42 protein-coding genes, 1 other RNA gene and 1 pseudogene are annotated in these 48,561 nt (G+C 58.3%); 8 read left to right on the top strand and 36 right to left on the bottom strand.

Annotation, left to right across the window (positions count from 1 at the left end):
* The 4 genes and pseudogenes from QPL96_RS17680 to QPL96_RS17665 all read left to right on the top strand — a co-directional run.
* A pseudogene (locus QPL96_RS17680) lies at positions 1 to 802 on the top strand (hypothetical protein); the annotation flags it as partial.
* Complete coding sequence (locus QPL96_RS17675) at positions 799 to 4,131, top strand: toxin VasX (protein WP_303288638.1); 3,333 nt, start codon at positions 799 to 801, stop codon at positions 4,129 to 4,131. The pseudogene QPL96_RS17680 and the gene QPL96_RS17675, both read left to right, overlap by 4 nt.
* Positions 4,128 to 5,225, top strand: coding sequence for a hypothetical protein (locus QPL96_RS17670; RefSeq protein ID WP_303288637.1), 1,098 nt, complete (start codon positions 4,128 to 4,130; stop codon positions 5,223 to 5,225). The genes QPL96_RS17675 and QPL96_RS17670 overlap by 4 nt, the downstream gene beginning before the upstream one ends.
* A gap of 530 nt (positions 5,226 to 5,755) precedes the next feature.
* Complete coding sequence (locus QPL96_RS17665; protein WP_303288636.1) at positions 5,756 to 6,544, top strand: hypothetical protein; 789 nt, start codon at positions 5,756 to 5,758, stop codon at positions 6,542 to 6,544.
* Between the two features lie 420 nt (positions 6,545 to 6,964).
* On the opposite strand, the gene ribA is transcribed toward QPL96_RS17665, so the two are convergent.
* From ribA to QPL96_RS17635, 6 genes are all read right to left on the bottom strand, one after another.
* Positions 6,965 to 7,579 (bottom strand): GTP cyclohydrolase II, encoded by a 615-nt coding sequence (ribA, locus tag QPL96_RS17660; RefSeq protein ID WP_303288635.1) that lies wholly within the window; start codon positions 7,577 to 7,579, stop codon positions 6,965 to 6,967.
* A gap of 141 nt (positions 7,580 to 7,720) precedes the next feature.
* Positions 7,721 to 8,203, bottom strand: a complete 483-nt coding sequence (gene moaC, locus QPL96_RS17655; RefSeq protein ID WP_303288634.1) for a cyclic pyranopterin monophosphate synthase MoaC — start codon at positions 8,201 to 8,203, stop codon at positions 7,721 to 7,723.
* 88 nt (positions 8,204 to 8,291) lie between these two features.
* Positions 8,292 to 9,263 carry a Nudix family hydrolase gene (locus tag QPL96_RS17650; RefSeq protein ID WP_303288633.1) on the bottom strand — a complete coding sequence of 324 codons (972 nt, stop codon included), beginning with the start codon at positions 9,261 to 9,263 and terminating at the stop codon, positions 8,292 to 8,294.
* Positions 9,264 to 9,265: 2 nt separating this feature from the next.
* Positions 9,266 to 10,483, bottom strand: a complete 1,218-nt coding sequence (gene argJ, locus QPL96_RS17645) for a bifunctional glutamate N-acetyltransferase/amino-acid acetyltransferase ArgJ (protein WP_303288632.1) — start codon at positions 10,481 to 10,483, stop codon at positions 9,266 to 9,268.
* Positions 10,484 to 10,609: 126 nt separating this feature from the next.
* Positions 10,610 to 13,348 carry a preprotein translocase subunit SecA gene (gene secA, locus QPL96_RS17640; protein WP_303288631.1) on the bottom strand — a complete coding sequence of 913 codons (2,739 nt, stop codon included), beginning with the start codon at positions 13,346 to 13,348 and terminating at the stop codon, positions 10,610 to 10,612.
* Positions 13,349 to 13,533: 185 nt separating this feature from the next.
* A complete protein-coding gene (locus tag QPL96_RS17635) occupies positions 13,534 to 14,487 on the bottom strand; it encodes a M23 family metallopeptidase (protein WP_303288630.1) in 954 nt (317 codons plus the stop codon).
* A gap of 215 nt (positions 14,488 to 14,702) precedes the next feature.
* Here QPL96_RS17635 and QPL96_RS17630 point away from each other — a divergent pair, with 215 nt between their 5' ends.
* Positions 14,703 to 15,149, top strand: coding sequence for a DciA family protein (locus QPL96_RS17630; RefSeq protein WP_303288629.1), 447 nt, complete (start codon positions 14,703 to 14,705; stop codon positions 15,147 to 15,149).
* 11 nt (positions 15,150 to 15,160) lie between these two features.
* Here QPL96_RS17630 and lpxC read toward each other — a convergent pair whose 3' ends face one another.
* The 18 genes from lpxC to rsmI form a co-directional block, all read right to left on the bottom strand.
* Complete coding sequence (lpxC, locus tag QPL96_RS17625) at positions 15,161 to 16,078, bottom strand: UDP-3-O-acyl-N-acetylglucosamine deacetylase (protein WP_303288628.1); 918 nt, start codon at positions 16,076 to 16,078, stop codon at positions 15,161 to 15,163.
* Positions 16,079 to 16,292: 214 nt separating this feature from the next.
* The gene (gene ftsZ, locus QPL96_RS17620) at positions 16,293 to 17,450 is read right to left on the bottom strand and encodes a cell division protein FtsZ (protein WP_303288627.1); all 1,158 of its coding nucleotides are present in this window, start codon (positions 17,448 to 17,450) and stop codon (positions 16,293 to 16,295) included.
* Between the two features lie 95 nt (positions 17,451 to 17,545).
* Positions 17,546 to 18,781 (bottom strand): cell division protein FtsA, encoded by a 1,236-nt coding sequence (ftsA, locus tag QPL96_RS17615; RefSeq protein WP_303288626.1) that lies wholly within the window; start codon positions 18,779 to 18,781, stop codon positions 17,546 to 17,548.
* Between the two features lie 36 nt (positions 18,782 to 18,817).
* Entirely contained in the window at positions 18,818 to 19,657 is an 840-nt protein-coding gene (locus QPL96_RS17610; protein WP_303288625.1) for a cell division protein FtsQ/DivIB, read from the bottom strand.
* Positions 19,650 to 20,624 carry a D-alanine--D-alanine ligase gene (locus QPL96_RS17605; protein ID WP_303288624.1) on the bottom strand — a complete coding sequence of 325 codons (975 nt, stop codon included), beginning with the start codon at positions 20,622 to 20,624 and terminating at the stop codon, positions 19,650 to 19,652. The genes QPL96_RS17610 and QPL96_RS17605 overlap by 8 nt, the downstream gene beginning before the upstream one ends.
* Positions 20,617 to 22,062, bottom strand: coding sequence for a UDP-N-acetylmuramate--L-alanine ligase (gene murC / locus QPL96_RS17600; protein WP_303288623.1), 1,446 nt, complete (start codon positions 22,060 to 22,062; stop codon positions 20,617 to 20,619). Before murC ends, QPL96_RS17605 begins: the two co-directional genes overlap by 8 nt.
* The gene (gene murG, locus QPL96_RS17595; RefSeq protein ID WP_303288622.1) at positions 22,055 to 23,140 is read right to left on the bottom strand and encodes an undecaprenyldiphospho-muramoylpentapeptide beta-N-acetylglucosaminyltransferase; all 1,086 of its coding nucleotides are present in this window, start codon (positions 23,138 to 23,140) and stop codon (positions 22,055 to 22,057) included. Before murG ends, murC begins: the two co-directional genes overlap by 8 nt.
* Complete coding sequence (ftsW, locus tag QPL96_RS17590) at positions 23,133 to 24,332, bottom strand: putative lipid II flippase FtsW (protein WP_303288621.1); 1,200 nt, start codon at positions 24,330 to 24,332, stop codon at positions 23,133 to 23,135. Before ftsW ends, murG begins: the two co-directional genes overlap by 8 nt.
* Positions 24,332 to 25,672 (bottom strand): UDP-N-acetylmuramoyl-L-alanine--D-glutamate ligase, encoded by a 1,341-nt coding sequence (gene murD / locus QPL96_RS17585; RefSeq protein ID WP_303288620.1) that lies wholly within the window; start codon positions 25,670 to 25,672, stop codon positions 24,332 to 24,334. The genes ftsW and murD overlap by 1 nt, the downstream gene beginning before the upstream one ends.
* A 15-nt stretch (positions 25,673 to 25,687) precedes the next feature.
* A complete protein-coding gene (gene mraY, locus QPL96_RS17580; protein WP_303288619.1) occupies positions 25,688 to 26,773 on the bottom strand; it encodes a phospho-N-acetylmuramoyl-pentapeptide-transferase in 1,086 nt (361 codons plus the stop codon).
* On the bottom strand, positions 26,758 to 28,146 hold the full coding sequence (gene murF / locus QPL96_RS17575; protein WP_303288618.1) for a UDP-N-acetylmuramoyl-tripeptide--D-alanyl-D-alanine ligase: 1,389 nt from the start codon (positions 28,144 to 28,146) through the stop codon (positions 26,758 to 26,760). The genes mraY and murF overlap by 16 nt, the downstream gene beginning before the upstream one ends.
* Positions 28,143 to 29,627 carry a UDP-N-acetylmuramoyl-L-alanyl-D-glutamate--2,6-diaminopimelate ligase gene (locus QPL96_RS17570; RefSeq protein WP_303288617.1) on the bottom strand — a complete coding sequence of 495 codons (1,485 nt, stop codon included), beginning with the start codon at positions 29,625 to 29,627 and terminating at the stop codon, positions 28,143 to 28,145. Before QPL96_RS17570 ends, murF begins: the two co-directional genes overlap by 4 nt.
* A gap of 4 nt (positions 29,628 to 29,631) precedes the next feature.
* The gene (locus QPL96_RS17565) at positions 29,632 to 31,371 is read right to left on the bottom strand and encodes a penicillin-binding protein 2 (protein ID WP_303288616.1); all 1,740 of its coding nucleotides are present in this window, start codon (positions 31,369 to 31,371) and stop codon (positions 29,632 to 29,634) included.
* A 33-nt stretch (positions 31,372 to 31,404) separates the two neighbouring features.
* The gene (ftsL, locus tag QPL96_RS17560; RefSeq protein ID WP_303288614.1) at positions 31,405 to 31,809 is read right to left on the bottom strand and encodes a cell division protein FtsL; all 405 of its coding nucleotides are present in this window, start codon (positions 31,807 to 31,809) and stop codon (positions 31,405 to 31,407) included.
* Between the two features lie 2 nt (positions 31,810 to 31,811).
* A complete protein-coding gene (rsmH, locus tag QPL96_RS17555) occupies positions 31,812 to 32,795 on the bottom strand; it encodes a 16S rRNA (cytosine(1402)-N(4))-methyltransferase RsmH (protein WP_303288613.1) in 984 nt (327 codons plus the stop codon).
* Positions 32,792 to 33,244: a division/cell wall cluster transcriptional repressor MraZ gene (mraZ, locus tag QPL96_RS17550; RefSeq protein ID WP_303288612.1), complete on the bottom strand. Its 453-nt coding sequence runs from the start codon at positions 33,242 to 33,244 to the stop codon at positions 32,792 to 32,794. The genes rsmH and mraZ overlap by 4 nt, the downstream gene beginning before the upstream one ends.
* A gap of 306 nt (positions 33,245 to 33,550) precedes the next feature.
* An RNA gene (gene rnpB / locus QPL96_RS17545) (RNase P RNA component class A) lies at positions 33,551 to 33,901 on the bottom strand.
* A 54-nt stretch (positions 33,902 to 33,955) separates the two neighbouring features.
* Positions 33,956 to 34,852, bottom strand: a complete 897-nt coding sequence (gene rsmI, locus QPL96_RS17540; protein ID WP_303288611.1) for a 16S rRNA (cytidine(1402)-2'-O)-methyltransferase — start codon at positions 34,850 to 34,852, stop codon at positions 33,956 to 33,958.
* 74 nt (positions 34,853 to 34,926) lie between these two features.
* Here rsmI and QPL96_RS17535 point away from each other — a divergent pair, with 74 nt between their 5' ends.
* The 3 genes from QPL96_RS17535 to QPL96_RS17525 are packed head-to-tail and all read left to right on the top strand — an operon-like array spanning position 34,927 to position 37,843.
* Complete coding sequence (locus tag QPL96_RS17535; protein WP_303288610.1) at positions 34,927 to 36,858, top strand: penicillin-binding protein activator; 1,932 nt, start codon at positions 34,927 to 34,929, stop codon at positions 36,856 to 36,858.
* Between the two features lie 17 nt (positions 36,859 to 36,875).
* A complete protein-coding gene (locus QPL96_RS17530) occupies positions 36,876 to 37,241 on the top strand; it encodes a YraN family protein (protein ID WP_303288609.1) in 366 nt (121 codons plus the stop codon).
* Between the two features lie 11 nt (positions 37,242 to 37,252).
* Positions 37,253 to 37,843, top strand: a complete 591-nt coding sequence (locus QPL96_RS17525) for an SIS domain-containing protein (protein WP_303288608.1) — start codon at positions 37,253 to 37,255, stop codon at positions 37,841 to 37,843.
* 41 nt (positions 37,844 to 37,884) lie between these two features.
* On the opposite strand, the gene QPL96_RS17520 is transcribed toward QPL96_RS17525, so the two are convergent.
* From QPL96_RS17520 to QPL96_RS17465, 12 genes are all read right to left on the bottom strand, one after another.
* Positions 37,885 to 38,301 carry a ClpXP protease specificity-enhancing factor gene (locus QPL96_RS17520; RefSeq protein WP_303288639.1) on the bottom strand — a complete coding sequence of 139 codons (417 nt, stop codon included), beginning with the start codon at positions 38,299 to 38,301 and terminating at the stop codon, positions 37,885 to 37,887.
* A gap of 58 nt (positions 38,302 to 38,359) precedes the next feature.
* Positions 38,360 to 38,989 carry a glutathione S-transferase N-terminal domain-containing protein gene (locus tag QPL96_RS17515; RefSeq protein ID WP_303288607.1) on the bottom strand — a complete coding sequence of 210 codons (630 nt, stop codon included), beginning with the start codon at positions 38,987 to 38,989 and terminating at the stop codon, positions 38,360 to 38,362.
* Between the two features lie 109 nt (positions 38,990 to 39,098).
* Positions 39,099 to 39,854 carry a cytochrome c1 gene (locus QPL96_RS17510; RefSeq protein ID WP_303288606.1) on the bottom strand — a complete coding sequence of 252 codons (756 nt, stop codon included), beginning with the start codon at positions 39,852 to 39,854 and terminating at the stop codon, positions 39,099 to 39,101.
* Positions 39,854 to 41,086 carry a cytochrome bc complex cytochrome b subunit gene (locus QPL96_RS17505; protein ID WP_303288605.1) on the bottom strand — a complete coding sequence of 411 codons (1,233 nt, stop codon included), beginning with the start codon at positions 41,084 to 41,086 and terminating at the stop codon, positions 39,854 to 39,856. Before QPL96_RS17505 ends, QPL96_RS17510 begins: the two co-directional genes overlap by 1 nt.
* Positions 41,086 to 41,682: a ubiquinol-cytochrome c reductase iron-sulfur subunit gene (petA, locus tag QPL96_RS17500; RefSeq protein WP_303288604.1), complete on the bottom strand. Its 597-nt coding sequence runs from the start codon at positions 41,680 to 41,682 to the stop codon at positions 41,086 to 41,088. Before petA ends, QPL96_RS17505 begins: the two co-directional genes overlap by 1 nt.
* Before the next feature lie 242 nt (positions 41,683 to 41,924).
* Positions 41,925 to 42,317, bottom strand: coding sequence for a 30S ribosomal protein S9 (gene rpsI, locus QPL96_RS17495; RefSeq protein ID WP_117619609.1), 393 nt, complete (start codon positions 42,315 to 42,317; stop codon positions 41,925 to 41,927).
* 12 nt (positions 42,318 to 42,329) lie between these two features.
* Positions 42,330 to 42,758, bottom strand: coding sequence for a 50S ribosomal protein L13 (gene rplM / locus QPL96_RS17490; RefSeq protein WP_303288603.1), 429 nt, complete (start codon positions 42,756 to 42,758; stop codon positions 42,330 to 42,332).
* A 206-nt stretch (positions 42,759 to 42,964) separates the two neighbouring features.
* Positions 42,965 to 43,750 (bottom strand): TatD family hydrolase, encoded by a 786-nt coding sequence (locus QPL96_RS17485; RefSeq protein ID WP_303288602.1) that lies wholly within the window; start codon positions 43,748 to 43,750, stop codon positions 42,965 to 42,967.
* 22 nt (positions 43,751 to 43,772) lie between these two features.
* Positions 43,773 to 45,353 (bottom strand): peptide chain release factor 3, encoded by a 1,581-nt coding sequence (gene prfC / locus QPL96_RS17480; protein WP_303288601.1) that lies wholly within the window; start codon positions 45,351 to 45,353, stop codon positions 43,773 to 43,775.
* A gap of 89 nt (positions 45,354 to 45,442) precedes the next feature.
* Positions 45,443 to 45,928: a ribosomal protein S18-alanine N-acetyltransferase gene (rimI, locus tag QPL96_RS17475; RefSeq protein ID WP_303288600.1), complete on the bottom strand. Its 486-nt coding sequence runs from the start codon at positions 45,926 to 45,928 to the stop codon at positions 45,443 to 45,445.
* Positions 45,928 to 46,746, bottom strand: a complete 819-nt coding sequence (locus QPL96_RS17470) for a 2-isopropylmalate synthase (RefSeq protein ID WP_303288599.1) — start codon at positions 46,744 to 46,746, stop codon at positions 45,928 to 45,930. The genes rimI and QPL96_RS17470 overlap by 1 nt, the downstream gene beginning before the upstream one ends.
* A gap of 36 nt (positions 46,747 to 46,782) precedes the next feature.
* Positions 46,783 to 48,333, bottom strand: coding sequence for a 2-isopropylmalate synthase (locus tag QPL96_RS17465; RefSeq protein ID WP_303288598.1), 1,551 nt, complete (start codon positions 48,331 to 48,333; stop codon positions 46,783 to 46,785).
* Positions 48,334 to 48,561 lie beyond the last annotated feature (228 nt).

Raw genomic sequence — 48,561 nt, 5'->3', positions numbered from 1 at the left:
CACGCCGCCCTACGCGCTGCCGGAACACAAAACCCGAACCACCCTCAAGACCCAGACCCACAAGGGTGAGGGCAATAATGAACTGCGGTTCGAGGACGAAGCGGACCAGGAACAGATCTACGTCCACGCCCAGAAAGACCTGGATCTGCTGACCGAAAACAACCGCACCGAAGTGATCAAAAACGATAGCCACCGTACGGTAGCGAAGGACGAGTTCAGCCATATCAAGGGCAACGACCACAGCACCGTGGATGGCGAGAAACGGGAATCCATCGGCGGTGATCTCAGCCTCATCGCCAACGGCAGCCAACACAGCAAACAGGGCAAGAATCAGCTCATCGAAGCCGGCAGCGAAATCCACCACAAGGCTGGTATGAAAATCGTGATCGAAGTGGGCGCGGAAGTCACCCTCAAGGCCGGTGGCAGCTTTGTGAAGGTGGATCCCAGCGGTGTGACCGTGTCCGGGCCCATGGTGAAATTGAATTCCGGGGGTGGGCCTGGGAGTGGGGCCGGCGCTTCAGCTCAGGTGCCGGAGATTCCCGACCTCATCGACGCAGCCAAAGGCGCCCGGGTCAGGCAGGATGCGTTGAGGCAACCCAGCACCCGTATCAACGCCGGACCGGACTCAGTACCTGCAACAGCCCTCACCAGCCAGGTAAGGCAAACCCGGAGCCGCCCAACCCAAGCAGCTCCGGTTAGAGAGGGGGGCGGACAGGACCGGCTGGCGGACGTCAAGGGCCGGGACAGTGAGCAGGGCGCACTGAAAAGCACATCAACCTCAGGGAAGAGCAAGACGGTATGAGCGAATCTTTCACTCTCAAACCTGAAAAACTGGAAAAGACAATTCGCCTCAGGGCCGAAAACGACACCGGTGAGCCTGCAGGGATGGTGATCGCCGTCCCAACCCGGGAGGGCGGTACCTTCAACGTGCCGGTTCTGGAGGACTGGACACCACTGGAAGAAAAGCCAGAAGGCGAACTCGGCAATACCCTGCTGAGCGTGTGCCCGGTGGCCGAAATTCACCGCAAGCGCCCCATCAAGGTCAGCGGCGTGACTGTGTTTGGTGGACGGGCTGTTTCCACACTGCGCCCCGGTTACCTCTATGTCTTCCGGGGGCAGACACTCTGGCGGGAATTCGAAGTCAGTTCCGAGGGCACCCTCAGCGAGATCGACCTGACCCCCGCCCGCCAGCAAAAAGCCGACCGCCGTTCGCCGGTGGGAAAACCCGTGACCGACTTCCTGGTACCGGTTTTTCTGCAGAATCGCTTCGAACTTTCTGAATGCCGGATAGCCTTTAGTGAAATCCAGTGGCCCTGGGCCTATATCCAAAAGCTCGAGGGCACACCAGCGGTTCTGGAGAAACGAGCCTTATCCATCGCCCCTGCCTGGGCAGCCAGCAACGATGACGGCCTGACCTTCGACAGCGGCTTTCCCGCTGCGGGCATTCGGTCCGTCCCCAACCTGAGGCCAAGGGACCTGGGCATCGAACTGATGCTGCAGGACCCATCGGCATTTACCCCGGCGTTCACCCGCCCAAACGAAGGAGAGCTGGTTTCCCGCTTGGTGCAGCGGTGGGGCCGGATTCCAGGGCCTGAGGAAGGCAGCGATGTGGCACCGCCCGACCTGACCCTGAAGGCAGACCCGTCAGACGATACCCTGGCCGAAGCCAGGGCGCACAGTGCCATCGTGTGCGTGGCCATTCCTGACCCGCTGTTCCGCCTGCGTCATGCCCTGGCGCAGTTGCACCTGGCCCTGCATTACCTTGATGCCATCGACCTGTCCCTGAAAAACCGACCGTTGATTCATTCCGCCACGTTGATACGCCAGGCGCTGTTCGATCCACACACGCAGTCCTCTGACGACCAGATTGAGACGCTCCGAGCCGCAGTGGACCGGAATAAACTCCACAAGGTTCTCGATCATTCCGAGCGCCAGAAGGCGCTCGAGGAAATCTCTGCCCATCTGGAGATGCTGGAAGAACTGGTCAACAGCGGAGAATTCGACGCCGTTTGTGACGACTACCTCAACCACACCGGGCTGGGGCCCTGCGAAGCGTTTGCACTCCAGGCCGATCTGTTGAACCTGACACAACAACTCCCCGGCGTGCTGAATGCCCACGGCCTGAAATCACCAGGCAGTTTGTCACGGCTGCTCAAGCGGGGCCTTGGTAAAAACCCGCTCATCGACGCCCTCGCTGAGGGGGCAAAGTCTGACCGTGAACTCCCTCCCTTGCTGGCGCGATTAAGGGAACTCGCGGGCGATCAAAATACATTGTCGGAGGAGCGCCTGACCGGAGCGGGCCTGTCGTCCATCAGCATGTTGGCCCAGCAACTGACGCAGGAAGAAGGTGGCTCCAATCCGGGCAATGGTTCGTCCGCCGTTCCCAGCGGCGCAGCAGGCACCGCTGCGGGAATGGTTCAAACAGCCTTGGGAGGCTGGAGCGCTGCGGTACTCAAGGCTGTTGAAGGATTGCGCCAGAGTGGCGACCTGGGTGCCATCAAGCTCGACCGCGTGTTCACGTCCGTCAAAGAAGCGGCTGATATCGCGGATCCCAACCTTGGAGGGGAATTGCAGGTAATGCATCGGGGGGAGGTTGATCTTACTCGCTACAGCATCGTCGGTGTCCACGGTAATGGCATCTCGTTCGGTCTTACCGATGAAGACCGCAAAAGCGAAGCCCTGACCCGGCGCAATGACTACCTGTTTGCAGACAGAACAGACGCGGCGGGTAGCCGGGTGGCCTCCACCAGCCCCGGCCGCTTGGTTGATGAAGGCGGAGAAACCCTGGTGAAGGCAGCCGCTCATACCTGGGTGTTTGTTCTGCCCGTCGACCACCCGGAAGCCCGGAAATTCAGTGCGCTGAGAATTGATTGGGCGAAGAAAGCCAAGGGGTTTGCGGATGGGCCGGGGTTTTCTAAGGTGTTGGTTGGGTTGGCAGTTTTCAATCTTGCTTCAGAGATGTGGTCGGTGAAGCAAATAGGGATTGGAGAAGTCTCTAAAGTTTCTGGGGCCTTCTTGGACTTGTTTGCAGCGTCGATGAAGCTTTATGTCGCCAGCTCTTCGGTATCTGACAAGGTGGTGTCGAAGGTAATATTAAGGCCACTTTTTGAGATTAAGTCTCTTCCAGTAATGGGTCCCTTAATCCAGAAACGACTGGTGCATGTTGGTGCCGGTACGATCGTGCGTTTTTTGGGATTGGTCAACTTCTTTGCTGGAGGTGTAATGGTGGGTGTCAGTGCCTGGGATTACCGAAACAGTATCAGTCGAGGGGATTTGGATGCCGCCTTTGGCCATGGGCTAGCAGTGGCGGGCGGCAGTGTCTTTCTGGCATCGCCCCTGCTTAGCGGGCTGCTGGTGATACCTGGCTGGGGCTGGGCGCTGTTTGGGCTTGGGGCTGTGCTTGGAGGCAGTATCTTTGCCGCGTTTGCGACCGACAGCGAGATAGAGCGCGTGCTGAAACAAGGGCCGCTGGGCGTAGGACCAGACCACAAAGGCTTGCCTGCCGAGGACTCCGTTTATTTCCCACAATTGCTGAGTCAGTTCTCCGCGGTCACCGTATCCGCAAAGCGCTACGGTGATTTGAGCGGCGAAGAACAAGCGCTGTTTGCCAACCACAAGCCCTCTGCGAACGACTACAGGGTCACAGTGCGCTCCCCGCTGATCAGCCGTTTTAAGCTGGGTCAAAAGGCACGGGAAAAAAGCGGGGGTATAGAGCCCGACCTGAGACTGGGGATTCAGGAACTGGAATATACCCACAGTACGCTGGATACCTCCGCTGGCCTGGTTGATGAGTTTAACCTGACCGGAATAAGGCCATTAAAACGAGTTACCGCCTGGGTGCCAGTGCTCGAAGACCACGCCGTGCATTTTCTGATAGAACGGAACCTGGCCGGTGGCGAAACCCATGCGTTTGGGCATGGCGAAAGGCGGACCATCAGCTTGAGGGTTGTCCTGCAGGCGCGGATAGATAGCGAAATTGGCGCATTCAGGCTTCCTATGCCAGTGCTTGACGCTTACGAGCCGTTTGATCCAGCCCGTCATGGCGAACTGCCGGATAAGCAGCGACGAGCCTTTAATCCCTTCGATAATGAGCCCAAGCCCTATTGGATCGTGAAAGAGGTAAGCGTGTGAGTAAGGCGAATGGCCGCGTAAGCGGGCAAGAGAATTCCGGTTTCCGGGCGGATCAAGTTCCGAACCTGCCAGAACCTGGCAGTAGCCGGAAACGGCTCGGTGAAGACCTGCAGCCTGTGGGTGACTACGCTGGCATCGAACCCTATTACCGGGTGTGTGAGGATGCAGACGCCATTAAGCATCAGGATCAGAGTGATCCAAACGGCTTTGAATCGGAGGAATGGTGGTGGAATCACCAGAAAATTCGATTCCTCAACGGCAAAGCTTTTATTGGCCTTTCGGTTTTTCTCCTCTTGATACCTTATGTCTGGGGTGGGGTAGTTTTGGCGGGTGGCGAGATGATTGTTGTGTACTACTCCTATGTAATCACCGCTGAGTTACCTCGTGCTATTCAATTCTTGGTTGTCCTCTTGACAGGTTTGGGTTGGCTGCCTGTCTCCTTCTATATCCTCATAAAAACCATGCCCTGGGTTATGGGCGGCTTTGCCCTGTTACTCCGCCCCTTCGACAAACTACTGGGTAAACTCCTGGACCGGGGGCTGGAGGCCGGCGAAAGCGCCTTTAACCGAGAAACAGGCGAGGTCAGCTTCGCCCTGCCAGGCGGAAAAAAACTGACCGCCCCCTTCGAGGAGTTCGACGCCTACGTGGAGCGTGTGGTCCAGCATGGCGGCATCTTCTATCGCCTGATGTTCGTTCATCGCTACACCGGTAAGCAGTTCAGTCAGACGTCCCTGAGCCGGATTGAGCCAAGCAAGGAAGAAGTCATGGCTCTGTGGGACATGCTTCAGCGGTACATGGACGTTTCCCAGCCGTTGCCGGATGTGCCAAGGCTGGAGCCCTTTCGCCACTTGGACCCCGTAACGGCGGAGCATGACCATCGCACCAGGCGGCATCCCCGGTTCTGGCGCGATCTGGACCTGGACGCCTGGAAACAGGGTGAAGGCGCCGAGTGGCTGAAACGGCAGGCGGAGTATCCCTGGGAGAAACGCACCTGCAAGCTGACACCGCAGATTGGCAAGATTTCGATGGATGCCTACAGGGCAAAGAGGGCCAATGCAGGAGACCTGGGGGAATTAGTGGAAACGTCAGGATAGAAGACCAGCCGTTTATTATCCAAAGATGCTCAGTCGTTTTAAGCCGGGCCAAAAAGTAGCGGAAAAGCGGGGGTACAGAGCCAGCTCTTATGCTGGGGCTTCCGGAACTGGAGTATACCCACGGTACTCTGGATACTTGCGGCGGCCCGGTTGATGAATTTAACTTGACCGGAGCAAGGCCACTCAAGCGAGTTGCCGCCTGGGTGCCGGTGCCCTAATGAATAGCGAAAGAGGTCGCCGTGTGAGTGAGAATGGACGCACAAATAGTCAAGAGAAAGTCGGTTTTCGAGTTGATCGGGTTGCGAACTTGCCCGAGCCTTCAGAAAAGCGCGAACGAATTGGTGAGGACCTTCAACCTGTGGGTGACTACGCCGGTATCGAGCCCTACTATCGGGTGTGTGAAGACGCAGGCGCCGTCCAGCGCCACGACCGGGACGACCCGGATGGTTTTGCATCGGGAGAGTGGTGGTGGGATCAGCGGCAGATTCGCTTCCTGAACGGCAAGGCGTTTGTTTATAGGGCTTTCGGCTTTGCTGCTGCTTATTCCTTATGTCTGGGGCACCGCCTTAATTGGCGGCGGTGGTGTTGTCATTGTTTACTACTTGGCTCTTGTTACAGTAGATACAGCACATCTCCTGCAGTTTTTGGTGATTCTATTTGCGGTTCTCGTTTGGATGCCCTCTTCCTTGTATCTCCTTATAAAAACCATGCCATGGGTCATCGGCGGTTTCGCGCTACTCCTGAGGCCATTCGACAAGCTGCTGGGCAAACTCCTGAACCGCAATCTGGAGTCGGGAGAAAGCGCCTTCAACCGTGAAACGGGTGAGGTAAGCTTCGCCCTACCGGGGGGCAAGAAGCTGACCGCGCCCTTTGAGGAGTTTGACGCCTATGTGGAGCGGGTCATCCAGCATGGCGGTATTTTCTACCGGCTGATGTTTGTTCACCGCTACACCGCCAAGCAGTTCACCCAAACCTCCTTCAGCCGTATCGAGCCCTCGAAGGAGGAAGTACTGGCCCTGTGGGACATGCTCCAACGGTATATGGACGTATCCCAGCCGTTGCCGGATATGCCGAGGCTCGAACCCTTCCGTCAAATGGATCCCGTAACGGCGGAACACGACCAGAAAACCGGGCGTAACCCCCGTTTCTGGCGCGATATGAATTTAGAAGCCTGGCAACAGGGTGAAGGCGCTGAATGGCTCAAACGTCAGACGGACTACACCTGGGATAAACGCACCTGCTGGCTGACACCACAGTTGGGAAATGTCTCCATCCAGGCGTACCGGGAATTGCGCCCGCAAGATGCTTACCCTATTTGACTGCCAGTCGCCACAGTGTGCTGCCGGACAAACAGCTCCAGGTTTTGAAGCCGTTCGGCAATGAGCCAGTGCCCTACTGGACAGTAAAAGAGGTTGCCGTGTGAGTGAGAATGGCCAATCCCATCGCCAGGAGAAAACCGGTTTCCGGGCGGACCAGATTCCCGGAAGTGCCGGAACTACCAAAGAAACGCGATGGTCCTGACACTCGCCTCATGGACATTGAAGAATGTTTACGCTGCTGAGCAGAGAAAGCAGGAGGAAGAGCGGCAGGCCCGGGTGAGAGCCAGGTTTCCGGACTTGCGGCTACCTTTCAGCCGTATATCATGGTGATGACAGAGTTGTCGCCAGAGCCGGACGCCAGGATGTTGGGTAGCAATAGCAATTCCGGGTGCTTCTTTCATATCCGAAATCAGAATCGGATCAGACCTCCGGATCATCGTCCTGGTGTGTCTCCAACCAGTGCCCCAACTTGCTCTGTTTGGTATCGAGATAGTGTTCATTGTGGGGGTTACGGCCCACATGCAGAGGTACCCTTTCCGCGATGTCGATGCCGTAGGACGACAGCGCCTTTACCTTGCGGGGATTGTTGGTCATCAGCCGCAGGCTCTTGATACCGAGGTGTTCCAGCATGTCCTTGCACATGCTGTAATCGCGAAGATCCGCAGCAAAGCCCAGACGTTCATTGGCTTCGACCGTGTCGGCGCCCTGGTCCTGCAGGTGGTAAGCCCGGATCTTGTTCAAGAGCCCGATCCCCCGGCCCTCCTGGCGCAGATACATCAGGATACCGCGACCTTCCCGGGCGATGTTCCGCAGCGCCTCTTCCAACTGGTAGCCACAGTCACACCGCATACTGTAGAGGGCATCACCGGTAAGACACTCGGAGTGAGTGCGGGCAAGCATGGGTTCGTCGCTGTCCAGTTCGCCCAGTGTCAGGGCAACATGCTCCTTTCCGGTATCCGGTTCTTCAAAGCCATGCATATCGAACACCCCGAACGGGGTCGGCAACCGGCAGGTCTGGATGTAACGAACAGCCACAGTGGTTCCTCGTGGTTCAGTCATTGGAGGCCGCGCATTCTATCACGGGCCTGCCTGCTTGGCGTAGTCCCGACACTGTCGCTGCCATGGCATCTGCCCAGCACCGAAACCGAACACCTACGGGCTCAACCACCCGCCAGATCAGGACTTGTCGGCCACCCAGTGACCACTCCGGCCACCCTTCTTCTCCAGCAGGCGGACAGGACCAATTTCCATGCCCCGGTCGACGGCCTTGCACATGTCGTAAAGGGTCAGTGCCGCAACGCTTGCGGCGGTCAGCGCCTCCATCTCGACACCGGTCTGGCCGGACAGCTTGCAGCGGGTAACAACGTGTACCGAAGCACCATCTTCACCAGGCGTCAGCTCTATCTTAACCGAGGTGAGATTGAGGGCGTGACACAGGGGAATCAGGTCGTGAGTTTTCTTCGCAGCCATGATCCCGGCAATGCGGGCCACGGCCAGGACATCGCCCTTGGGGTGCTCACCATCCACAATCATGTTCAGGGTCTCCGGCGCCATTCGAATAGTTGCTTCGGCGCGAGCCTCCCGCTCGGTGGCAGCCTTGTCGGTCACATCCACCATTCGGGCTTCGCCCCTGTCGTCAAGATGTGTCAGTTTACTCACAGAATCTCCCGGAATCGCTTGTGTCAGATAATAAAAAGTGCGGGATTGACAGCATAACAGAGACCGGAATGGCCACCGCTGACAACGATCAGTTTTCCGGCCACCAGAAACCGATACCGGCGATCCCCTGACCACCCTGTTGCCGGGCCTCGGAAAGGTCCGCAAGGCCGAGCCCTCCCAGCCCATAAACGGGAACCGGCGCCCCGGAGACCAGGGTTCCGAAGGCTTCCCAGCCCATGGCCAGCTCTCCTGGATGGCTTCGGGTTGGCTTGACAGGCCCGAGCGTGACATAGTCCGCGCCAATGGCGACGGCATGGTCAATCTCCATTGCATCATGGCAGGAAACACCCAGCCACGCATCCGCCGGAACCGGCCTCTTCACCTGTTTGGCCGCTTCGCGCCATGGCAGATGCAGACCACGGGCCCCGGGCGTGCCATGGAAGACCTCGGGGGCGCCATGCACGATCAGACCGGCACCAGCCGCCTCGCACACCGGCACCGCCGCTGCCGCAAGCTGACGATAATCCGGCCCGGTGATGGCCGGAGCACGGAGCACCACCAGCGCCTGCGAGGCATCAGCCAATCCTGTCCGAAGACCCTCAATGGCTTGATCAGAACCGGCTGCCGCTCCGGTAATCGCCAGTTGCCTGGGCAGCCGCAATGCCCGGATAACAGGCCGGTTGGCCGCCGGGAAATCCTGATCCCGGAGCCGGTCAGGGCTACGCCATCCTACCAGTTGGCCCTCACGACCCTCAGGTTCGCCTTCAGCGGCTCTGGTCGCCCACACATCAAGGAAAACCCGCTTGTCGCCATAATCATGGCGAATACCAATGACCGGCTCCAGAGAGGTCTCAGGCACCCTGAGGCCGGTTTCCTCGGCAATCTCGCGCACCAGTGCTGCCTGAACACGTTCACCCGGCTCCACCTTGCCACCGGGGAACTCAAGCAAGCCCCCCTGGTGCACATGGTCTGGCCGCCGGGCAATGAGTACCTGGCCGTTGCGGATAATAACCGCCACGGCGACATGGACTTCTTTCACCGGAGGTTTCGCGGATGTCATGCTCAGGTACGGTACTCGGCGTTGATCGTGACATAGTCGTGGGAGAAGTCGCAGGTCCAGACGGTTTCGCGCACTTCACCTCGCTTGAGATCAATGGCAATGGTGATCTCTTCCCGGTCCATCACCGCCTGGCCCCGGGCTTCCGAGTAATCCTCTGCCCGACCGCCATTGCGCACCAGACAGACATCCCCGAGGTAGATTTCCAGGGCATTCAGATCCAGTCCTTCAACACCAGCGCGCCCCACCGCCGCCAGAATCCGCCCCCAGTTGGGATCCGAGGCAAACAGCGCGGTTTTCACCAGCGGGGAATGGGCAACGGTATAGGCGACGCCCAGCGCTTCCTGCTGACTGACCGCGCCACTGACATCAATGGTGACAAACTTGGTTGCCCCTTCGCCATCCCGGACAATAGCGTGGGCCAGCTCCAGATAGACTTTTTGCAGGGCTTCCCGGAGCTTTGGCAATGACGCACTGGAGGTCGTGATTTCCGGCCCGGAATATTGGCCGGTGGCCATCAGCATACAGGCGTCGTTGGTGGAGGTGTCGCCATCGATGGTAATGCGATTGAAGGACGCCTCTCCCAGTTCGGAGGCGAGGCTCTGCAGAAGCTCCGGCGCAATTCGGGCATCGGTGGCAATAAAGCCGAGCATGGTTGCCATATTGGGGCGAATCATGCCGGCTCCCTTACTGATTCCGGAGATGGACACAGTGTGGCCATCCAGCTCCACCTGGCAGGATGCGCCCTTGGGTCGGGTGTCGGTCGTCATAATACCGCTGGCGGCTTCGGCCCAGCGGTCTTCCGCTATACTCGCCAGGGCTTCGGGAAGGGCACCGACAATCTTCTGAACCGGCAGCGGCTCACCAATGACCCCCGTGGAAAACGGCAGGATCTCGACCTCACTGACGCCGGCCCGAGCTGCCAGAGCCTGGCAGCAGGCCTTCGCATCCTGCATGCCCCGCTCTCCCGTGCCAGCATTGGCATTACCGGTATTGATCAGCAGATACCGGGGCGACGCCTCTGCCAGGTGCCTGCGGCTCAGCGTGACGGGGGCGGCACAGAACTGATTTTTGGTGAAGATTCCGGCAACCCGGCTTTCCGGGGCCAACGCAAACAAAACCACATCCTTTCGCCCCGGCTTCTTGATACCGGCACTGGCAATGCCAAGCCGGACTCCGGCCACCGGATGAAACTCAGGTAAGGTTCCCGGACCTACCGCCATTCTGTTACTCCTTAATATCTGAACCTGCACGAGGGACCATACGGTCAACTCAAAACGGAAAAACCCGCAGCCTGCCAGTTCTTGCCGGCAGATCGCGGGTTCCGGATTCCCGATCAGTTGACGGAATCAGCTGACCTTGCCATGACACTGCTTGTATTTCTTGCCGGACCCGCAGGGGCAGGGCTCATTTCGACCTATCTTACGCTCCTGACGCACGAAGGTGTCGGGCGTCGACTGACGGGCACCTTCCGTGTCGCCCTCACCCTGGCCCTGGGCGGTAGCACTGGTCTCATCATGGCGCAGGCGGGCGCGGGCGAGTTCCTGCTCCAGCTCCTGTTTGCGACGGCGCTCTACTTCTTCCATTTCTTCCCGGCTCTGAACGCGCACGTGGCAGAGCACGCGAGTCACATCCCGCTTCATGGTATCGAGCATGGCTTCAAACAGGTTGAACGCCTCGCGCTTGTATTCCTGCTTGGGGTTTTTCTGAGCATAGCCCCGCAAATGAATACCTCGGCGCAGGTGGTCCATGTTGGAAAGATGCTCCTTCCACAGGGTATCAAGTACCTGCAGGAAAACCTGCTTCTCGAACTTGCGCATGGCCTCGGGGCCGGCAATCTCTTCCTTGGCTTCATACGCAGCGACGATCTCGTCCAGAATCTTCTGGCGCAAGTTCTCCTCGTACAGCTTACTGTCCTCTTCCAGCCACGTCTGAACCGGCAGATTGATCGCCATCTCCGACTGAAGCTGGGATTCCAGCCCCGCCACATCCCATTGTTCCGGCATGCTCTGGGGCGGGATGTATTCGCTGATCAGCGAGTCGACCACGTCTTCCCGAATGGTCCTGACCATCTCTGAAATGTCGTCGGAGGACATGACTTCGTTGCGCTGGTCGTAGATAACCGTGCGCTGGTCATTTGCGACATCATCGTATTCCAGCAGCGTTTTACGCATGTCGAAGTTGCGCCCTTCCACCTTGCGCTGGGACTTCTCGATGGCGTTGGTGACCATCCGGTGCTCAATGGCCTCACCCTTTTTCATGCCCATGGCCTGCATCAGGCTCTTGACCCGGTCAGGCGCGAAGATACGCATGAGGTTGTCTTCCAGGGACAGGAAGAAGCGGGAAGAACCGGGATCGCCCTGACGACCGGCACGGCCTCGCAGCTGGTTATCAATCCGGCGGGACTCGTGACGCTCGGTGCCGACGATGTGCAGGCCGCCGGCTTCAAGAACCTGGTTGTGACGCTCCGTCCACTCCGCCTTGATCCGGGCAACCTCCTCTTCCGAAGGGTTGTCCATGGCAGCCACCTCATGCTCCCAGTTACCGCCCAGCACGATGTCCGTGCCACGACCCGCCATGTTGGTGGCAATGGTAACGGCGCCCGGACGACCCGCCTGAGCAATGATGTGGGCTTCGGATTCGTGCTGCTTGGCGTTCAGGATCTTGTGCTCGATCCGCGCCTTCCTGAGCAGCATGGAAAGCAGCTCGGACGCTTCGATGGACGCCGTGCCCACCAGAATGGGGCGGCCCTCGGCGGTGACATCCTTGATCTCGTCGATAATCGCGTGGAACTTTTCTTCCTGGGTGAGATACACCAGATCGTTGTAATCAATCCGCTGGATGGGTTTGTTAGGCGGAATGACCACCACATCCAGGCCGTAAATCTGGCGGAATTCGAACGCCTCGGTATCGGCGGTACCGGTCATGCCCGCCAATTTGTCGTAAAGCCGGAAATAATTCTGGAAAGTGGTGGACGCCAGAGTCTGGCTCTCAGCCTGGATCCTGACACCTTCTTTTGCCTCGACCGCCTGATGCAGGCCTTCACTCCAGCGGCGGCCCGGCATGGTGCGGCCGGTATGTTCGTCCACGATAACCACCTGGTCACCCTGGACGATGTAATCCACATCTTTCTGGAACAGGTGGTGGGCACGCAGCGCCGAGTGAACATGATGCAGCAGGCTGAGGTTGGCGGCGGAATAAAGGCTCTCGCCCTCCTTCAGCAGACCGCGACCCAGTAACAACTCTTCGACTTTCTCGTGACCGGATTCGGTAAGCTCAACCTGGCGGGACTTTTCATCAATCGTAAAATCCCCACTAGGCTCGCCCTCCTCGGGAACTTCGCCTTTCTCAAGGCTGGGAATCAGCTCATTGATGGCCTGATACAGTTTCGAGCTGTCTTCCGCCGCACCGGAAATGATCAGAGGTGTCCGGGCCTCATCAATAAGGATTGAGTCCACTTCATCCACGATTGCGTAGCTCAGCCCGCGCTGGACCTTGTCTTCGGTACTGAACGCCATATTGTCGCGCAGGTAGTCGAAGCCAAATTCGTTGTTGGTCCCGTAGGTAATGTCCGCCTGATAGGCCGCACGCTTTTCCTCCGCCGGCTGGCCCGAGGCCACAACGCCCACCTGCATACCCAGGAACCGGTACAGCTTGCCCATCCAGTCTGCGTCACGACGGGCCAGGTAATCGTTTACGGTAACAACGTGAACACCCCTGCCCGACAGAGCATTGAGGTATACCGCAGCGGTTGCCACCAGGGTCTTGCCCTCACCGGTTTTCATTTCCGCGATCCGGCCTTCATGCAGGGTGATCGCACCGATCATCTGAACGTCGTAATGACGCATGCCCATGACCCGGCGGCCAGCCTCCCGCACCGCCGCAAACGCTTCCGGCAACAGCGACTCCAGGGATTCGCCTTCGTCAAAACGCCGGCGAAACTCCGCTGTCTTGCCTTGCAACTCGGAGTCAGACAGATTGCCATACTGTTCTTCAAGCTCATTGATGCGCGAGACCGAATTCCGCATTCTCTTGATTTCTCTGGCGTTTTTACTGCCGAACATCTTGGTTGCAAGCTTTGTGAACATAGACCACTGCTTCTTTGATTAAACGGAGGAAGCCGGCATTCTAACCTTATTTTGTAACAGGACAAAAGACAGGGCTCACACGAGCGCAATAAGGCTGTGGCGAGACGCCAGATTCCGGGATACAGACCTGAATGACCAGCGAATGGCGAAGGAAAATCTAAAGCTAACGATGAGCCAGGAAATGACTAGCGGCTCGCACGTTTGATGTACGTTTCCGGGTTCTCTGACTTTCCGTTCCGGATCACTTCAAAATGGACATGCGGGCCAGTGGAACGCCCGGTACTGCCCATCAGAGCCACAACCTGGCCTTTCTGGACAATATCACCCACCTGGACCTTGACGGTTTTGCAGTGAGCGTACCGGGAAACTAGACCGTCGCCATGGTCAATTTCAACCAGATTGCCATAGCCGTAGCGCTCGCCGGCGTAGGTCACGACGCCACCGGCAACCGAAATAATGTTGCTGCCGTCCTTGCCGGCAAGGTCAACCCCCGCATGCCATGTGCGTTTGCCGGTGAAAGGATCAGAGCGGTAACCATAACGTGAGGACAACCACCCCCACGTGATGGGGCGACCCTCAAGGTAGAGCTCATCTTCGAGCTTCTGCCGGGAAGCCACCTGATCCAGCAGGCGCAGCTGCTGCTCCCGGTCCTCAATCCGCCGCTCCATTTCCTCGATCATGCGAGTGAGCTCTGGCGCAGAGAAAGAATCGCCGGACAGCCCATCTTCCGGGCCACCTACCGCAGCCGGTTGCTCGAAATCGAATTCGTCGCTCGCCACCAGGCCGGACTCCACGAACCGTTGCCCCAGGGCATCCAGTCGCAACAGGCGCCCCTGAATTTCACCCAGTCGCAGCGTCAGGGCGTCCACCTGCTGCTGGACATTTTCCTCGATTACAGCCAGCTCCGCCTTCTGTTGTGCCAGTATTTGCTGCCAGCCCGCCACCAGCTCCGAATTACTTGGCACCCTGGCCTCGGCTCGCTGGACGGCCATCTGATAGCCGGCCCAACCGGCCGCCACGAGCACCGAGAGCACCAAAAGGAACAGGCCGACGGCAAGAGAACTGTTGATCGCCAACACACGGGACTTTCCGTGGTGTTTGCCAACAAGAATAATATTCATATCATCTTCTGGTTTCATCGTTGAGCCGCAACCGCATCCTGTAGTGTTGCGCCCCGGAGAAATTCCGAGTGGGTCTGCCATCCTCTGGCAACAGCTACATACTGAAAAAATCGCAGCGCCCGGTAGACATACTCATTTACCACAATGTAAAACGAGTGTAATACAGGCACTACGCATAAACCGTGCCGAAGTGTAACCAATCGTAATCAGAGCCGTCGAGTAAAAACGCGCCCATGAAACAAAAAAGCGAGCAAAAAATGACCTTCGACAAGCTCGGCAAGACCCCGGCACTCAAGGATCTTGTCGCACGGGCCGAACTTCACCGTCAGGCCGAGGAGCAGGTTCTGGCCGCCCTTCCGGAAGACCTGGTCAGGGGCACACGCTTTATAAGCTGCCAGGAAGGTGAACTGGTTCTTTCTGCGGAGACCGCCGGCAAGGCCAGCCAGATTCGCTTCCGCCAGCACGAAATCATGGAAAAACTTCGGGAAAACGGGCTGTTCCGGTTTGTCTGGAAGCTGAGGGTTAAAGTCGCGCCGCCGAGGTTCCGGGAGAAGTCAGCGTTTAAAAAGGCGCCCTTAAGCAAGGAAAATGCCCGGCTCCTCAAAGAGGAGGCCGGGCACACGAAGGATAAAGCACTGCGCGAGGTTCTCGAAAAACTCGCAAGTCACGTCCGGGATTAAAGCGTTCTGCTTTAAGCCTGGGCTGCCAGCGCCGGCTTCATGTAGGAAATCGGAGCCGTGGCTTCGTCGTCAAACGTAACCACTTCCCAGGCGTCTTCCTCAGCCCGGAGCTTACGCAGTAACTTGTTGTTCAGATCGTGACCGGACTTTACGCCGCGGAACTCACCAATCAGGCTGTTGCCCAGCAGGTACAGGTCGCCAATTGCGTCCAGCACCTTGTGCTTGACAAACTCGTCATCATAACGCAGACCGTCTTCGTTCAGAATCTTGTAGTCGTCAACTACAATGGCGTTATCCACGCTGCCACCGAGCGCCAGGTTCATGGCACGCAGCTTCTCGATGTCGCGCATGAAACCAAAGGTCCGTGCGCGGCTGACTTCCTTCACGAAGGAGGTGCTTGAGAAGTCGACTGTGGCAGTCTGGGCACGGCCCTTGAAGACCGGGTGATCGAAATCGATCCCGAAGCTTACCTTGAAGCCTTCGAACGGCAGGAAGGTTGCTTTCTTGTCGCCCTCTTCAACGGTCACTTCACGCCTGATGCGAATAAAGCGCTTGGCAGCCTCCTGCTCGGCAATACCGGCAGATTGCAGCAGAAACACGAAGGGACCGGCAGAGCCGTCCATGATCGGAACTTCCGCAGCACTGAGCTCCACAAAGCAGTTATCAATACCGAGACCAGCCATGGCGGAGAGCAGATGCTCAACCGTCGCCACACGGACACCGTCTTTTACCAGCGTCGTGGACAGCATGGTCTCACCCACATTTTCCGCACAGGCACGGATCTCGACCATCGGGTCCAGATCAGAACGTCGGAAGATGATGCCCGAGTCCACCGGGGCGGGCTTCAGGGTCAGGTATACTTTCTCACCGGAGTGCAAGCCAACACCGGTGGCACGGATGGTGTTTTTGAGTGTCCGTTGTTTGATCATCGGTACATATTTCCGTCACAAAAAGGCGATATTCTGGGCAAAATTCTGCCCGGAGAATACCAGAAAACAGGACTGAATGCCATTTAACCCATCAGCCCCTGCCAAACGTCCACCGGGCGCCGGACCAAGGCACTCAGCGCGCGTGTTTACCGGCGTCGAGGTTCCGTTTTTTTTCGTACGCAGACCGGAACCGGATCACAATTACAACAGATTATCAGTCCGCCTGCCGGCGGAGGAATGCGGGAATATCGAGATAGTCAACTCCCTGCTCCTCGCGCTCTTTGCTCTGGTCGATGGCCACATTTCCATGGGAAACGGCCCGACGACGCAGAACAGCGGGGCGGTCCAACTGGTTGTAATCGGTTTTTCCATCCAGAGTGCGGGTATTGTCCACAACCTTGGCCGGCTTCTCGCGGTCGCCGCCAAGCCCGGTGGCAACGACGGTCACTTTCAGTTCGTCGGTCATTTCCGGATCAATAACGGTACCAACAACGACGGTAGCCGAGTCAGAAGCAAACTCACGCACGATGTCGCCAACTTCCGAGAATTCGCCCAGATTCAGATCCATGCCGGCGGTAATGTTTACCAGGATACCCTTGGCGCCCTGCAGGTTGATGTCTTCCAGCAGCGGACTGCGGATGGCCGCTTCGGCAGCTTCCCGTGCACGGTTTTCACCGGTGGCCCGGGCGGTACCCATCATGGCCATACCCATTTCAGACATAACGGTTTTTACGTCCGCGAAGTCAACGTTGATCATGCCGTTACGGGTGATCAGATCCGCAATCCCCTGAACCGCACCCAGCAGCACATCATTTGCCGCGGCAAACGCGTCCAGCAGGCTGGTTTTCTTGCCCATCACCGCTAGCAGCTTTTCATTGGGGATGGTGATCAGGGAGTCGACGCTCTCCTCAAGCTCCTTCAGGCCGGATTCGGCAACGCTCATGCGCTTGCCACCCTCGAACATGAATGGTTTGGTAACCACGGCAACGGTAAGGATGCCAAGTTCACGGGCCACTTCCGCCACAATCGGCGCCGCACCGGTGCCGGTACCACCGCCCATGCCAGCGGTGATGAACACCATGTCAGCGCCCTTGATGGCTTCGGCGATACGGTCACGGTCTTCCAGGGCGGACTGGCGACCCACCTCAGGATTGGCACCGGCGCCCAGACCCTTGGTGATATTGCCACCAAGCTGAATGATCTGGCGCGCGTCCATATCGGTCAGCGCCTGGGCATCGGTATTGGCGCAGATGAATTCCACACCTTCGATGTCGCTGTTAAGCATATGGCGCACGGCGTTGCCGCCACCACCGCCAACACCGACGACTTTAATGACAGCGTTTTGCTGGACATTATCGACGAGTTCAAACATTTCCCCTACTCCTTCGTGCTGTTTTCAGCCCTGTTCCGACCGTTTGTTCGAGAGTGTATTTTCGAGATACCTTCGTGTACTGCCACCCGGCGCCGTCAGAAATGACCGGTGAACCAGGCTTTCATGCGCTCAAACAGCGAGGGTGCATCTTCACCCTTGAGCACCGGTGTCCGCCCCAGATCCATCTGGCGGAAACCATGAATCAACAACCCCACGCCGGTGGCGTAGATCGGGTTGTTGACCACTTCCGTCATACCGGAGACTGCCTGCGGGCAGGCCAGCCTTACCGGCATGTGGAAGATCTCTTCGGCCAGCTCCACTACGCCTTCCATGGTGGAAGAACCGCCGGTAATCACGATGCCCGCCGGAACCAGGTCCTCGAACCCGGACCGGCGCAGTTCGGACTGCACCAGTGTGAACAGCTCCTCGTAACGGGGCTCCACCACCTCGGCCAGAGCCTGCCGCGAGAGATCCCGCGGAGGTCGATCCCCGACGCTGGGCACCTTGATGGTTTCATCGGCGCCGGCCAGCTGGGTCAGTGCACAGGCATACTTGATCTTTATCTCTTCGGCATTCTGGGTCGGTGTCCGGAGCGCCATGGCGATATCGTTGGTCACCTGGTCACCGGCGATCGGGATCACCGCGGTATGACGAATCGCACCACCGGTGAATACGGCGATGTCGGTGGTTCCGCCACCGATGTCCACCACACAGACACCCAGTTCCTTTTCGTCTTCGGTGAGGATGGCGTGGCTGGACGCCAGTTGCTCCAGGATGATGTCATCCACCTCAAGGCCGCAGCGCCTCACGCATTTCTCGATATTCTGGGCGGCGTTTACCGCGCAGGTGACCAGGTGCACCTTCGCTTCCAGACGCACACCGGACATGCCCATCGGCTCCTTGATGCCTTCCTGGCTGTCAATCACAAATTCCTGGGGCAGAATGTGCAGAATCTTCTGATCGGCCGGAATCGCCACCGCCTGGGCGGCATCAATTACCCGGTCGATATCGGCCTGGGTGACTTCGCGGTCACGGATGGCAACAATCCCGTGGGAGTTCAGGCTCTTGATATGGCTGCCAGCGATACCTGCGTATACCGAGTGAATGCGACACCCTGCCATCAACTCTGCCTCTTCCACGGCGCGCTGAATCGCCTGGACCGTGGTTTCAATGTTCACCACCACGCCACGCTTCAGGCCCCGGGAAGGGTGGGAACCAATGCCCACCACCTCGATGGTGCCGTCCATCTTGCGCTTGCCGACAATCGCAACCACTTTCGAGGTTCCGATATCGAGGCCGACAATCATGTTTTCCGTTTCAACCGATGACATGTGTTTCACCAAACCGTAGGTCTGAATTAACCGTTACTATGATTTCGGGCCGGAAGCTGTCACAGCAGCCTTCCACTTGACCGCCACACCGTTGGTGTAGCGGGCATCCACCCGACTGACTTCGTCCGACCGTGCCGCCAGCCGGTTTTCATAAACCGTCATAAACCGTTCAAATCGCTGCTCCACCTGATCCCGGCCAAGCACCACTTCGATGCCGTTGTCCAGTCGCAGGGTCCAGGCACCCCGATGTTCCAGGGACAAGCCCGCAAAACCCAGCCCCCGGGCAACCAGCTTTTCGCTCATGGTTCGCGCCATGTTGATCACATCACGCACCCGTTCATCCGGTCCCGCCAACCGGGGCAACCTGCCCGCCACTTCCGGATTGGGGGGCGCAAACAGCTCACCGGTCCGGCTTACCAGGCGCCCGTCGGTCCAGTAGGCCAAGGGCTTTTTCTCCCGGATATCAATCACCAGGCGATCCGGCCAGACCCGCTGCACGGCAGCGGATTCAACCCAGGGCCGATGCTCCAGACTGGCCTTGATGTCGGACAGATCCGTGGCGAAATAACTCTTGCCAATCCAGCTGCCGGCAGCCCGCTCGACGGCAACCCGGCTGTCGCCGGTAAAATCCCCTTTCACATCCACCGCCAGGATCTGCTGGTCCATGGCACCCAGCACCTTGCCGGTTCCCCAGGGCACCAGAGCCGCAAGCAGAACAATCACCGCACCCACACCCACCTGAAGCCAGGGCACCGCTGCCAGAACACCTCTTAACACGCCAAACCGGTCCCGCTCAGTCCCGAGGGAGGTTGCCCCCCGGCGCCGAGGGGGTTCGGACGGTGTCGCCCGGCTCCGGATCAGCAGTGTCTCAAGCATCGGCGACCTCCAGTGTGTCCCTGAGAATCCTTACCACCAGCTCTTCAAAACTGATGCCCGCCGCCTTGGCCGCCATCGGTACGAGACTGTGATCAGTCATTCCCGGCACGGTATTGACTTCCAGCAGCCAGAACTTGCCGTCGCTGTCCTGCATGATGTCGACCCGGCCCCAGGTCCGGCAGCCGACAACACGGAAGGCCTCCAGAGCCAGATGCTGCAGACGGACCTCATCCTCCGGCGCCAGGCCACAGGGAATCCGGTAGCGGGTATCGTCCGCCAGGTACTTGGCGTCGTAGTCGTAGAACACGTGATCCGTGCTCAGGCCAATCGCCGGAAGCGCCTGGTCCTGCAGCAGGCTGACGGTAAACTCCGGCCCTTCAATCCACTCTTCCACCAATACCAGATTGTCCAGCGCCGCAGCCGCTTCGTAGGCTTCGGCCAGCTCCGCAGCGGTGTAGACCTTGCGGATACCGATGCTGGAGCCTTCCCGCGAAGGCTTCACACTCAACGGCGCCCGCAATTCGCCAATGATCTGGCCGGCCTGAGCGCTACCGGACATGATCCGGAATGTCGGCGTCGGCAGACCGCAGCCCTCGAACACGTACTTGGTTCTCAACTTGTCCATGGCCAGGGCCGAGGCCAGCATTTCGCTACCGGTGTAGGGAATACCCGCCTGAGACAGGATGGCCTGAAGCGTACCGTCCTCACCGCCACGGCCATGCAGGGCAATGAACACCCGGTCAAACTCCGGACTATCCACGGTTCTCAACAGGCAGCCCCGGACGTCCACGGCGTAGGCATCCACGCCGGCCGACACCAGCGCCGCCAGGACCGCCTTGCCGCTTTTCAGGGACACGTCCCGCTCAGCGGAATCGCCGCCCATAAAGACCGCCACCCGTCCGAGCGCCCGCACGAGGTCGGGGGCCGCCTGGTAGGCCTGGGGTTCGGGATGATGCATATCACTCACCAGCAATCACTCCCGCGGCCGCCAGCCGCGCCGCCACGCCACCAATATCTCCGGCGCCCTGGGTTATCAGCAGGTCGCCATCCTGCAGCACATTGGCCAGCAGGGATTCAATCTCCCGGCTATCCTCAACGAACACCGGCTCTACCTGCCCTCTCTGGCGGATGCTGCGGCACAGGGCGCGACCATCGGCGCCTGGAATCGCTGGTTCACCGGCGGAATAGACGTCCATCAGCAGCAATCCGTCCACCTCCGACAACACACGGACGAAATCTTCGTAAAGATCACGGGTCCGGCTATATCGGTGCGGCTGGTACACCATCACCAGACGGCGATCCGGCCAGGCATCGTGGGCGGCACGGATAACCGCCTCAACCTCCGTGGGGTGGTGACCATAATCATCCACCAGGGTGATTATGCCCTTGGGTGTCTTGTAATTGCCGTACACCTGGAACCGGCGTCCGACACCGGCAAATCCGGCCAGGCCACGGCCAATAGCCTCATCCGCGACACCTTCATCGGTCGCCACGGCAATCGCCGCCAGCGCGTTCGCCACGTTGTGACGACCGGGCATTTTCAGTTCTACCGTCAGATCGCGCCGGCCGGCCGGACGCCTCACTACAAAGTGGGTCCGCAAGCCATCGGAGGTGATGTTCTCGGCCCGGTAATCCGCCTCCGGGTTGTCGATGCCATAGGTAATGATCGCCCTCGATATCCGGGGAATGATTTCCCGGACATAAGCGTCATCCACACACATCACCGCCACGCCGTAAAACGGCAGGTTGTGGAGGAAATCGACGAAGGTCCGCTTCAGCTTTCCAACATCGCCGCCATAGGTATCCATGTGGTCCGCTTCGATGTTAGTCACCACCGAAATGACCGGTGTCAGGTGCAGGAACGACGCATCGCTTTCGTCAGCCTCCGCCACCAGATAGCGGGACCCACCGAGCTGGGCATTGGTGCCGGCACTGTTCAGCTTGCCGCCGATCACGAAAGTCGGGTCCAGCCCGGCCTCACCCAGAATCGATGCGATCAGACTGGTGGTGGTGGTTTTACCGTGGGTACCCGCCACAGCGATCCCGTGCCGGTAACGCATGATCTCAGCCAGCATTTCCGCCCTGGGCACAATAGGAACACGGCGGGTGCGAGCGGCGGTGACTTCCGGATTGCCTGAAGCAACGGCAGACGACACCACCACCACATCGGCGCTGGCACTGTTTTCTTCCCTATGACCGATCTGAACCTCGACGCCCATGGCTTTCAGGCGACCGGTAACCGGGCTTTCTTTCAGATCCGAGCCGGAGACGTCATACCCCTGGTTTTTGAGCACCTCGGCAATGCCGCTCATACCGGCACCACCAATACCCACGAAATGGATGTGGCGAATCCGGCGCATTTCTGGAACCTGGTAGACCAGGGGCGGATTGGTTGCATCAGCCATTAGCGGCCTCCAGACAGTAATTCACGACTCTCTCCGTTGCATCTGGGCGGGCCAATGTTCTGGCGGCCTTCGCCATATCGGTTACCCGGCTGCGGTCCCGGGATAAATCGCCCAGGGTTTCTGCCAGTACGGCCGGGGTCATCATGGATTGCGGGATCAATATGGCGGCCTTAGCGGCCACCATTTGCTCACCGTTTTTGGTCTGGTGATCGTCCACCGCATGGGGAAACGGCACCAACACAGCACCGATGCCCGCAGCACAGAGCTCGGAGACGGTCAGTGCGCCGGAGCGGCACAGAACCAGGTCGGCCCATTGGTAGGCGTCTGCCATGTCCTTGATAAACGGTTCGACGCTTGCCTCAACCCCGTGCTTCTCATAAGTCTCCCGAGCAACCTCAACATGGCGTTCACCACACTGGTGGCGAACAACTGGCCGTTGTGCTTCTGGCAACAGGGCCAGTGCCTCCGGCAACTGCTGGTTGAACACCTGGGCACCAAGACTGCCGCCAATGACCAGCAACCTGAAAGGACCCTCCCGGCCCGCCAACCGCTGTTCTGGTGCCGGTAAGGTCGCCAGATCCTCCCGGACCGGATTGCCAGTGCACCGGGTGACGACTTTCGGTCCAAAGCTTCCGGGGAAGGCTTCGAGCACGGTTTCCGCAAACCTCACCAGAATACGGTTGGTCATTCCCGCGATGGCATTCTGTTCGTGTATCACCAGCGGAGTCCGGGTCAGCCAGGCGGCCACGCCACCGGGCCCGGTGACAAAACCGCCCATGCCGACCACACAATCCGGACGAATCTGGCGCAGGACGGTGAATGCCTCACCGAGAGCCCGCATCAGGCGGAACGGTGCGAGCACCAGTGCAAGCCTGCCCTTACCCCGCAAACCGGAAATATGAATCAGCGAAAGCGGAATATCGGTGTCACCGATCAGCCTCTGCTCCATGCCTCCGCTAGCGCCAAGCCAGTAAACCTGGTGTCCCCGCACTGCAAGCGCACGTGCCGTGGTCAGAGCCGGGAAAACATGCCCACCGGTACCGCCTGCCATCATCAGAAAGCGGCGCTGGTCAGTCATACACCGCACCTCCCCGCTTTTTCGGACCGGCCTTTTCACGGGCCAGCTTTTCCTGATCGAGACGCTCCATTTCAACCCTGGCCAGAATGCCGATGCTGACGCAGGTGATCATCAGGCTGGAGCCGCCATAGCTGACCAGCGGCAGAGTCAGCCCCTTGGTGGGCAACAGACCGGTACTGACCGCCATGTTGATACCGGCCTGCAGGCCAACCAGCAAAGTCAGGCCATAAGCAAAGCAGGCGGCAAAGGGCATGCCCGCATTCTCGGCCCGGCGGGCGATCACGAAGCCGGTGATCACCAGCAATGTGAACAGGCTGAGCACAAGCAGCGAGCCCAGGAGCCCGAACTCCTCGGCAATAATCGCGAAGATGAAATCGGTATGAGCCTCTGGCAGGTAAAACAGCTTCTGGATGGAATTGCCCAGGCCGACACCGCCCCAGTCTCCACGACCAAAGGCAATCAGCGACTGGGTCAGCTGGTAGCCGCTGTCGAACTGGTCTTTCCAGGGGTCGAGATAACTGACGACCCGCTTCAGGCGGTACGGCTGGGTGACGATGAGAATGGCACCCAACACCACGAGCGTGCCGATCAATGGCACAAACCGGCTCAGCCGCACACCACTCAGGAAGATCATTCCCGCCGCGGCCGTGACCAGCACCACCGTGGCACCAAAGTCTGGCTGAATGACCAGAAGAACCGATGCAAGTCCCAGAACCACCAGGGGTTTCAGGAAGCCGGCCCAGGTATTGAGCAACTCCTCACGGCGCCGAACAACGTAGCCGGCCAGGTACGCTATCAGGCATAGTTTGGCCACTTCCGATACCTGAACATTGAACAGGCCAAAAGGAATCCATCGGGTCGAGCCGTTCACCGTTCGTCCGAGCGGGGTAAGAACCAGAACGAGCACCAGCAGACCGATACCCAGAAGCAACCAGCCACTGCGCTCCCACCAGGCCACTGGCACATTGACGGCCACCAGTGCCGCAAGAAAACCAAGGCCGGCAAACATCAACTGGCGAATCACGTAGTGATAGCTGTTACCCAGGGTTTCAGCGGCCATATCCATGGATGCTGACGAAATCATCACAACCCCTACAACCATCAGCGCCACAGAACTGATCACCAGCATGGCCAGCGGCTGGATTTCTCCAAGCCACGGGTTCCGGTCCGGCAATGAAAGATCTGCGTTCATCACAGGCCCTCCACCAGTGCACGGAACTGATCACCACGGTCCAGGTAATCGCGGAACATATCAAAACTGGCACAGGCCGGGGACAGCAACACCCGGTCCCCGGGATGCGCCAGTTCCGCAGACCTGGCGACCGCGTCTGCCAGACTCTCCGACGGATAAACCGGAATACCACTGCCCAGTACATCAGCAATGGCCGGGGCATCACGACCAATCAGCACCACCGCCCGGCAGTGCAGGGCAATGGGCGCCTCCATCGCGGTGAAATCGGCGCCCTTTCCATCACCGCCGGCAATCAGTACCACCTTGCCATTCTCCGGAGCCAGACTCTCGATGGCCGCCACCGTTGCACCGACATTCGTGCCCTTGGAATCGTTTATGAAATCCACGCCGTTAAACCGGCGAACAAATTCGCACCTGTGCGGCAGGCCCGGAAACTCCCGTGCCACCTTCAGCATCACGCCCATCGGCAGTCCCGCAGCGTGTCCCAGTGCCAGGGCCGCCATGACATTGCTGATATTGTGGCGCCCGAGCAGCCTGAGTTCACTGGCGAGGATCAGGTTGTCGAAACCAAAAGTAATCCAGGTGCCCTGGTCGTCATCCCGGGTACTGAAGGTTTCCGGGTTTACCCTGTGAAAACCAAAACACAGGAACCTGAGGTTGTCCCGCGCCATCGGTGTACTGAGGGCATCGTCCAGATTGACAATGGCATTCCTGCAGCCCCGGAAGATCCGCTGCTTGGCCTGGAAGTAGGCCATCCTGTCCGGGTAGCGGTCCATGTGATCGTCACTGACGTTCAGTACCGTGGCCGCAAGGGCGTTCAGCTCTTCCGTGGTCTCCAGCTGGAAACTGGACAGCTCGAGCACATACAGGTCTGCGCCCCGGTTTAACAGGTCCAGGGCCGGAGTACCGATATTGCCCCCCACGGCCACCTTGCGACCGGCCGTCCTGGCCATTTCACCCAACAGGGTGGTCACCGTGGTTTTGCCGTTGGAGCCGGTGATTGCAACGATGGGGGCATCCGCCGCCTCGGCGAACAGGTCAATGTCGCCCCGGATGCGTGCGCCCTGCTTCGCAGCACCCGCGATCGCTGGCTCCGCAATACTGATGCCCGGGCTCACCACCAATTCGTTGAACCCTGCAAACAGGTCGCGGTCGAAAGGCCCGAGGTGTACCGGAATATCCGGCCAGCCTGCTCTGAGTTCATCCAGACCGGGAGGCGCCGTGCGGGTGTCTGCAACCGCTATGTCCCGCCCTTGTTCAGACAGATAGCGCACGCAGGAGAGCCCGGTTTTACCGAGCCCTACGACCAGTGTGCGGCGATCCGAAACAATGACACTCATAGCAGCAGCGTTTTCCTATCTCAGTTTCAGACTGGCAATGCCAATCAGGACCAGAACGACTGTGATGACCCAGAACCGGACAATAACCCGGGGCTCGGGCCAGCCTTTCAATTCAAAGTGATGATGCAGGGGCGCCATGCGAAAGATTCTGCGCCCGGTCAGACGGAACGAGGCGACCTGCAGGATCACCGAGACTGTCTCCATCACGAAGACACCCCCCATAATGAAGAGCACGATTTCCTGCCGGACAATAACCGCAACCACCCCAAGAGCCGCACCGAGGGCGAGCGCGCCCACATCCCCCATGAAGACCTGGGCCGGGTAGGTGTTGAACCACAGGAATCCCAGACCAGCGCCGACCAGGGAACCACAGAACACAATGAGCTCACCGGTTCCGGGCAGGTGCGGAATCAGAAGATAATTGGCGAACTGGGCATGACCGGAGAGGTAGGCAAAAATGCCAAGCGCGCCGGCCACCATGACCGTGGGCATGATGGCAAGGCCATCCAGCCCGTCTGTAAGGTTGACGGCGTTGCTGCTACCGACAATGACGAAGTAGCTCAACAGGATGAAGAGCACCGGCCCGAGGGTCAGGGAAACCTGCTTGACGAACGGCACATACAGGGAGGTTTCCTGGGGTAGGGCAGAACTGAAATAGAGCACAACCGCTGCCGTGGCACCGATCAACGACTGCCAGAAGTACTTCCAGCGGCCCGGCAAGCCGCGCGGGTTTCGCTCAACCACTTTGCGATAGTCGTCGACCCAGCCGACGGCGCCAAACAGAAGCGTCACCAGAATGGTCACCCAGACATAACGATTTCCCAGATCTGCCCAAAGCAGGGTGCTGATGCCGATGGCGACCAGGATCAGTGCACCACCCATGGTGGGCGTACCGGCCTTGCTGAGATGGGTTTGCGGGCCGTCGTCCCGCACCGCCTGACCAATCTGGTACTGGCTCAGTTTACGGATCATAACCGGCCCGATGATCAGCGAAATCAGCAGCGCGGTAAGTGTTCCCAGAATTCCGCGCAGGGTCAGGTACTGAAACACCGTCAGTGCCGAAAAATATTGCGACAGAACCTCTGTCAGCCAGAGCAGCATGAGTTATTCACCTTTTCTTTAATTCCCTCCACCACGCGATCCATGGCGGAACTTCGAGAACCCTTGACCAACACTGTCAACGGTGTGTTTTTTGCCCTGACAACAGTCTCCACTGCCTGATCATGGGTCAGGCACGGCTCTGTGCCCTCACCAAACCCATCGGCGTAGCCCTCACAGCCAGGCCCCACAGTGATCATCCGGTCAATGCCATGTTCCCTGGCGAACTCTCCCACGTCCTGGTGCAGCGCCCGTGCGTCCGGGCCAAGCTCTGCCATCGCGCCCAGGACCGCAACCTTCTGCCCCGCCCGCTGCCCCAGAACACCCAACGCCGCTTTCATCGAAGCCGGGTTGGCGTTGTAGCTGTCATCAATCAACGTCAGTTCCGGCGAAAGGTTCAATACCTGTAACCGTCCCTTAACCGGCGCAACCTGCCCCAGCCCGTGGACAATGGCCCGGTCGTCGGCGCCCAGTTCTTGGGTTGCAGCAATGGCCAGCAACATGTTGGTGATGTTGTGATCACCCTCAAGCGCCAGCGAAACCCGGCAGCGCCAGTTGTCCGGGCCGTGTACCTGAATGGTTCTGGTACCGTCGTCATGACTCTCAGTCACGGCGTGGTAGTCCGCTGCCGCATCCAGCCGGCTGACACCGACCACCCGGCGGCCACCCGCACGTTGCCGCCACTGACTGAAGGCCGGATCATCCTGGTTCAGCACCACCAGCCCCCCGGCATCAACCCCATCGATGATTTCGCCTTTGGCCAGCACAATATTGTCGTAGCTGCCAAAGCCCTCCAAATGGGCCTGGCCCGCATTGGTCAGAATGGCAACCTCGGGCTTTGCCAATGCAACCGTATGGGCGATTTCACCCAATCCACTGGCTCCCAACTCAATAACGCCAAAACGGTGCTCCGGCGAGAGACCGAACAGCGTCAGCGGCACACCGATGTGGTTGTTCAGGTTGCCCCGGGTCGACAGCGTTGGCCCCATCTGCGACAGAATCGCGGCACACATTTCCTTGACGGTCGTCTTGCCACTGCTGCCGGTGATGACAAGAATCCTGGCCTCACTCTCGTCGCGGTTCCCGGCCGCCAGCTGCGCAAGGGCCATGAGAGTGTCTCCCACCACGAGCTGGGGTAACGACACGGTGCTGTCAAATGCATCGACAACCAGACCAACAGCACCTTGCTCACGAGCCTGCCGCAAAAAAAAGTGGCCATCGAAATTCTCGCCCCGCAGAGCAACGAACAGCTGCCCCTGCTCAAGGGTGCGGGTATCGGTTGAAACCCCGTCAAACACCACCGACGACAGATCGCCAGACACGCACTCGGCACCCAGCCAGCCTTGAGCCTCGGCCAATGAAAAGGCGCGCATCATGCCACACCCCCGTTCAGCTTCAGGATGTGGCGAACCTGCTCGGCATCGCTGAAGGGGTACTTCTGGCCGGCGATTTCCTGATAGGCCTCATGGCCTTTTCCGGCGATAAGCACCAGGTCATCCGGGGTTGCCGTGCGGATAGCCGTCTGGATTGCTTCAGCCCTGTCGTGAATGACCGCAACCTTCTCCGGGTCCGTAAACCCGGCAACAATGTCACGGACAATGACAGCGGGGTCTTCACTGCGCGGATTGTCATCGGTCACCACAACGCGGTCCGCCAGCTTTTCAGCCTCCCGCGCCATTTCCGGACGCTTGCCAGCATCGCGGTCGCCGCCGCATCCGAACACACAAACCAGGTCTCCGGCAACATGGGGGCGCAGCGCCGCAAGGGCATTGGCAAGTGCGTCCGGTGTGTGGGCGTAGTCAACCACCACCCTGACGCCGCTGGCACCACCAAACCTTTCAAGTCTTCCCGGCGGCGATGTCAGGCGGACAGTGGCCTGCTGTACCCGTTCAACAGGAACACCGAGGGTCAGGACTGTGGCCATGGCCGCCAGCACATTGCTGGCATTGAAACTGCCCATCAGGGGAACGGAAACAGCAAACCGGCCCCACTCACCATCCACTTCCGCCTCAAAGCCTTCATCGGTTGGCCGGAATTCGCGCAACCAGAGTTCTGTCTGGGCCTCGTGCAGACTGTAGCGGACACGATCACATTTGCCGGCCAATTGATCAAACAGCTGCCGACCGAAAGGGTCGTCAAAGTTGATGACGGAGAAGTGCAACCCCTCACGCTCAAACAAGCGGGCCTTCGCCTCGCCGTACGCCGCCATAGACCCGTGGTAATCCAGATGATCCCGGGTCAGGTTGGTAAACACAGCGCCGGTCATGGCGAGGTTGTCGATTCGCCCCTGATCCAGGGCATGGGAGGAGACTTCCATAACAGCCGCGCGACCGTTCTGTTTCACGATCCGTGACAGAACCCGGTTCACCTGAACCGCGTCTGGCGTGGTATGGGTCGCCGGCTGCAGTGCACCGGGCATGCCATAACCGAGAGTGCCGAGGACTCCGCAGGGTGTTCCCGTCTCTTTAAGGAGCTGGGCGACGTACTGGCAAACCGACGTCTTACCGTTGGTTCCGGTGACACCAACCAAGCACAGGTGTTGTGACGGATGTTCGAAAAACCGGTCTGCAATCGTCCCGACCAAACCACGAAGACCGACCACCGGAACCACCAGAGCCCCATGTCGTTCCGAGCATTCGGCGACCCGGTCAGATTCCAGAAGGATAGCCGTAGCACCCGCTTTGATCGCCGCATCGACATAAAAATCGGCGGGCGTGCGGGTCCCCGACAGGGCAATAAAAGCATCGCCGGAGGCCACCTCCCGGCTGTCGGTCTTCAGGCCATGGATAGTTACGTCGAATACCGACGGAACCGCCATGACTCCTTGCAATAAAGTGCTGAGAGATGTGATGCACATAGACTTATCCTCGCTCCCCGGGCGCTGGAGAAACAGTGTTTGCCTCCCCGACTTCCAGTTCAGGCTTCACATTCAGCAGTCGCAGTGCGTCACTCATCACCCTGGCGAACACCGGCGCTGCCACTTCCCCGCCGTAATATTCGCCGGACTGCGGCGCATCAACGGCCACAACCGTAACCAGTCGCGGATTATCAATAGGTGCGATACCTGCAAAAATGGCTTTGTACTGACTGTCTTCATAGCCCTGATCGCCAACCAGGTGAACCGTTCCGGTCTTGCCCCCGGCAGAATAGAATCCCGGCTGGGCCCGCTTTCCCGTGCCACGGGAAACCACTTGCCGGAGCATATTGCGAACCTCATGGCTGACCTGTTCGGACAACACCCGACGGCCTTCGGGTTCTTTATCGCGCTTCACAAGGCTCAGTGGGTAACGCACACCACCATTGGCAATCACCATATAAGCCTGTGCCAGTTGAAGAGCATTCACACTCATACCGTAACCATAGGACAGGGTCGCCTCTTCCACCGGCCGCCACTTGGATGGCGCTGGCAGCACCCCGACGGCTTCCCCGGGGAAGCCGATCCCGGTTGGCTGGCCAAGCCCCATCCGCGCATACAGATCCCGGATAACATCACCGCCGAGATCGGTGGCGATCTTGCTGATTCCCACATTGCTGGATTTGACAATAATGTCAGTCACACCCAGCAGGCCATAGTTGCGATGATCGCGGATGGTAAAACGACCAAAACGCCGGTAACCCGGGTGGGTATCAATGGTGCTGTTGACTGAATATTTGCCAGATTCCAGCGCGGCCGCCATGGTAATCGGCTTCATGGTTGAACCTGGCTCAAACAGATCAGTTATGGCCTTGTTTCTGAGATTTTCCGCTGCCAGCTGGCTGCGGTCATTGGGGTTGTAGGACCCCTGGTTCACCATTGCCAGAACCTCACCGGAATCGACATCCAGCATGACCAGTGTGCCGCCGCGGGCATTGTGGGCGGTTACCACCGCTTTTAGCTCACGGTAAGCCAGGTACTGAAGACGCAGGTCAATACTGAGCGCGAGATCACGACCGGAGCGGGCGTCCCTGATCAGTGTCAGGTCCTTGATAACCCTGCCCCGGTTGTCCTTGAGAACCCGCTTGCGGCCGGATTCGCCGGACAACCATTGATTGTAGGCCAGCTCGATACCTTCCTGGCCACGTTCGTCGATATTCGTAAAACCGACCACGTGAGCCGTCACCTCGCCTGCGGGGTAGTAACGACGGTATTCCTGGCGCGCATAAACACCTGGAATATCCAGAGCCAGGGCCTGCCTGGCAAGATCAGGCTGAACCTTGCGGCGCAGGTAGATGAACTCACGACCAGAATACTCCTTCAGCCGCTCACGCAGGGAGGCTTCACTGATGTCGAGCAGCCGGGCAAGACTGGTCAGACGCGGCTCAGCGGGATCGGTCTCGGAGGGGTTGGCCCAGATAGTCTGCACCGGCGTACTGACCGCCAGAGGTTCACCATATCGATCAGTAACAACACCCCGATGAGCGTCGATGGCCTCAACCCGGATGGTCCTTACATCCCCCTGCTTGCGCAGAAATTCGTTGTCGACCACATGCAGGTCGACCAGACGCCAGCCCAGCACCCCGACAACCAGGAGAAAGACGCCCAGCACGGAGCCAAAGCGCCAGGCTGCCAGCCCGGACGCCAAACGCTGCCCCCATGTTGTCTGCTTGCCCTGATCGGACACGTCGATCACCCTGAATGTTGTTGTTATCGTTGGTTACTGACTGGCAGCCGGAGACATCAGAGGTACCAGTACAATGTCCTGACGCCCTGGCACCACCATGTTGAAACGCTCTGCCGCCAGATTCTCCACCCGGCCATGAGCGCTCAGGGCGCTTTGCTCAAGCAGAAGCTGACTCCACTCGCTCTGGTACCGGTCACGCTCCGCCTGAAGCTGCGACAAGGTGTTGAAAAGCCCGCGGTTCTCATGAGCGCTCACGACAACACCAATAGAGGAAGCAACCAGCAGCAGCACCAGAGCAAGAGACACCAGGACCTTGCCCTGCCGTGTAGCATCAAAAACCTGCCGCGAAATACGAACAGCCGTTGCCACGCCATCCCGGACTTTCTGCTTGTTCAACTTTGCCGTTCTAACCGGCTCTTCAATGGCTACCGCGCCCATGACTATGCGCTCCCCTGCGAGTTTTTCCTGACATCAGTGCGTTCCAGCACCCGCATGACTGCGCTGCGGGCGCGTAGGTTATCGCTTACTTCGTCAGCACCGGCCCTATTGGCCTTGCCAACAAGCCGGAAGTCCGACGCTTCCTGGTTTGCGGTCACCGGTACACCTTTGGGCATCTGGGGCCCGCGGGCGAGATCCCGCATGAATCTTTTGACCAGCCGGTCTTCCAGCGAATGAAAGCTGATGACCACCAGCCGGCCACCCGTTGCCAGCCGGTCGACCGCCGCCCGGAGGCCAATTTCGAGATCTTCCAGTTCCCGGTTGATAAAAATCCGGATTGCCTGGAAGGTCCGCGTGGCCGGGTGCTTGTGCTTCTCTTTTTTGGGCACCGCCTCGCTGACCAGCTCCGCCAGTTGGCGGGTCGTCTCAACAGGTGCCTCCTGCCGACGCTGAACCAGCAGCCGGGCAATACGGCGGGAGAAGCGCTCCTCCCCGTACCGCCAGATTACGTCTGCGATTTCAGCTTCTTCCGCCGTTGCCAGCCATTGTGCGGCACTCGGTGATTGCCCGGTATTCATCCGCATATCCAATGGGCCATCGCGCATGAAACTGAAACCGCGGGACGCGTCGTCGAGTTGTGGTGACGACACACCAAGGTCCAGCAAGACACCGCTCACCGATTTCCAGCCCTGCCCGATGGCAGCTGCGTCCAGCTCGGCAAAAGAGCCGTGAAAACAGTGGAAGCGGCTGTCTTGCGCTTCGAGCTCCCGGGCCGCGGTGATTGCCTCGGGGTCCTTATCAATACCCAGCAACTGCCCCGCCTCACCCAGACGCCCAAGAATCAGGCGGCTGTGGCCACCCCGTCCAAAGGTGCCATCCACGTAGTATCCGTCAGGGTCGTTGACCAGATAGTCGACCGCCGAATCCAGAAGCACCGAGCGATGGGAAAACTCCGCTCCGGCCTCCTGCCTGCGATCAGAGGTCATAGGGAAAGCGCCTCCATCTCGGGCGGCATATCTTCATCACCAGAAGATTCATCAAGCCACGCAAACCAGCGCTCCTCACTCCAAAGCTCCAGTTTCTTGCCCTGCCCGATGAGCATCAGTTTTTTCTCAAGATGGGCGTAGCTGCGCAACGTGGGCGGCACCAGGATGCGCCCGGCTGAGTCCAGCTCCATGGGCGCAGCATTACCCAGCAGCAGACGCTGAAGGCGTCGTGCTGCTTTATTCATGTTGGGAAGTGCTTCGATTTCGGGTCGGAGGATCTCCCACTCCGGCTCCGGATAAACCAGCAGACAACGCTCTTCATCAGCATTCGCCGTCAATACAATGCGCCCACCACAGGCTTGCGCGAGGTCTTCGCGCACCTTGGTGGGGATCGCCAGGCGACCCTTTGCATCCATATTGATGGCATGACTGCCGAGAAAATTGCTCATTTACACTGTCTCTGGGGACCCGAAAACCACAAATAACCACTAGAAACCACTTTTTCCCACTTGTGCACACTATAGAAACACGCAATTCACAATGCAAGCGCCGCAAACAGCGCCACACGCGGGAAAGTTTCTTTTATGACAATAGGTTACAGAGTCGGATTCAATGAAATAATGAGATTACGAAAAAGAAAATAAGTAAAATCAAATACCTGCAGAAAGGTCTAGAGAAGAGAAGTGAGGTTTAAGATTTTTTGGCTATAAAAGACATCTGTTGAGAATGACAGGCTTCACATGAAGGGAATAAAAAGAGTGAGCTCGCCGATAAGCCGGGTTCTGTCTTGGACAGTCATTCATCTAGGGCCTGCGTCACCACAGGCCTCAAGCAACCTACCCGAATCCAGCGCGGGCCACGCCATTGGATTCCTATTTGGTCTTGCTCCAGGTGGGGTTTACCATCGCCGTGGACTGTTGCCAGCCACGCGGTGCGCTCTTACCGCACCGTTTCACCCTTGCCGGCGCCCGAAGGCGCTTAGGCGGTCTGCTTTCTGTTGCACTTTCCGTCGGCTCGCGCCGCCCAGGCGTTACCTGGCACCTTGCCCTGTGGAGCCCGGACTTTCCTCCCCCGGTAAAACCGGCGGCGACTGCCTGGCGAGCTCGGCAGTGACGATACTCCTGCGCCCACAGCCTTGCAAGAGAAACTGCCACGGGTATTCAACCATCTTTCAGCGCCAGCGCGCGCCGATAAAGTTCGTTCCTTGAAAGCCCGGTCAATTCGGCGGCCATCTTCGCCACTTTCTTTACCGGCAGTTCCGCCAGCAGCACCTTCAGCACCCGATCAACATCCAGAGTCGCCGCACCGCTATCGCCAGCACGAGGTTCGGCACCACGGATCATCACCACAAACTCACCCCGGGTGCCATGGGGGTCCTGCTCCAGCTCGGCCAGAACCTCGTGCACCGCGCCGGAATAGAAGGTCTCGAAAGTCTTGGTGATTTCCCGGCCCAGCACCATCTCCCGGTCAGGCCCCAGAACGCCGGCGATATCCCGCACGGATTCGAGAATCCGGTGGGGCGATTCGTAAAAGACGAGGGTCGCAACTTCACTGGAGAGAGACTCAAGACTTGAGCGGCGGCCGGAGCGCTTTGCCGGAAGAAATCCCACAAACAGGAACCGGTCTGTGGGCAACCCAGCGGCGCTCAAGGCGGTCACCAGTGCACAGGCGCCCGGAATGGGACTGACCACGAATCCAGCGGCTCTGGCCTCACGGACCAGAACATAGCCCGGATCGGAGATCAGCGGAGTGCCGGCATCGGAGATCAGAGCCACATCCCGCCCCGCTTCAAGTTCAGCCAGCAAGCTGGCCGCACGGTCTTTTTCGTTATGATCGTGCAGCGCAACCAGCCGCTTGTGAATGCCCAGATGATCCAGCAGCCGGCCACTGTGCCTTGTATCCTCAGCGGCGACCACCTCGACACCGGCCAGGACCCTGGTTGCGCGCGGAGACATATCGTCCAGATTACCAATCGGCGTAGCAACAATAAAAAGCGTTCCGCCTGAAGCACCTTCCCGGCTCACCCCAGAGGGGAAATCACTGACCACATTTTTCAAAGTGCCTGCCTCATTGATGGAATCCCCGGACCGTGACAGTTACGTCATGTGAATTCATCCCGGAGCTGTTAAACTTGCCACCGTTAGCCTGGCGCCACAAGCCCAATAATCCGGAGTATACCGAGCTTGCCATGATAAAGACCCGTATCCATAAACGAGCCCTGGCCAGCGTTCTTGCCGCCACCCTTTTTTCCACCGGTTGTGCCAGCGTCAATCTTGATTCGCACATTGCGCAAACGGCCGATCAGGCCCTTGAAATGGCCAGCAGGGAAGACAACCTCGAGACGGCCCAGGCCTACCTGCTAAGGATTGTCAGCCGGTTCCAGGATCAGGGCAACCACACGGCAGCCCGAACGCTACTTCAAAGTGAGCGGTTGGCGCAAGCTGCACCGGCAATTGAAAACCAGAAATTGCTCCTGTCCATGGCAAGCACAACGGCGCTTGCCGATGAATCCTGGGCAAAAGAACTTGCCCGTGGGATGTCACCTTCGGATTTCATCGACTATCCGGCAGACCTGATGGCGCAGGCAGCAAATCTGCAAGCCGGCACCTTCGCGCTGGCAGAAAATCCGTTGTCCGCGGCCATGACCCTCATATTGCTGGCCCAGACCGACAATACTGCCGATGCACAGCAAATTCATGACCGGGTCTGGTCGTTTCTGGAACAAGTACCTGATGGCCAGCTGGACTCCGCCTCAGCGGATGCAATCGGCTATGAAGCCCAAGGCTGGCTGGAGCTGGCGCGGATTGTACGGGCACCCGACATTGGCATCGATGAACAGGGTCGAATCATACGCGGCTGGCAGAACAACTGGCCGGGTCATCCCGCCGCGCAGGTGCTGCCATCTGACCTGCGACTGATCGCGACACTTGCCGACAGCCGACCCGAGAAAATCGCGCTGGCGCTGCCCCTTAAAGGCCCGCTGGCAACGGCAGGGAAAGCGATTCGGGATGGTTTTCTTGCCGCCTACTACCTGGACGACTCCGCTAATCGCAGCAAAACCGACATCCGGATCCTTGATACCTCCACCACACCGTTCCGCGAACTGTATCGCCAACTTTCAGAACAGGACATTGACCTGGTGGTCGGCCCTCTTGAGAAAGAGGCCCTCGCCGGACTTGGCTCCATGAATACTCTTCCGATACCGGCCCTGGGGCTGAATTACCTGCCACCCGGCGCCCAGGCACCGGACGGACTCTATCAGTTTGGCCTGTCGGCCGAAGATGAAGCACGCCAGATAGCCGACAGACTGGTGGCCGAAGGTCTTCGCCAGGTGTTGGTACTTATTCCCCAAGGCGAGTGGGGCGACCGCGTGGAACAAGCGCTCCTGCAGCGGATGGCTGCCTCTGGCGGTGTTGCCCTGGATATAGAGCGCTTCTTCACGGAAGACAATTTCAGGGCCGTAACAGCCGACCTGCTTGGCATTACCGTCTCCCGTGACCGGGCCATCCAAGTCGAACGCACCATTGGCGTAAACGTTGAATTCGAACCTCGCCGACGTCAGGATGCAGACGCCATCGTCATGGTGGCGGAGGCCACGGTCGCGCGCCAGTTCAAGCCGCTGTTTGCCTTCTATTTCGGGGGCGATCTGCCGGTTTATTCGCCCTCCATCATCTACGAGGGCACGCCATCGCCTTCCCGGGACCGTGATCTGAACGGGGTTATTTTCACCGATATTCCCTGGGTTCTCGGGAACGATAATAAACTTCGCACAACGGCCACGGAGATCATGCCAGGTACCCGCGGCCAGCAAGGCCGGCTGTTCGCCATGGGCGCAGACGCCTGGCACCTCAGCAAACGGCTACCACTGCTCAGGCAGGTCGACGACGCCTCGATTGCAGGGCAGACCGGCGTCCTGACCATGACGCCGCAAGGCAGTATCCACCGGGAACAGCTGTGGGCACAATTCCGCAACGGAACGCCGGAACTTCTGCCGAAGCTCACGCCCGAGGTCTCCGACACCCCCTCCGGAAATGACGCAATGCCGGTCACCGGACGCCATTAAGGAACAACTCAATCGCCATGGATGGCACAAAAACCCTGGGAAATCATTTCGAAGACGTTGCGGCTCGCTACCTTGCCAGTCGCGGCGTCCGGATTCTTGAACGTAACGTCTACAACCGCGGCGGTGAGATAGATCTGATCGGCCGGGATGGCGAAACGCTGGTCTTCTTTGAAGTCCGGTACCGGGGGACCGGCAGCCTTGTGGACCCCGCAAGCTCCATCAATTACGCGAAACAGCAACGGCTGATAAAGGCCGTCTCGTTTTATCTGCACAGACATGGACTTTGGCATAGCGTCTCACGGATTGATGTCATCGCTATCAGCCCGGGTACCGTCAAAAAATACCGGGTACAATGGATCAGGAATGCAATTCTGGCTGGATAGTGATACTGACGATGACCGACACCGAACACCAGATCAATCAATGGTTCGCAAGCCACATGGAGCACACCGCGCAGGCCGCAAGCACTGCAGGCCCTGCCATTGAGGCTGTTGCCGACGCCTTCGTGGCCACCCTGCTCCAGGACGGAAAAATCGTCACCTGTGCCAATGGCAACGCCAATATACTGGCCCAGTACTTCTGTACCTCTCTCCTGAACCGATATGAACAGGACAGGCCCGCGCTACCGGCCATTAACCTCGGGGCAGACGCCACTACCTACTCAGCCATCTGCCGGGACAACCGGTTCAACGACACCTTCTCGCGCCAGGTCAGAGCAATCGGCAAGCCAGGAGACCTGCTTTTTGTGATCGTTGACGATGGCCACAAAGCCAACCTCATTCAGGCCATCCAGGCCGCCCACGACCGGGAAATGAGCGTTGTTGTTCTCAGCGCCAGGGAGAAGTCCGATATTACCTCTCTCATGCATCCCGAGGACCAGGAGATCGCACTCAACAACCTGAGCCCAGCCGAGGCGGCGCCCCTGCTACTGTTAATTATTAATGCGCTGTGCGGACTGATCGACGGCAAGCTATTCGGAGGATAAAAAAGCCAGCTTGCGCTGGCCTTCTGGAACGGGAAAAGCGGCTATTTAACCACCTTGAGCGTCGGCCTTCCTGAGGGCCGGTCCTCCTGCCCGGAAGGAGACGGGGCTCCACCGCTCTCGCGGGCAGTGCCATCGGGGTCCGGCGAGCCAGGCTCACTGCCGAACACCATGCCTTCACCGTTTTCCTTCGCGTAGATCGCCATAATGGCCTGCAGAGGTATGAACACCTGCATGGGCACACCAGCGAAGCGGGCACTGAACTCCAGCGCACCATTACCGATGACCAGGCCACGAACGGCGCCCGGACTGATATTCAGAACGATCTGCCCGTTTGCGACATGTTCAGTCGGCACCTGTACACCCTGAATGCCTGCATCCACCACAATGTAGGGCGTACAGTCATTGTCCAGAATCCACTCATTGAAAGCACGTACCAGGTACGGACGGCTGGACGTCATGGTGTCTTTGCTCTCAGCCACTGCCACTCTCCTGCTCCGGCCAGCGGAACTTTTTAAATCAGCTTCGAATGTCTTCTTCCAGATCAGACAAGCTTGCCTTGAAACCCTCCCGGCTGAAAATGCTGTCCATATATTTCTGCAGCGGTTTGGCCTGTTTTTCGTTAAGGTCGATACCCAGTGCCGGGAGGCGCCATAGAATCGGCGCAATGCAGCAATCCACAATAGTGAACTCTTCGGACAGAAAGAAAGGCGTTTCACCGAACAGCTGTGCCGTTGCCAGCAGGCTTTCCCGCAGCTCTTTACGAGTCGCCTCGGACGCTTTGGCGTTTGGCTGGGCCAGAATCCGGTCAACCAGGCCACACCAGTCTTTCTGGATGCGATGGATCATCAGCCGGCTGTTGGCTCGGGCGACCGGATAAACCGGCAATAACGGCGGGTGAGGAAAGCGCTCGTCGAGATACTCCATCATGATATTGGGCTCGTAAAGCACCAGATCGCGATCTACCAGCGTCGGCAGGGCGTTGTATGGGTTCAGGTCGGCCAGTTCGGCCAGCGGATTGTCCGGGTCCACATCAACGATATCAACGGTAACGCCCTTCTCTGCCAGAACAATACGCACCCTGTGGCTGTAATGACTGGCCGGATCCGAGAAAAACGTCATTGATGACCGCTTGGTCACAACGCCCATAGAACTACCTCACGAGTAAACAAACAGAAATGATCCTGAAAAAACGCAAAAATCCAGCGGGCCGGCTATTGCCCGCTGGAACTCAGGGGACGGGATTATACCCTATTTCTCAGTGTACGTCCTTCCAGTACTCACGATTGAGCAGGTAAGCGAACACAAAGAAGATGGCGACAAAGATCAGGACAAAAATCCCCAGGCGCTCACGCTCCAGCTTGACCGGGTCGGCCATGTAGGACATGAAGTTGGTCAGGTCGTACATGGCCTGATCAAACTCGGCGCCTGTCATGCTGCCCTCAATCGCGTACTCAGGACAAACGTCGGCGTTATTGATGCTGCCACTGAGCGGCTCGACACTGGCCTCGGCACCGATCTTCGGCTCAACGGCACAAAGCCCCTGAAGCCCGACCAGCGCGTGGGGCATGCCAACCAAGGGGAACACAACGTTGTTCACGCCGAACGGACGTGTCTCATCCTTGTAGAAACCACGCAGGTAGGAATAGACCCAGTCTTCACCCCGCAGACGGGTCTCCAGGGTCAGGTCAGGCGGCGGCGCACCGAACCAGTCGGCGGCCATGTCCTTACTCATGGAGTTTTTCATCAGCTCACCGATTTTGGCACCGGTGAAGATCAGATTCTCCTTATAAAGCGCCTCAGGGATCTCCAGATCATTGGCAACCCGCTTGTAGCGGGCGTATTCCATGGAATGACATCCCATGCAGTAGTTGGTGAAAGTAGCCACGCCACGCTGCAGAGACGCCTTATCAGAGTGATCTGAGTCGAACTCATCCAATGACACAGCACCTCCGGCTGCCAGCCCCAAGACCGGCAGGAATGCGATGAAAAGACCAAAGATCAGCTTTCTCATTATCCTGTCACCCTCTCTGGAACTGGTTTGGTTTTCTCCATGCGCGTGTAGAACGGCATGAGAATAAAGTAGAGGAAGTATAACGCCGTCAGAATCTGGGCGACCATAGTGCGACCCTCGGTCGCCGGCACCAGCCCGAGGTAGCCGAGCACAACAAAGCTCACTGCAAAAACCGCAAGCGCAATCTTGCTCAGCCAGCCCTTATAGCGGATGGAGCGCACGGGACTCCTGTCCAGCCATGGCAGGACAAACAGAATCGCAATAGCACCACCCATGACCACCACACCCCAGAACTTCGCCGGCAATCCGAACAACTCCAGTGTGACCGCACGCAACATGGCGTAAAACGGCGTGAAATACCAAACCGGAGCGATGTGCTCGGGAGTCTTGAGCGGATTGGCGGGCTCAAAGTTTGGTTTCTCCAGGAACAGGCCACCCACCTCCGGGAAGTAGAAGACGACGACAAAGAAGATGAAGAAGAAGACCGCCACGCCAAGCAGGTCATGGACCGAGTAGTAAGGGTGGAACGGAATACCGTCTTTAGGAATACCGTTCTCGTCCTTATTCTTCTTGATTTCAATACCGTCCGGGTTATTCGACCCGACTTCATGGAGTGCCAGTATATGCAGCACCACAAGAGCGAGTAGCACGATCGGCAAGGCAACCACATGCAGTGCAAAGAATCGGTTAAGCGTTATGCCGGAAATCAGGTAATCTCCGCGGATCCACAGGGACAGATCATCACCGATCACCGGGATCGCGCCGAACAGGTTAACGATAACCTGGGCACCCCAGTAGGACATCTGCCCCCAGGGCAGCAGATAGCCCATGAAAGCCTCAGCCATCAGCGCCAAATAGATCAGCATGCCAAACAGCCAGATCAACTCACGGGGCTTTTGGTATGAGCCATACATAAGCCCCCGGAACATGTGGAGATACACCACAATGAAGAACGCGGACGCACCGGTGGAGTGCAGATAGCGAAGCAACCAGCCCCACTCAACATCGCGCATGATGTACTCAACGGAGGCAAACGCACCTTCCGAGGTCGGGTTGTAGCTCATGGTCAGCCAGATACCGGTAACCAACTGGTTGACCAGTGCCAGCATGGCCAGGGAACCGAAGAAGTACCAGACATTGAAGTTTTTCGGCGCGTAATACTTGGCGAGGTGCTTGTTCCAGGCGTCAACAATTGGCAGACGCTCATCTACCCAACTAATCAGCTTTTGCATTACGCTGCCTCCGGATCAAGACCAATCGTGACGGTCGCGTCATCGTCGAAGCGATAAGGCGGAATCTCGAGGTTAAGGGGGGCGGGCTGCGACAGGTAAACCCGGCCCGCCATATCGTAGCGGGACCCGTGGCAGGGGCAGAACAGGCCACCCAGCCATTCCTCGCCCAGATCGGCCGGCGCGATTTCCGGACGATACGATGGAACACAACCGAGGTGTGTGCAGATAGCAACCATCACGGCAATTTCCGGCTTCAAAGCACGAAACGTACCATCCGTGATATACGGAGGTTGCTGGGGCTCTTCCGAATTCGGATCCCGCAACCGGTCGGTCAGCTTCTCGATGTTCTCAAGCATCTCCCCGGTGCGGCGGATAACCCAGACCGGCTTGCCCCGCCACTCGACGGTAATCTTCTGACCCGGCTCTACCTTGCTGATATTGACGGTTACCGGCGCGCCTGCTGCTTCCGCTTTGGCACTGGGATTCCAGGATGCCACGAAAGGAACGGCCGCACCGACGACGCCGACTCCACCCACCACGGACGTAGCACCGATCAGAAACCGGCGCCGACCTTGGTTTACGTCGCCATTACTCATTATGGTTTTCTCCCATCAGGCGATGACACAGCCCGCAATTCCGCCGGCAATGTGCATCTAAAAGGACTTCACAACCCAAAAATATAAGCGAACAAATGGTAATGAAATTACCAGGGGCTTACAAGTCGGAAAGCCACGACTGGCACCTTATCCCTGCTCCAGATCAATTTGCCGGCAAATCACCCGAACATAAAAAAACCCGACCAAAGAGGCCGGGTTTTTCAGGATCTGCTCCAGCAATATTAACGCTTGGAGTATTGGGGACGCTTACGCGCCTTGCGCAGACCCACTTTCTTACGCTCAACTTCACGGGCGTCACGGGTAACATAGCCCGCTTTGCGCAGAGCCGGGCGCAGAGTTTCATCATAGTCCATCAGTGCCCGGGTCAGACCGTGACGAATAGCGCCAGCCTGGCCACTGATACCACCACCCTTCACGGTGATGTTGAGATCGAAACGATCCGTGGATTCAGCAACCACAAGCGGCTGACGAACGATCATGCGCAGAGTCTCACGACCGAAGAAATCCTCGATAGAGCGACCGTTGATGGAAATATTACCGCTTCCCGGCTTGATAAAAACCCGAGCCGTGGATGTCTTGCGGCGACCCGTACCGTAATTTTGTGCTACAGACATATCCGCCTTCCGTTAAATGTCGAGTTCTTTGGGCTGCTGGGCTGCGTGAGGATGCTCAGCGCCGGCATAGATTTTCAGCTTCCTGAACATGGCGCGGCCGAGCGGACCCTTCGGAAGCATGCCTTTGACCGACTTCTGAATAATTTGCTCGGGCGCCTTGTCGACCAGCTTCTCGAAGTTGATGGACTTGATTCCACCCGGAAAGCCGGTGTGGCTATAGTACATCTTGTCAGATGCCTTGTTGCCAGTCACCCGCACCTGGCCGGCATTGATCACAACAATGTAATCGCCGGTGTCTACATGGGGGGTGTACTCAGGCTTATGCTTGCCCCGCAGACGACGGGCGATTTCAGTTGACAGACGACCCAGCGTCTTGCCGGCTGCGTCTACAACGTACCAGTCACGTTTTACTGTTTCTGGTTTCGCACTCAGAGTCTTCATTGATTCCGCCTTGAACGCTATAGCTATATAAGAAACGTTAAAAACCGCCACCGGTAAATGCTTTTCATCCGGAGGGGTTTCTGTACCTGTTAGTTAGTCGGCAGTGTCACCATTCGGGGCTGAGACAGTGACATCGCCTTGAAAAGCCAGGGCGCGAAGTATACTCGAACCACCCGGGAAATCCAACCCTGTCTCGTGCTGTTTCGCTATTCCCCTACACCGGCAGCAGACCACCCGTATAATCTCGACACATTAGCCTTTAGCGCCTGCGCCAGGGCTTCCGGTTCTACCCTCCGGATTTCTGCCAGAATGCCCAGGATCTGCGGCAGATAGACTGGAGAATTCTGCCCCGGCGGGACGCCTTCAGGCGCCATATCCGGCGCATCTGTCTCAAGCACCAGGGATTCAGTTGGCAGCCTTGCAATGGCATCGCGGGTCTTGCGCGCCCAAGGATGGGTAATCACTCCGCCAACCCCTATGAAACAGCCCAGATCGACCAGCTTTTCCGCCTGCCGAAAGCTTCCGGAAAAACCGTGAATCAAGGCCCGACCAGTCCACTGCCTGCGATTGAGCAGGCTGTGCACCTCATCATGGGTTTTAACCGAGTGAATAACCAGCGGCATATTCAATTCGGACGCCAGACTGACCTGAGCCTCAAACCACGGCCATTGAGCCTTAAGGCTTCCCCGGAGCCGGTCCAGTCCGCACTCGCCGATTGCGACACAACGCCCAGGCTTACTCGTCAGCAACTGCTCAAGAGCAGCGAGGTCTTGCTCGGAATGCTCATCCACAAACCATGGGTGAATCCCCAGACAGTAAAACAGACCCTCATGGGCCAACGCTGTTTGCCGAACCCTGCTCCAATCCGGTCGGCGCACGCCAGGTATGACCAAGCGACTGACACCGCGGGAGCGAGCCCGCTCAAGCTCCGTCTCGCGACGACCGTCAAACTGCGGAAAATCGAAATGGCAGTGAGCGTCGATCAGTCGCAAAGTCACCTCCGCCCAGGCGCCTTCAGTGCTCCCGGGTCTTGTGGAACTGTATGTCGGGGTACCGCTCTTGTGCCAGATTCAGGTTTACCATGGTCGGGGCAATATAGGCCAACTGATCGCTGCCATCAAGCGCCAGATTGTCGTTGTTCTTGCGCTGGAACTCATCGAGTTTCCGCTCATCATTGCAGGTCACCCAGCGGGCAGTGGCCACATTAATCGGTTCATAGACGGCCTCGACCTTGTATTCGCTTTTCAGACGACTGACCACCACATCAAACTGCAACACACCTACCGCACCCACAATAAGATCGTTGTTACGGAGCGGCCTGAAGACCTGAACCGCGCCCTCCTCGGACAGCTGTATCAGGCCCTTCTGGAGCTGCTTGGCCTTGAGAGGATCCTTGAGTCGGATGCGGCGGAACAGTTCCGGGGCGAAATTCGGAATCCCGGTAAATTTCATGTCTTCGCCAGCGGTGAACGTATCACCCAACTGAATGGTGCCGTGATTGTGCAGGCCAATAATGTCGCCCGCAAAGGCCTCTTCGGCGTGTTCCCGATCACCGGCCATAAAAGTCAGTGCGTCGGAAAAACGCACCTCCTTGCCGATGCGCACATGACGGGCCTTCATACCCTGATTGTAGTTACCGGATACAATGCGGAGGAACGCCACACGGTCTCGGTGCTGGGGATCCATGTTTGCCTGGATCTTGAACACAAATCCCGAAAACCCGTCTTCGGCCGGCTGCACCAGCCTCTGGTCGGCTTCCCGGGGCTGCGGCTCCGGCGCCCACTCCACCAAACCGTCCAGCATGTGGTCGACGCCGAAGTTGCCCAAAGCGGTACCAAAGAATACCGGTGTCAACTCACCTGCGAGAAAGGCTTCCTGATCAAATTGATGGGAAGCGCCCTTGACCAGCTCGATTTCATCCCGCAAGTCTTCGGCGTAGGTCCCAATCGCCTGTTCCAGCTCCGGGTTATCCAGCCCTGCGATAACCCGTTTTTCCTGAATCGTGTGGCCCTGACCGGATTGATAAAGAATCACCTCATCCCGTAGCAGGTGGTAAACGCCCTTGAAGCTCTTGCCCATTCCGATCGGCCAGGTAATTGGCGCACAGGCAATTTTCAGAATATCCTCAACTTCGTCCATCAACTCCACCGGATCCCGGGTATCCCGATCCAGCTTGTTCATGAAGGTAATAATGGGGGTGTCACGCAAACGCGTGACTTCCATCAGCTTAATGGTCCGTTCCTCAACGCCCTTGGCACTGTCGATCACCATCAGGCAGGAATCGACCGCCGTCAGGGTACGATAGGTGTCTTCGGAAAAATCCTCGTGACCCGGCGTATCCAGCAGGTTCACCAGCTTGCCACCATAGGGAAACTGCATGACCGATGTGGTGACGGAAATACCCCGCTCTTTCTCCATTTCCATCCAGTCCGACTTGGCATGCTGGCCGGACTTCTTTCCCTTGACGGTCCCGGCCTTCTGAATCGCCTGGCCGAATAACAGGACTTTCTCGGTAATGGTGGTTTTACCGGCGTCCGGGTGCGAGATGATCGCGAAGGTGCGGCGCTTGGCCACTTCCTGGGAAAGGTTCGACATAGTCGGAGAGCAACCTGAATCTGATGTTCTGGAAAAGGCCGCTATTATAGGGCCTAACCAGCTGTTACGCGAACACAAAGCAGTGCCGGTCACTGACCGAGGCCGAGAACCATCACCCGGGCATCTTCCCGGCCATTGGCGGAAGGGTAGTACCCCGGGCGACGCCCTATTTCCCTGAAACCCTCATTTTCATAGAGCGCTATGGCAACTTCGTTGCTGGCTCGCACTTCCAGTAAAAGCTGTGACATACCCTCATGGGACGCGGCTGCCAGCGCATGCCTCAGAAGCCGTCGGCCGATTCCCTTGCCACGCGCCCGGGGGTGGATGCAAATATTCAGGAGGTGCACCTCGTCGACTACGTAGGTGACAACCGCGTATCCCACAAGCAATTCGTCATGACAGGCTGCCCAGAAACGATAACTGTCCCTGAAACAGTCGAGAAATACCGCCTCGCTCCACGGATGAGAGTAGCCCTGCAGCTCAATATCCAATACCGCGGCGATGTCCTCTGGCACCAGCGGCCGAAACAGAAGGTCTGCCTCCATCACGCTCTGGTAAGGCTCCGGACAGGGCATCAGCGGCCTGCCATAGCCTTGAGCTGGTGCCAGAGCAAACGCTTCTTAGCGGGATCGCCGGCAAGTTCAGCGAGAGAGTGCTGGAAATTGACCGTCACATCGCGCCCCAGGGCCTCTGTCAGCCAGTCTTTTCCGGTCCCGGTCCCGGCCTCGGTTCCCAGCACAACAACTTTCTGGTGATCCAGCCCGGACAGGACATTGCGCATCACCTCAACAAGGTCACCGGTAGAATTTCCAGGTACCAGAAGATTATTGAACACGGGCCAGCGCACCTGGCCCAAAACCCGCCCCCCCTGCTCGCCCAGACTCTTGAGAATGTTCAGCGCCAGGGTTTCCTGGAGCAGGGTACTGGCTTCGGCCGATATAGCTGCTATGAGGGCAAAATCATCGCCAGCCCAGAGCATCAGGCTTATATTTCCGACCGCGCTCGCAGGAACTCCTGCAACAACCTCACCTACAGGTTCTGTTTGCGGCGAATTCTGGTCCGCACCTACCGGAGGTTCCTGTTTCGGGGCCTCAGACGCAGGCTTCTCCAAAGCCCCGGTATCGCCCTCCATCAACGCCTGCAGATCAGCAATTCGTGCAGCGCCCTGATTGCGCTCGCTGACCGACGGTACTGACCGGACCGTTTTTCCCGAAACCCGGCACGGACGAGAGACAGGCCCGGAAATGTCCAGCGGAGCCTCCGCCGCAGCTACCTCTCCCGGGAATTCAAATTCCGGACTCGGCGCTGCGCCCGGCAGCGGCTGCCGGGCGTACCATACACGGATGCCTGCCGCTCCCAGGTAGAACTGTCGCTCTGCCTCTGATCTGATCATTGAGCCCGCCTGTGGTTTCCAAGCCGTTGTAAAGCTTCAGACATCCGCTACCTGTGGATGTTGCCGGATACCACCTTTGCTGATCAGATTAAGGGCTTCAATGTAGGCCTTGGCAGAAGCGATGATGATATCGGTATCTGCCCCAACACCATTAACGATCCGCCCGCCCCGCTCAAGACGCACCGTTACCTCGCCCTGGGCATCGGTGCCACTGGTGATGTTGTTGACGGAGTAGAGTTGGAGGTTGCATCCGGAGTCCACGAGGGATTCGATGGCCTTGAACGTGGCATCTACAGGGCCGCTGCCTTCGGCTTCCACCTTGTGTTCTTTGCCGTCCATCGTCAGTGTGAGATTTGCCTTGGGAACCACGCCGGTTTCCGAACAGACCTGCATACAGACCAGACCGTAACGGCCATCTTCCTCCTTCTGGCGGGTATCACTGGCAATTGCCTGCAGATCTTCATCGAAAATCTCGTGCTTAAGGTCCGCAAGAGCCTTGAACCGCGTGAACGCCTCATTCAGCTCTGTCTCGGTCTCGAACTGGATACCCAGCTCAAGCAACCGCGTACGGAAGGCATTTCGGCCGGAATGCTTACCCAATACCAGGCTGTTGGTGTGCCAGCCCACATCCTGGGCACGCATGATTTCATAGGTCTCACGATGCTTGAGAACGCCATCCTGATGAATGCCGGACTCATGGGCAAAGGCATTGGCGCCGACAATGGCCTTGTTGGGCTGCACAGGGAAACCGGTGATGGTTGAGACCAGGCGCGAAGCCGGGACAATATGCTGCGTCTCGATTCGGGTATCGATGTGGAACAGATCCTGCCGGGTACGAACGGCCATCACAATCTCTTCCAAAGCAGCGTTGCCGGCACGCTCACCCAAGCCATTTAGGGTGCATTCCACCTGGCGGGCTCCCTGGGAAACTGCCGCGAGGGAGTTAGCCACGGCCAGGCCCAGGTCGTTGTGACAATGCACCGAGAATACCGCCTTATCGGCATTGGGAATGCGACTGAGGAGCTGACGAATGGTTTCGCCAAACTGCTCCGGAATCGCATAGCCCACGGTATCCGGAATATTGATAGTGCGGGCTCCGGCATCTATCGCTGCCTCAATGATACGACACAGAAAATCAAGCTCGGAACGACCGGCGTCTTCGCAGGAAAACTCCACATCGTCCACGTGGCTGCGGGCTCTCTTTACTGCCCGGACAGCCTGCTCGACAACGTCGTCTGGCTGCATCTGGAGCTTGTGCTTCATGTGGATTGGAGAGGTGGCGATAAAGGTATGGATACGGCCGCGCTTGGCCGGCCTGATGGCCTCGGCGGCACGGTCGATGTCATGATCGAGCGCCCGGGCAAGGCTACAGACCGTTGAGTCTTTTATCGACTCGGCGATTGATTTCACCGCCTCAAAATCGCCCTGACTGGCAATGGCAAAACCCGCCTCAATCACGTCAACGCGAAGCTTTTCCAGCGCCTTGGCAATACGGAGCTTCTCCGCCTTGTTCATGGTGGCGCCAGGGCTTTGCTCACCGTCGCGGAGTGTTGTATCGAAGATGACCAGGTGATCGGTGGCAGGCATTGGCAGGCTCCATTCAGAGATTTGGTTCTTTATGGAGAGAGTATATCACTGGCACGCGGCAATTAAGGGCTCGATTCAGCGGGTTTCAGGCCAGGCGCAAACACAAATTCCGGGAAATAAAAAACCCCAGCACCTGTTGGTACTGGGGTTTGGGTATTAGGCGCCTGACGATGACCTACTCTCACATGGGCAACGCCACACTACCATCGGCGCTGGTCTGTTTCACTT

The organism is Marinobacter sp. SS8-8 (assembly GCF_030540945.1).
GTDB lineage: Bacteria > Pseudomonadota > Gammaproteobacteria > Pseudomonadales > Oleiphilaceae > Marinobacter.
This window is presented reverse-complemented; position numbering and strand designations above follow the sequence as displayed.

Bases quoted from the DNA above. Each gene is read 5' to 3' on its own strand.
- QPL96_RS17675 (WP_303288638.1), top strand. From the start codon at position 799: ATGAGCGAATCTTTCACTCTCAAACCTGAAAAACTGGAAAAGACAATT.
- QPL96_RS17650 (WP_303288633.1), bottom strand. From the start codon at position 9,263: ATGACATCCGCGAAACCTCCGGTGAAAGAAGTCCATGTCGCCGTGGCG.
- argJ (WP_303288632.1), bottom strand. From the start codon at position 10,483: ATGGCGGTAGGTCCGGGAACCTTACCTGAGTTTCATCCGGTGGCCGGA.
- secA (WP_303288631.1), bottom strand. From the start codon at position 13,348: ATGTTCACAAAGCTTGCAACCAAGATGTTCGGCAGTAAAAACGCCAGA.
- QPL96_RS17635 (WP_303288630.1), bottom strand. From the start codon at position 14,487: ATGAAACCAGAAGATGATATGAATATTATTCTTGTTGGCAAACACCAC.
- QPL96_RS17630 (WP_303288629.1), top strand. From the start codon at position 14,703: ATGAAACAAAAAAGCGAGCAAAAAATGACCTTCGACAAGCTCGGCAAG.
- lpxC (WP_303288628.1), bottom strand. From the start codon at position 16,078: ATGATCAAACAACGGACACTCAAAAACACCATCCGTGCCACCGGTGTT.
- ftsZ (WP_303288627.1), bottom strand. From the start codon at position 17,450: ATGTTTGAACTCGTCGATAATGTCCAGCAAAACGCTGTCATTAAAGTC.
- ftsA (WP_303288626.1), bottom strand. From the start codon at position 18,781: ATGTCATCGGTTGAAACGGAAAACATGATTGTCGGCCTCGATATCGGA.
- QPL96_RS17610 (WP_303288625.1), bottom strand. From the start codon at position 19,657: ATGCTTGAGACACTGCTGATCCGGAGCCGGGCGACACCGTCCGAACCC.
- murC (WP_303288623.1), bottom strand. From the start codon at position 22,062: ATGGCTGATGCAACCAATCCGCCCCTGGTCTACCAGGTTCCAGAAATG.
- murG (WP_303288622.1), bottom strand. From the start codon at position 23,140: ATGACTGACCAGCGCCGCTTTCTGATGATGGCAGGCGGTACCGGTGGG.
- ftsW (WP_303288621.1), bottom strand. From the start codon at position 24,332: ATGAACGCAGATCTTTCATTGCCGGACCGGAACCCGTGGCTTGGAGAA.
- murD (WP_303288620.1), bottom strand. From the start codon at position 25,672: ATGAGTGTCATTGTTTCGGATCGCCGCACACTGGTCGTAGGGCTCGGT.
- mraY (WP_303288619.1), bottom strand. From the start codon at position 26,773: ATGCTGCTCTGGCTGACAGAGGTTCTGTCGCAATATTTTTCGGCACTG.
- murF (WP_303288618.1), bottom strand. From the start codon at position 28,146: ATGATGCGCGCCTTTTCATTGGCCGAGGCTCAAGGCTGGCTGGGTGCC.
- QPL96_RS17570 (WP_303288617.1), bottom strand. From the start codon at position 29,627: ATGTGCATCACATCTCTCAGCACTTTATTGCAAGGAGTCATGGCGGTT.
- ftsL (WP_303288614.1), bottom strand. From the start codon at position 31,809: ATGGGCGCGGTAGCCATTGAAGAGCCGGTTAGAACGGCAAAGTTGAAC.
- rsmH (WP_303288613.1), bottom strand. From the start codon at position 32,795: ATGACCTCTGATCGCAGGCAGGAGGCCGGAGCGGAGTTTTCCCATCGC.
- mraZ (WP_303288612.1), bottom strand. From the start codon at position 33,244: ATGAGCAATTTTCTCGGCAGTCATGCCATCAATATGGATGCAAAGGGT.
- QPL96_RS17530 (WP_303288609.1), top strand. From the start codon at position 36,876: ATGGATGGCACAAAAACCCTGGGAAATCATTTCGAAGACGTTGCGGCT.
- QPL96_RS17525 (WP_303288608.1), top strand. From the start codon at position 37,253: ATGACCGACACCGAACACCAGATCAATCAATGGTTCGCAAGCCACATG.
- QPL96_RS17520 (WP_303288639.1), bottom strand. From the start codon at position 38,301: ATGACGTCCAGCCGTCCGTACCTGGTACGTGCTTTCAATGAGTGGATT.
- QPL96_RS17515 (WP_303288607.1), bottom strand. From the start codon at position 38,989: ATGGGCGTTGTGACCAAGCGGTCATCAATGACGTTTTTCTCGGATCCG.
- QPL96_RS17510 (WP_303288606.1), bottom strand. From the start codon at position 39,854: ATGAGAAAGCTGATCTTTGGTCTTTTCATCGCATTCCTGCCGGTCTTG.
- QPL96_RS17505 (WP_303288605.1), bottom strand. From the start codon at position 41,086: ATGCAAAAGCTGATTAGTTGGGTAGATGAGCGTCTGCCAATTGTTGAC.
- petA (WP_303288604.1), bottom strand. From the start codon at position 41,682: ATGAGTAATGGCGACGTAAACCAAGGTCGGCGCCGGTTTCTGATCGGT.
- rpsI (WP_117619609.1), bottom strand. From the start codon at position 42,317: ATGTCTGTAGCACAAAATTACGGTACGGGTCGCCGCAAGACATCCACG.
- rplM (WP_303288603.1), bottom strand. From the start codon at position 42,758: ATGAAGACTCTGAGTGCGAAACCAGAAACAGTAAAACGTGACTGGTAC.
- prfC (WP_303288601.1), bottom strand. From the start codon at position 45,353: ATGTCGAACCTTTCCCAGGAAGTGGCCAAGCGCCGCACCTTCGCGATC.
- rimI (WP_303288600.1), bottom strand. From the start codon at position 45,928: ATGCCCTGTCCGGAGCCTTACCAGAGCGTGATGGAGGCAGACCTTCTG.
- QPL96_RS17470 (WP_303288599.1), bottom strand. From the start codon at position 46,746: ATGATCAGATCAGAGGCAGAGCGACAGTTCTACCTGGGAGCGGCAGGC.
- QPL96_RS17465 (WP_303288598.1), bottom strand. From the start codon at position 48,333: ATGCCTGCCACCGATCACCTGGTCATCTTCGATACAACACTCCGCGAC.